Below are 55944 nucleotides of genomic sequence, written 5' to 3' on the forward strand. Positions count from 1 at the left end.
GCCGAGCATGTAAGTCGAGAACGAGCCGTGGGCGTGGCTGTCGCCCTGGTGATGATCGTCCGCGTGGGCAGCGTGAGTATCGGTGTTCATCGCAGAACTCCCAGGAGATAGACGAAGGTGAAGACGCCGATCCAGACCACGTCGAGGAAGTGCCAGAACATCGACAGGCACATCAGGCGGCGGCGGTTGGCCTCGATCAGGCCGAACTTCCAGACCTGCACCATCAGGGTCACCAGCCAGATCAGGCCGCAGGTGACGTGCAGGCCGTGGGTACCGACCAGGGTGAAGAAGGCGGACAGGAAGGCGCTGCGCTGCGGCGTCGCGCCTTCATGGATCATGTGGGCGAACTCGGAGAGCTCGATGCCGATGAAGGCGGCGCCGAACAGGCCGGTGATGGCCAGCCACATCTGGGTCTGGCCGATCTTGTTCTGCTGCATGGTCAGCATGGCAAAGCCATACGTGATCGACGACAGCAGCAGCATCGAGGTGTTGACCGCGACCAAAGGCAGCTCGAACAGGTCCTTCGGCGCGGGACCGGCGGCGTAATTGCCGCCGAGCACGCCGAAGGTGGCGAACAGGATCGCGAAGATGAGGCAGTCGCTCATCAGATAGATCCAGAAGCCCAGCGAGGTGCTGTAGCCTTCTGGATGCGGGTGTTCGTCGGCGAGGTAGAAGACCGGTTCGCCGGTTTGCGCGGGATTGACAGTGACAGTCATTACTTGGCTCCGGCGAGTAGTTTGGTGCGCGCGTCCTCGGCCCGGATGACATCGTCAGCCGGAATGTCGAAGTCGCGGTGATAGTTGAAGGTGTGGCCGATCCCGACGACGAGCATCGCAGCGAAGCTCGCGGCGGCAAGCCACCAGATGTACCAGATCAGGCCGAAACCCATCGCGGTGGCAAGACCGGCGAGGATGATGCCGGTGCCGGTGCTGCTGGGCATGTGGATCGGCTTGAACCCGGTGAGCGGACGCTGGTAGCCGCGGCGCTTCATATCCCACCACGCGTCATTGTCGTGGACGACGGGGGTGAAGGCGAAGTTATAGGCCGGCGGCGGCGACGAGGTCGCCCATTCCAGCGTGCGCGCATCCCAGGGATCGCCGGTGACGTCCTTGAGCTGCTCGCGCCTGAGGAAGCTGACGGCGAACTGCATCAGCATCGAGAGGATGCCGAGGAAGACCAGGAAGGCGCCAATGCCGGCGATGATGAACCAGATCTGCAAGCTGGGATCGTCAAACACGCGCAAGCGCCGGGTCACGCCCATCAGGCCGAGCACATAGAGCGGCATGAAGGCGAGGTAGAAGCCGGTGACCCAGAACCAGAACGACAGCTTGCCCCAGAACGGATCGAGCTTGAAGCCGAACGCCTTCGGGAACCAGTAGCCGATACCGGCGAACGCGCCGAACACAACGCCGCCGATGATCACGTTGTGGAAATGCGCGATCAGGAACAGGCTGTTGTGCAGGACGAAGTCGGCCGGCGGCACCGCCAGCAGCACGCCGGTCATGCCGCCGAGCACGAAGGTCAGCATGAACGCGATCGTCCACATCATCGGCAGCTCGAAGCGGATGCGGCCGCGATACATCGTGAACAGCCAGTTGAACATCTTCGCGCCCGTCGGGATCGAGATGATCATCGTGGTGATGCCGAAGAACGAGTTGACGCTGGCGCCCGACCCCATCGTGAAGAAGTGGTGCAGCCAGACCAGGTACGACAGGATGGTGATGACGACAGTGGCGTAGACCATCGAGGTGTAGCCGAACAGCCGCTTGCCGGAGAAGGTCGAGGTCACCTCGGAGAAGATGCCGAAGGCGGGGAGAACCAGGATGTAGACCTCGGGATGACCCCAGATCCAGATCAGGTTCACGTACATCATCGGGCTGCCGCCGAAATCGTTCGTGAAGAAGTTGGTGCCGACGTAGCGGTCGAGCGAAAGCAGCGCGAGCACGACGGTCAGAACCGGGAAGGAAGCGACGATCAGGACGTTGGTGCAGAGCGCGGTCCAGGTGAACACCGGCATCCGCATCATGGTCATGCCGGGGCAGCGCAGCTTGACGATGGTGCAGATCAGGTTGATGCCGGACAGCGTCGTTCCGATGCCTGCAACCTGCAACCCCCATATATAATAATCGACGCCGACGTCCGGGCTGTAGCCGATGTTCGACAGCGGCGGATAAGCGAGCCAGCCGGTGCGGGCGAATTCGCCGATGAACAGCGAGGCCATCACCAGCACCGCGCCGCCGACCGTCATCCAGAAGCTGAAATTGTTCAGGAACGGAAACGACACGTCGCGCGCGCCGATCTGGAGCGGCACGACGAAGTTCATCAGGCCGGTGACCAGCGGCATCGCCACGAAGAAGATCATGATCACGCCGTGGGCGGTGAAGACCTGGTCGTAGTGATGGGAGTTGAGATAGCCCTCCGAGCCGCCAAAGGCGAGCGCCTGCTGCAACCGCATCATCAGCGCATCGGCGAAGCCGCGCAGCAGCATCACGATGCCGAGGATCATGTACATGATGCCGATGCGCTTGTGGTCGACGCTGGTGAACCACTCGCTCCAGAGATAGCCCCAGAGGCGGAAATAGGTCAGACCGGCGAACATGATGAGGCCGCCGGTCGCCACCACCGCAAAGGTGCCGACGACGATCGGCTCGTGCAGCGGCAGAGATTCAAAGGTGAGCCGGCCAAAGATGAGCTTGAGAAGATCAGGAGACATGCGGGATCTCTTTACGAATCTGACTTCGGACGTTGTCCGAGGAAGAAGGACGAGGACTTCAGCGGCGTGAAAGTCGGCCGCTTCAGGCCGGCGCCGAGTAGCGGCGCGGTGTCGAGCGGTGCCGTGATGGAGGCGGTGGTCCTGCCCTGCGGCGCATCGGGCGTGCAGGTGCCGGCGACGAAGCTGGGCTCCGGCCCAAGCGCGGTGCCGCGGCGCGCGTATTTGTCGTAGGCCAGCGGCAGCGTGTTGTTCAGACCCTCATGGCCGAGGCCGCCCTTGGCGTCGATCGCCATCATCTCGCTCTGGCACATCTTGCCGATCTCGACGCACATGTTGAGGATCAGGCGGTAGAGATCGGAATCGACGGTGCCGTAGCGCCGCACCGGCTCGTTCTGGCTGGGCTTCTCGAGCTGGAGATATTCGGCGCGGCCGAGCGAGCCGCCGCCGGATTTGGCGCTGGCGATCCAGGCGTCGAAGCCCTTGTCGTCGAACCCGTGGAAGTTGAAGTGCATGCCGGAGAAACCGGCGCCGCTATAGTTCGCTGAGAAACCCTTATACGTACCGGCGTGGTTGATCACGGCGTGGAGCGACGTCTCCATGCCCGGCATCGCATAGATCTGTCCGGCGAGCGCGGGGATGTAGAAAGAGTTCATCACCGAAGACGCGGTGATATGGAAATTGATCGGACGATCGACCGGCGCCGCGAGCTCATTGACGGTGGCGATGCCGTAGTCCGGATAGATGAAGAGCCACTTCCAGTCGAGCGCGACGACGTCGACCACGAGAGGGACCTTGCTTTGGTCCACGGAGCGCTCCGCGGAGATGCGGCCGATGTTGCGATAGGGATCGAGCAGATGCGTGCCCATCCAGGTCAGCGCGCCCAGGCAAACGATGATCAAAAGCGGCGCCGACCAGATCACCAGCTCAAGGCTGGTCGAGTGGTCCCATTCGGGCTCGTAGCGGGCGTCGGTGTTGGACTGGCGGTAGCGCCAGGCGAACAGCACCGTCAGCGCCATCACGGGAACGACGATCAGGAGCATCAGGACGGTGGACATGATGACGAGGTCGCGCTGTTGCGCTGCGATATCGCCGGCTGGTGCCAGCACGACGTAGTTGCAGCCGCTGAGTGCAACCGCCAGGGGTAGCAGCGCCAGGATCTTGAGACGGGACACGGGCCGACCTTATGAGAATGAGTTTCTTTCGTGAGACCAAGGGGTAGCTGCGACGCAGCAATCCGGACATTGGACAATTTGTCCAATGTTGCAGTGCGAAATGTTGCGCCAAACAGAACCGGATCGCCTGGCGCCCCGCCGGGCGGTCGGCTTTGGTTTTCAGGACGTTAAGGGCGCACCAATGGCGACGGCACAGACCCCCGCAATGGCAGACCTCCACTCGGGCGAGCACGGCCACGACCAGGCCCGTCCCGGCGAGATTGCCATCGGCGTCATCATCGGCCGCACCTCGGAATTCTTCGACTTCTTCGTCTTCGCGATCGCCTCGGTGATCGTCTTTCCGCGCCTGGTGTTCCCGTTCACGAGCGAACTGACCGGCACCCTCTATTCCTTCATGATCTTCGCGCTGGCCTTCGTGGCCCGGCCGATCGGCACCGTCATTTTCATGACGGTCGACCGCGAATACGGCAAGACGGCCAAGCTGATCTCGGCGCTGTTCCTGCTCGGCACCGCCACCGTCGCGATCGCGTTCCTGCCCGGCTATCACGAGATCGGCGTTGCGGCGATCTGGCTGCTGGCGCTGGCGCGCATCGCGCAGGGTCTGGCCTGGGGGGGCGCCTGGGACGGGATGGCCTCGCTGCTTGCGCTGAATGCGCCGCCGTCAAAGCGCGGCTGGTACGCGATGGTGCCGCAGCTTGGCGCGCCGCTCGGGCTGATCGTGGCGAGCGCGCTGTTCGCCTATTTCGCGGGGAATCTCTCGGCCGACGATTTCTTCGATTGGGGCTGGCGCTACCCGTTCTTCGTCGCCTTCGCCATCAACGTCGTGGCGCTGTTCGCGCGCCTGCGCATGGTGACGACGGAAGAATATGCCTCGCTGTTCGAGACCCGCGAATTGCAGCCCTCGCGCATCTCCGAGACTGTGGCGCGCGAAGGCCAGAACATCATGCTCGGCGCATTCGCGCCGCTGGCGAGCTTTGCGCTGTTCCACATGGTTACGGTGTTTCCGCTGTCCTGGGTGTTCCTGTTCACCCGCGAAAGCCCGGTGCGCTTCCTGATCATCGAGATCGTCGCCGCCGTGTTCGGCGTCGGCGCGATCGTGCTCTCCGGCGTCATCGCCGACCGCGTCGGCCGCAAGTCGCTGCTGATGGGATCGGCGATCGCGATCGCGATCTACAGCGGCTTTGCTCCGCAGCTGCTCGATGCCGGCGCGTTCGGCGAGACCATCTACATGGTGATCGGCTTCATCCTGCTCGGCCTGTCGTTCGGCCAGTCGTCGGGCGCGATCGCCTCGAACTTCAAGCAGGCGTATCGCTACACGGCCTCGGCACTGACCTCGGACATGGCCTGGCTGTTCGGCGCCGGCTTCGCGCCGCTGGTCGCTCTGTTGCTTGCGACCAATCTCGGCGTCATCGCCTCGGGAGCGTATCTGCTGTCAGGCGCGTTCTGGACCCTGCTCGCGCTCTGGCTCAGCGGCCAGCGCGAGGCCGGAGACATGGACGCGGGCGGTTAGGGCGCAAGCGGCTTGTAGGGCGGGCAAAGGCGCGTAGCGCCGTGTCCACCATCCGCAAACATCGCGTCGAGAATGGTGGGCACGCTTCGCTTTGCCCATCCTACTGCAGCCTCAATCCGCCACGACCTTCACGCGATCCCGCACCTTCACCTGAGCGTTGCGATCGAGGCCGTTGAGCACGCGGAAACGTTCGGCCGGGTGATCGACGCCGGCCATGCGGTGGGAGAGCGATTCCACGGTGTCGCCGGGCTGCACGGTGATGACCTTGATGCGCAGGGGGCGCGCGGCCTGGATCTCGTCGAGCGTCAGGCGGCGGAATGAACTGACGGTCTCGCGCGCATTGCGCTCGCTCTCGGTCGACTTCTGCCGTGCCGCAAAGATGAAGCGGTAGACGTCGCTGCCGAAGCGCAGCGCATAGACCTTGAACTGCCACTGGTCGCCCTTGGCGGTGGCGGACGCCGCCGGGAAACCGTTGATGGTGATGTCCTCCGTGGACGCCTTCTCGACGCCTTCCATCCAGCCGGAATTCAGGTAATCGCCGAGCGACTGCTCGGCCGGCACCCGGACGACGTCGAAACGCATCGCCTGCGAGCCGCCGTCGCGCACGCCGATCACGGCCTGCGCGGTGTTGTCGAGCGTAAAATTGTCCGGCGCCTGGAAGGTGAAGCCGAGCTTCGGATGCAGGAAGCGCCGGCCGCGGACAAAACCTTCGCTGGGGTCTTCGCCGTAGACAAGGTTATCGATCGCGGCGAGATAGGTTTCGCGGTCGCGCTCGGCGCCTTCTGGCGCTGAGTACTGCCGCGCGATAGTCTGCGCGTTCTGCACGCGCTCCGGCGTTGCCGGATGCGATGAGGTGAAATCCTGCGCGCGCGGATCGAGCGAAGTCTTTCCGACTTTCAACTCCGCATTGCGCTCCATCGCCGAGAGAAAACGTGCGGCACCATAAGGGTCGAAATGGGCCTTGGCGGAGAGGCCGACGCCGATGCCGTCGGCCTCGAACTCCTGATTACGCGAAAAGCTCGCCATGGTCAGCTTGGTCTTGGCGAGCGCGAGCGCGGTGAGATCGGGATCGTTGCTCATGTCGGTGACGACGCGGGTGACGATCGCGGCCTGGCGCGCCTGGTCCTCGCGCATCGCGGCGTGCTTGGACAGCACATGCGCCATCTCGTGGCTCAGCACGGAGGACAATTCCGAGGTGTCGCTGGCGAGCGCAAGCAGGCCGCGGGTGACATAGAGCTGGCCGTTCGGCAGCGCGAAGGCGTTCACCGCGCCGGAATTGAGGATCGTGACCCGGTACCCCTGGTCGGGGCGGTCGGACGCCGCGACCAGCCGGTCGACCGTTTTGGTCACGAGCGATTCGAGCCTGGGATCGTCGTAAGTGCCGCCATAGCTCGCCAGGATGCGCTCGTGCTCCTTCTCGGTGGCGGGGGTCTGCGCGACGGCCGGCTTCGGCTTGGGCATCGCCACGATCGGCGGTGCCGCGGCGGTCTGGAACCGGTTCATGTCACCGCAGCCGGCAAGGGCTGAACCCAGAACAAGGCATAGCACGGCCGGCGCTGCCCGCAGGCGGCGGCGTTCGCCTCGTCCGTGCCGTTCTAGCACCCCATTCACGTTGCTTAACCCGTGCCTGGCCCTTTTAGGGCCCTACCCCTGTCGGCTCGTTTGCGCCGAGCAACTCGACCTGTCCCGCGAGGCGTACATCGATACGCGGCCCCGTATTCCCCTCGACCCAGCCCCGGACGCGAATACGTCTATTCTCCAGAGACTTAAGAGCGGTCCCGGCGCTTTCGAATGCCGGTAGTGTCCGCTTTGAAATAGTCACGGCAAAGCCGCGCGTCCAGTTCCGTCCGAAGTTGAGGTAGGTTATTGCCCCAGCTTGCCGGACCGACAGGACTTTGACCTCGACCACCACAAAACGCCCGATCTCCGCCAAAATATCGTCCGGACTTTCCGCGTTTTTTATGGCCGACGGGTCAGCCCAGTTGCCCTTTTTTTGGCGCCGCGCTTCGGCCTCCGATTCCATCAGGGCGGTCGCGCAATCCTTGTCGGTGATCTCGGCGGAGACGATGGCGTCGCCCTGAGCGAGCAGCACCGCCTGCACGGAGATGTCGCTCTCGCCGACAAAGACCAGCGCGCCTTGCCGGCCATAGCGGTCGGGCGTGTCGTCAGCGCTGCGCAGAATCACGTCGCGGCCGACGAGCAGCGCGGTCAGCGCCTGCTTCGTCGTCGCGGTCGGCTCAATGCCGTTCAGGCGGATGTCGCGGCCGTCGTCAAGACGGACGCTGCGCGCATCGATCGCGACGACGCGGCCTTCGCCTTGGGACTCGAACCGGCACGGGCTCGCGAATGCGCTGCGACCCGCGACGAGAAGGATTGCGACGATGAGGTGAAGCCGTTGCGTCACGTGACCCGGAGAGGTTGCGTTGCCCGCCAGTCTTAACTCAAGCGCGGCGTGTCGCGAAGAGGCTTCGTTACACTCCGTCATTGCGGGCGCAGCGAGACAAGGACGGCGTGGAAGCATCTTGCCGCACACGGCCATTCCGTTTTGCGGAAAACGTACGCGCCAATCGTGTCCCCGTAGCGCACCTTCGCTTGCTGCGCTCTCGTGCATGCGGCATGATTGCGGCAACAGCTTTAGCCAAGAGCAAGAACCAAGAGCAATAACCAAGCCGCCATCAGAGTACGGCGCGATAAGGGAGGTCTTTTTCGATGAAGCATGTTTTGTCGGGCATTTTTGCCGCCGCATTGGCGCTGAGTGCGAGCGCCGTGCAGGCGCAGGACAAGCCGCCGCTGAAGATCGGCGGCATCCTCGACATGTCGAGCCTGTATGCCGACATCACCGGCCCCGGCAGCGAGACCGCCGCCAAGATGGCCGTGGAGGACTTTGGCGGTGAGGTGCTCGGACGCAAGATCCAGGTGCTGGCCGCCGACCATCAGAACAAGGCCGATCTCTCCGCCAACATCGCCCGCGATATGCTCGACAACCAGGGCGTCGAGATGATCTACGACGTCGCGGCCTCCGCGACCGCGCTTGCCGCCGGCGAGATCGCGAAAGCGCGCAACAAGATCATCATGTTCAACGGCCCGGGCTCCATCCGCCTCAGCAACGAGGCCTGCGGTCCCTATACCATTCACTACGTGTTCGACACCTACGGCCAGGCCAACGTGACCGGCCTCGCGGCCGTGAGGTCGGGCCTCGACACCTGGTTCTTCCTGACCGCCGACTACGCCTTCGGTCAGGATCTGGAGAAGGACACCAGCGCCGTCGTGACCAAGACCGGCGGCAAGGTGCTTGGCAGCGTGCGCCATCCGCTCAACACGTCGGATTTTTCGTCGTTCCTGCTTCAGGCCCAGGCCTCCAAGGCCAAGGTGATTGGCCTTGCCAACGCCGGCGGCGACACCGTCAACGCCATCAAGCAGGCGGCCGAGTTCGGCATCACCAAGGGCGGTCAGAAAGTCTCGCCGCTGCTCGCCTTCGTGACCGATATCGACTCGATCGGGCTCGAGACCGCGCAGGGCCTGTTGCTTGCGGAAGCCTTCTACTGGGATCTCAACGACGACACCCGTGCGTTTTCGAAGCGCTTCCAGGAGCGCATGAAGCGGCCGCCGACCTCGGCGCAAGCCGGCGTCTACTCTTCCGTGACGCACTATCTGAAAGCGGTGAAGGCGGCCGGCACGACCGACGCTGCGACGGTGATCAAGGTGATGAAGGAGACACCGATCAACGACTTCTTCGCCAAAAATGGCAAGATCCGCGAGGACGGCCGCATGATCCACGACATGTACCTGTTCGAGGTCAAGAAGCCGTCGGAGTCCAAGGGCCGCTGGGACGACTACAAGCTGCTCGCCACCGTGCCCGGCAGCGAGGCGTTCCAGTCGCTGGAGCAGTCGCGCTGCCCGCTGGTGAAGAAATAAGGCTCGTCATTGCGAGCGAAGCAATCCAGAGATGTTTCCGCAGAGACGGTCTGGATTGCTTCGTCGCTTCGCTCCTCGCAATGACGGGTGTGGCCAAAGCTCTATCAAACAACAACAAGGGAGACGTCCCATGAGCAACGACATGGTCCTGCAGAAGCTCGAAGGCGGGCTGCTCACCATCACCATGAACCGGCCCGAACGGAAGAACGCGCTCAACCCGGACATGGTCGCCGGGCTGGTCGTGGCGGCGCGGCGCGCGGCGGACGATCCGGAGGTGCGTGCGGTGCTGTTCAAAGGCGCGGGCGGCAGCTTCTGCGTCGGCGGCGACGTCAAGTCGATGGCGGAGGGACGCGCGCCGCCGCCGTTCGAAGTGAAGATGGCGAACCTGCGCCGCGGCATGGAGGTGTCGCGCATCCTGCACCAGATGCCGAAACCCGTGGTGGCGCAGCTCGATGGCGCCGCGGCCGGCGCGGGTCTGTCGATGGCGCTGTCGTGTGACCTCCGCATCGTCTCCGAATCCTGCAAGATCACCACCGCCTTTGCAAAAGTCGGCTTCTCCGGCGATTACGGCGGTACCTATTTCCTCACCCAGCTGCTCGGCAGTGCGCGGGCGCGCGAGCTCTATTTGCTGTCGCCGGTCCTGACCGCGAGGGAGGCTCATGCGATCGGCATGGTGACGAAGGTCGTCCCCGATGCCGAGATCGACACGGCCGCGCACGAGCTGGCGCTGTCGCTGGCGCAGGGCCCTTCCATTGCGCTGGGCTTCATCAAGCGCAACATCAACAATGCCGAGCATCTCGCGCTCGAAGATTGCTTCGACGGCGAGGCGATCCATCACACCCGCTGCAGCGACACCGAGGACCACAAGGAGGCTGCAAAGGCGTTCGTCGAGAAGCGCAAGCCGACCTTCAAGGGCGCATGACGATGGCGCCCTATATGCGGCTGCGGCAGATTTGCCTGGTCGCGCCGCAGCTCGCGCCTGTCATCTCCGACATCGCGGAAATCATGGGCCTCGCCGTCTGCTATCGCGACGGCAATGTCGCAAAATACGGCCTGGAGAACGCGCTGCTTCCGGTCGACACGATTCTGCTGGAGGTCGTCGCACCGTTCAAGGACGGCACCACCGCCGGTCGCTTCATCGAAAAGAGCGGCGGGCGCGGCGGCTACATGGCGATCTTCTGCTGCAACGATCCCGACGAGCGCGGCTGTAACGCCAACGCGCTTGGCGTGCGCACGGCCAACGTCATAGACCACGCGCCCTATCACGGCGTGCAGCTCCATCCCCGCGACTGCCGCGCCGCCTTCATCGAGTTCAACCACACCGAGGGCAGCGACGACATTTTGGGGCCGTATCCGCCGGCGGGGCCGGACTGGCAGAAATTTATCCGCAAGGACGTGACGCAGACGTTGACGAGCGTGGAGATGCAGAGCCCGGATCCAACAGGGCTGGCCGAGCATTGGGGCAAGATCATCGGCGTTGCGCCGAGTGGCGATACCGAATTGAAGCTGCCCAATGCGACCTTCCGCTTCGTCAAAGGCGCCGGCGAGATCATGAGCGGGCTGGAGTTTCGGGTTGCGGACAAAGCACAGGTGCTGCATGCGGCCAAGGCAAAGGGGCTTGCGGTTGCAGGCGACGAGTTTTTGCTCGGCGGGGTGACGTTCCGCGTCAGTTGATCCCTTGATCGTTATCCGTCACCCCGAGGTGCTCGCCGCTTCGGTGAGCCTCGAAGGGCGACGGCTACCGGCGAGTAAGGAACGTCACATGCCGCATCCGCTCGACAGCTTCTTCGCACCAGCAAGCATCGCGTTGATCGGCGCCTCGCGCGATCACGAGAAGATTCCCGGCCGGCTGTTGTCGATGTTGCGCAAGAACGAGTATCCCGGAAAAATCTACCCGGTGAACCCGAACTACGCCGAGATCGACGGGCTCATTTGCTACAAATCGATCACGGAGATCCGCGCGCCGATCGATCTCGCCGTCATCATCATTCCCGCACGCGCCGTGCTTGCCGCGCTCGAACAATGCGCCGCCGCCGGCGTCAGGAACGCAGTGATCATCTCCTCCGGATTTGCCGAGGAAGGTGGCGACAGCGCGGCGATGCAGGACGCGATCGCGGCGCTGGCCGGGCGCACCGGCATGCGGATTTCCGGTCCGAACGCCGAGGGCTTTTTCAGCCAGATGCAGCGTGTGGCGGCAACGTTCAGTCCCGCCGTGGACGTCAAGCCGGGCGTGGCGCCGCTGGTCGCGACGACGAAACGGATCGGCATTGTCGCGCAGAGCGGCGGCATCGGCTTTGCCTATTATCACCGCGCCAAGGCGATCGGCATTGCCGTGAGCTATGTCGTCAGTGCGGGCAACGAATCCGATCTGGGGGCCGGTGAATTTTTGGATTACATGGTGCAGGACGCCGCGACCGACGTGATCCTGCTGTTCATCGAAGGCATTCGCGACGTCGACAAGTTTCTCGCGGCAGCGCGCCGGGCAGCCGAGCTGAAGAAGCCTGTCATCGTGACAAAAGTCGGCCGCTCCGGCGCCGGGATGCGCGCGGCCGCCTCGCACACCGCGAGCATGGCCGGGTGGTCGGCGGCCTACGACGCCGTGTTTGCCAAATATGGCTTCATCGTCTCCAACGATCTCGACGAGGCGCTGACGATCGCAGCAGTGCTTGCGAGCAATCCGTTGCCGAAAGGCGATCGCGTCGCCGTGGTCACCGTCTCCGGCGGTGCCGGCATCTGGGGCGCCGATGCCGTGGCGCGGCAAGGCTTGCAAGTGCCGGAGCTCTCCGGAAAAATCCAGGCGGAGATCAAGACGCTGATGCCGTCCTACGGCACCGCGCGCAATCCGATCGACGTCACAGCGCAAGGCGTGACGTCGGGGGGCTTGCAAAAGAGCGTTGATCTGCTGACTGCTTCGGACGAGGTCGATGCAATTCTGGTCTTGCTGTCGCTGTCGAGCGAGGTGCGCAAGCCCTTCAGGGAAGCGGAGCTGAAGCCGGTATTGGCCGCGCAGCACAAGCCCGTGGTGTTTTACTCCTATACGGTGCCGTCGGACTTCGCCCGGCACGAGCTTGCCAAATCCGGCGTCGTTGTGCTGTCCGGTCTGACTCATGTCGGTGTGGCGATGCGGCAGCTGGTCGACTACGCCAATTTCAAACTGCAGAAGCCGGCGGATGGGGCGGAGCTGCCCGCGCGCGATCTCTCGGCGCATCTGACTTCATCGGTTCTGTCCGAGGCCGACAGCAAGGAATTGCTTCGCGCCGCCGGCGTTGTGCTGCCGGCCGAAGTGCTGGTGAAAGAGAAGGACGAGTTGGACGCGGCCGTCGCGGGCGTCGGTTTCCCGCTGGTGATGAAAATCCAGTCGCCGGACATTGCGCACAAGAGCGAGGTCGGCGGCGTGCGCGTCAATATCACCACCAAGGGCGAGGTGTTTCTTGGGTTCGAAGCGCTGCTCAACAATGCGCGCAAGCACCGGCCGGATGCCGTAATTCAAGGCGTGCTGGTCGCGCCGATGGCGAAGAAAGGCGTCGAGATCATCATCGGCACGATGACGGACAAGACCTTCGGCCCGATGGTGATGGTCGGCCTCGGCGGTATCACCACGGAGCTGTTCCGCGACGTCGTCTACCGCCCGGCGCCCGTGAGCGCGAAAGAAGCCGGCGCGATGCTGGCGAGCCTGAAGGCCGCGCCGTTGTTGAATGGTTTTCGGGGAGCGGCGAAGGCGGATGTCGCGGCGGCGTCGCAACTGATTGCCGACATCTCCGTGCTTGCGTCACGGCATGCAGAGGAAATCGCGGAGATCGAGCTCAACCCGGTGCACGTGCACCCGGAGGGGCAGGGCGTCACGATCGTCGATGCGCTGGTGGTGGGGCGGGGTTAATCCCTCTCCCACAAGGGGAGAAGGAAGAGCGCAATCACCGCCCCTTGAAATTCGCCACACGCCGTTCTTCCGTGGCCTTCACGCCTTCCTTGAAATCCTCCGTCGCGCGCAGCCGGGTCTGCTCCTCGAGCTCGTGATTGGTCGCGGCCATGACGCGGTCGGCCAAGTCGGCGCGCATCGTCGCGCGGGTGGAGACGAGGCCGAGCGGGGAGCATTCGGCGATCTCGCCGGCGAGCTTCAGTGCGGCCGCCTTGACCTGGTCCTGCGGCACCAGCTCGTTGGCGAGGCCCCATTTGACCGCTTCCTGGCCGGTGACGCGGCGGCTGGTGTAGAACATCAGCTCGGCGTTGTTCTTGCCGATCAGCTCGGGCAGCGTCACGGTCAGGCCGAAGCCGGGATGGAAGCCGAGTTTTGTAAAGTTCGCGGAGAAGCGTGCTTCGGGGCAGGTGACGCGGAAGTCCGCGGACACCGCGAGCCCGAGCCCGCCGCCGATGGCGGCGCCCTGCACGGCTGCAACGATCGGTTTCTTGGCGCGGAAGATGCGCACCGCCTGGATGTAGAGATGGTTGATCGCGCCGAGGCTGTCGGCCGGATCGCCCTTGGCGGTTTTCTCGGCTTCGCGCGCCTCCTGCGCCTGTCGCGCCGGGTCCTTGAAATTGGCGCCGGCGCAGAACGCCTTGCCTTGCGCGGACAGCACCGAGCTGCGGATCTCGATGTCGCGATCGAATTCGTCGAGCGCATCCGCGATCTGGTTGATCAACGAGATGTCGAAGAAGTTCAGCGGCGGGCGACGAATCTCGATGGTGCCGACATGCCCGACCTTCTCGACGCCGATATCTTTATAGGTGCTCATGATGTCCTCGAAGAGTTAGCGCAAACCAGGTCCGCGCGCCTAGCGCAAACCAAGTCCGCGGGCGATGATGCCGCGCAGCACCTCGGTGGTGCCGCCCTGGATGGTGAGTTTCGGTGCGGTCTTGATGGCGAAGTCGAGCTGCCGCTCCAGCGTCTCGCGGTTGGTCGCGGTCTCCTCGACGAAGGCGGCGAGATCGCGCACGCGGTGCGGCAGCTGCTGCTCCCACACCGTGCCGATGTCCTTGACGATGGACGCTTCCACCACCGGCTCCTTGCCGGCCTGCAACATGCCGGCAACCGAGACCGACATCCGCCGCATGGTGTGGAGCTGCGCCACCAGCCGGCCGATGCCTTCGGCACTGCGCGTGTCCGGATTGGGGCCGACCGCGCGAACCAGCTCGGTCAGCACGTAATAGGTCTCCAGAAAACGCTCGGGGCCCGAGCGTTCATAGGCTAGCTCGCTCGTCGCCTGCTTCCAGGCGCCGTCGACTTCGCCGAGCACGTGATCGTCAGGCACGAAGAAATCGGTGAAGACGACCTCGTTGAACTCGTACTGGCCGGTGATCTGGCCGATCGGGTTCACCTGGATGCCCGGCTGCTTCATCTTGACCAGAAACTGCGTCAGGCCGTGACGGCGGTTTTCCTTGGTCGGTTGCGACGTCCGGAAGATCGCGATCATGTAGTCGGCGATGTGCGCCGACGAGGTCCAGATCTTGGTGCCGTTGATGAGATAGCCGCCGTCGGTCTTGGTCGCGCGCGTCTTCGCGGCGAACAGGTCCGAGCCGGAGTTCGGCTCGCTCATGCCGATCGCAAAGCAGATCTCGCCGCGGCAAATGCGCGGCAGGATGTCCATCTTGATATTTTCCGGGGCGTATTTCAGCAGCACCGGCCCGCTCTGGCGATCGGCGACGAAGAAGCGCCGTGTCGGCGCATTGGCCACGCGCATTTCCTCGGTCACCACGTAACGTTCGAGGAACGAGCGCTCCTGGCCGCCATATTTCTTCGGCCAGGTCATGCCCAGCCAGCCCTTGGCGCCGACCCGGCGGGAAAATTCCGGCGCGTCGGTGTCTTCGCGGTTCGGCTTATGCGGATCGAAAGTGCCGGCGGCGATTTCCTCCGCGAGGAAGGCGCGCACTTCCTTGCGCAATTGCTCGCATTTTTCAGGCAGGCGGATCGGATCGAAACGGAGGGCAGCGGTCATTGTTGTCTCGTCCCTGATCAGCGCGAAGCCACGAGCGGCCACAATTCATCGGCACCGCGGTTTGCGACCAGCTTGCCGAGCTCGACGGCCCAATGGCTCTCCGAACCGAAATCGTCGCGCCAGGCCAGCGCCCGCAGCGAATAGCGATGCAGGATGTGCTCCAGGGTGAAGCCGATCGCGCCATGCACCTGATGCGCGATGGCGCCGCCCTTTTCCGCAGCTTCCGCGCAGCGGATTTTTGCCGAGGCGGCTTCGAGGTAGACCGCGTCGTCGAACGACTTTGCATTGGCGATGGCGTCGGCCGCGGAGGTCGCAGCCGCAAGCGCAGCAGCCGACTCGCCGGCGAGGCGGGCGAGGTTGTGCTGCACCGCCTGGAATTTGGAGATCTTCTTCTCGAAGGCGACGCGCTCGTTGGAATAGCGCACCGAGATGTCGAGCATCGCTTCCAGCGCGCCCGCAATCTGAAGGCTGCGCGCGACGCCGCCCATCAGCATCAGGGTGGTTTGGTCAAAGCCCTTCGGGGCGGGCTTGATGGTGACGGGCTGCACCTTGTCGAGCGTGACGGTGTCGCTGTGGTCATAGCCGACATTGAGCCCGGTCTCGATCCGCCCCTTGCTGGCGTCGACCAGCGCGATCGCAGCGCCGTCCTTGCCGTGTGCCAGCACTGCGAAGTGCTTTGCCGCTTTCGCAAACGGAACGCCGCGGGCGCGGCCGGAGAGCGCGCCGTCGGCGTCGCGCGTGATCCGGTCCTTCGGCGAGGCCGGCAGCAGCGTCATCTCTCCCTCTGGGGAAGGAATCTTCGCCTGCGCCAGCAGCCAGCCGGCCAGCATGGTCTCGGCCAGGGGAACCGCGACTGCGAAACGGCCGGCGGCGTTCAGCAGCGCAAAGCCGTCGGCAAGGCTCGCGCCGGAGCCGCCGAGATCGTCGGGCACCCAGGACAGCGGCAGGCCGGCTTCGCTCAGCGCGTGCCACAGCGGCGCCTGCCACGAATCCTTCTTGTCGTTGTTGACGGTCTGCGGATCGGCGAGATCGGCGAAGATCTTCTCCGCGGTCTCGACGACGATATTGTAACTCTCCGCCACAGCGTTCCCCGTGTTTTGCCATTGGCGCATCCGGCCCGAAAGGGCAGGGCGCGCAGGTTCTTCTTGCGCCGGATGATCGGAAAAAGCCATGGCCCTGACAAGCGTTGATCGCAGGTCAACCTGCGGCGCGGGCATGGGCGATAAGCTAATTCCGCTTAGCGGAGTTTGCTGATTTGCAGGGCGCGGCAAACTCGCTAAACAAGACCAGCTACCTCAGGCTTGCATCAAAGACATTGGAAGGAAATCAGGATGGCAAAGGACAGTTTGTGCGCAATCGTGACGGGGTCCGCCTCCGGCCTGGGCGCTGCGACCGCGGAAATTCTCGCACGGAGCGGGGCGCGGCTCATCATCAACTATTCCTCGAGCCAGAAGGAAGCGGAGGCGACCGCGGAGCTTTGCCGCAAGGCGGGCTCGCCGGAAGTTCTGGTCGCGCAGGGCGACGTTTCGAAAGATGACGATTGCCGCAAGATCGTCGCGGCAGCCAGCGGCTGGGGCCGGCTCGACGTGCTCGTCAACAACGCCGGCACCACCAAGCATGTCGCCCATGCCGATCTCGATGGATTGTCGGCGGAAGATTTCCAGCGCCTCTACGGCGTCAATACCATCGGCCCGTTCCAGATGGTACGTGCGGCACGCAGCCTGCTCGAGGCCGGCGCGAAAGCCTCGGAGCGGCCGTCCGCCGTGGTCAACGTGTCCTCGGTCGCCGGCATCAGCGGCGTCGGCTCGTCGATCGCCTATGCCGCGAGCAAGGGCGCGCTCAACACCATGACGCTGTCGCTGTCACGCGCGCTGGCGCCGCTGATCCGCGTCAACACGGTGTGTCCCGGTTATATCGACACGCCCTGGTTCACCAAGGGCCGCGGCGAGGCGGGTGCCAAGCAGGTGCGCGACAGCGTCGTGGCGAAGGTGCCGCTGAAGGTCGCGTCATCAGCGGAAGACATCGCCCAGCTCGTCTGCTTCCTGGCGATGCCTGCCTCCAGCAACATGACCGGCGAGGTCGTGCGCATGGATGCGGGGATGCATTTGATTACGTGAGCTCGCTCCGCTAGCGCGGCAAACACAACCGTCGTCCCGGCGCAGGCCGGGACCCATAACCACAGGCCGTGGTTGTCGTTCGAAATCGACAACTACCGATCTTCGCCAAACCAAATTCGGTGGCTATGGGTCCCGGCCTTCGCCGGGACGACACTGAATTTCTTGGCAGGCCACGCTGCAAAGCGACGGCGGGCTACCCCTTGATCACGCCACTCGCGACCAGTCGGTGCCAGATGAACAGCACCACCACCGCGCCGATGGTGGCCATGATGAATCCGGCGCCCTGGTCGGGACTGTAGTGTCCGATCGCCTGGCCGACGAAGGTCGCGAGAAATGCGCCGACGATGCCGAGGATGGTGGTGAGGATGAAGCCGCTCGGGTTGTTCGGTCCCGGCGCCAGCCAGCGCGCGATGAGGCCGGCGATGAAGCCGACGACGATGATCCACAACAAGCCACCCATGCTCATGTCCGTGCTCCCCTCGTTTGACTCAAATCAGATTCTGCCCGAGATCTCGTTTTCGGTCGGCAGCCGTCCGTCCGGCGTCAGATGGTCGATCACCTTCGGCAGATACTGGCTGAGGCCGGAGAGCAACTCGTCGCGCGACAGGCCGCTCTGGGCGGACAGGCTCTCGATCTGGTCGGCGCCGAGCGCGTTGGCGAGATCGCCGGGCGCGATCGCCTTGTTCTCGCCCTTGCCGACCCAGGTATTGGCGGCCTCGCCGTGGCCGCCCTGCTGAAGCTGGTTGAGGAGATCGCCGAGACCGCCGCTGAGCACGCTGCCGGCCGCGCCACCCGCGAGCAGGCCGCCAAGGCCGCCCTTGAGCAGGTCACCGAGGCCGCCGCCTCCGCCAAGTGCGCCTCCAAGACCACCTCCAAGTCCGCCGCCAGCACCCGCATTCACCGGCGGGGGCAGGTGCGTCGGCGTCGGGGACTGCTGCGGTGCCGCGCCGGGCTGGCCCGCGGTCACGTGCTTGAACGCCTTCCAGGCGAGCAGGCCAAGGAGCGCCATGGTCATCGGCGACATGCCGCCCGAGGACTTCTCAGAGCTTGGCGTGCTGGGGCCGCGCGGGCCGTTCTGCATGCCGTTGAGGACATCGAGTAGACCCATGGTGCTCTCCTTTGGCGTTCTCGTCGGCGAGCTCTCGCCGCTGATCGGCCCCCGGGCAAAAACATATGAGGCTCTCATGACGGTTACAAGGCGGATGCGGCGCGATGGGCAGCAGGCCTCGCCTCTGCTATCGAAGGCCGGCCATTCGGGGAGCAAGGCGAGGTGATGACGGATCGACCGATCGTGGTGGCCGGCGCGGGCGCCATCGGATGTTTCGTCGGCGGCATGCTGACGGCTGGCGGCCGCCGCGTCGCGCTGCTGGTGCGGCCGCGGGTGAAGGCCGAGATCGAACGGTTCGGCCTGCTTCTGACCGATTTCGACGGCTCCGAGAAGAAGCTCGACCCCGGCCAACTTGCGCTGTCGGAAGATCCCGCGATCTTCCACAGCGCCGGTATCGTGCTGGTCACGGTGAAGAGCGCCGACACGGCCGGTGTCGCGGAGCAGATCGCGCAGCATGCGCCGCAGGATGCCGTCATCGTCTCGCTGCAAAACGGCGTCGGCAATGTCGCGGTGCTGCGCGAGCGCCTCGGCGGCCGCCGCGTAATCGCCGGCATGGTGCCTTTCAACGTGATCGGGATGGGCGAGGGCCACTTCCACCGCTCGACCTCCGGCGACATTCATGTTGGCGAAGACGAGGCGAACACGGCCGCAGCGCTGTCGGCGCCGGGGCTCGTCATGCACGCGAGCCGCGACATCACAGGCGTGCAATGGGGCAAGCTGATCATCAATTTGAATAATGCGCTCAGCGCCTTGTCCGATGTGCCGCTCGCCGCGCAACTGGCGAACCGCGGCTGGCGAAGGCTGTTCGCCGATCAGATGGCGGAGGGGCTGACCGCGATGAAAGCCGCCGGCATCACTCCGGTCTCGGCGACGCCGATCCCGTCGTCCTGGATGCCGACCTTGCTGAGACTGCCTGATCCGATCTTCAACCTGATCCTGGGAAGGACGATGAAGATCGATCCCGAGGCGCGTTCCTCGATGTGGCAGGATTTGAAGCAGGGCCGCAAGACCGAGATCGACTATCTCCAGGGCGCGATCATCGCGCTCGCCGAACAGAACAGCATCGACGTGCCGCTGTCGCGCCGCATTGTTGCGCTGATCAACGAGGCTGAGGCCGCGGGCAAGGGCCCGCCGCGGCTGACGCCGCAGCTGATCCACGGCGTTGCATGAGCTCACGCCGGCCGACGGGAGAATTGCGATGAAACGCTATTTGACGATCGGGGTCGCATTGGCCGCCCTCTGCGCAGGTTCCACGTTTGCCCAGGCAAGGCCGCCGACCGTCACGAATTCGCCCGGCTATGACGCACGCCTGAAGGAAAGCCGCTCACAGTTGGGTAGCTCACCCGCAGCAACCGCACCGGTGGTCAAGCCGAAGCGCAGCAAGACGAAGCGGACGAACTGAGGCTGGGAGACGGATCTCCATCCAATGACGGCTGTGGCTAGCTCAGCCCTTCTTCGCGGGCTTGCTCGGCGTCGGGCTGAACAGCTTCTTCAGATCATTCAATCCATCCGACAGCCGCGGCCATTCGCAGGAGAACGAGCCCTTGGTGCAGGGCGCGCCCTTCGGCCGCGGCCGTGCGTCGCCGATGGCGGCCTGCTGCACTTTCGGCCGCTCGACCGGCACAGGCACACGCTCGACCTCGGTTTGCAGCGCGACCCGCTGGAGCTGTTGCGCCTGTTGTTCCTGCTGCTCGCGCTGCTGGCGCGCGACCGCCTGGGCGGCTTCATTGCTGCGGCGCTGAACGGCGAGATAGGCGGTGTAGGATTCGTCGATCTTCTTCTGCTCCTCCGGCGTCGGATTGGGGCCGGCGATGTCAAAGCTGCGGTCCTGGAGGAAGTCGTAATAGGAGTAGCCGCCGCCGGCCTTGCGCCGGCCGGCGAATTTCGCGTTGCAGTCGGCGAGCGCGGAGGTTTTCTCGGTCTTGGTCGCGGCTTTCTCGGCGGCGTCGGCGCATGCCTCGAAGTCAACAGGCGCGCGTTTCCACCATTGTGCCTGGGCATGCGACGGCGCCAGCAGGAAAAATCCTGCTGCCGCCAAGACAAGCGCCGCACGACGCGATGCAACTACGTCCGACATTCTACGAGAGCATTCCTTGCAAAACTCAACCCGAACTGAGTCGGGTCGGATTTTTGCCCCTTTATGGCCGGCTTGTCACCCATGGAACCCGGGAAATTCATGGCTGCGATGCTGACATTTTTTGCTTGACGTGGCGCAGGAGTCACAGCGTCACTTCATCCTGCGGTTGCCTCGTTGGCGACGCCAAGAAGACGAAGTGGAAACGCCTGATGCTGCTGCCCTTGTCCGATGTGCCGCGCTGGTACGCCGAGCGCAAACCTCAAGGCACGATCGCCGTCCGTCACGGGCAGGACACGCTGACATGGGACGCGCTTGAGCGCGGCGCCAACCGGCGCGCACGGGCGTTTGCGGCCAAGGGCGTCAAGCCCGGTGATTTCGTCGCGATCGGATTGCCCAACGGCAATTCATTCTTCGAGACTTCTTTTGCGGTGTGGAAATGCGGCGCGACGCCGACCTCGCTGTCATGGCGCCTGCCGCGCGGCGAAGCCGCCGCGGTGCTCGACATCCTGAAGCCGGCGCTGGTGGTCGGCGGCGAAACCGACTGGAATGCGCCGAACCGTCTGCCCGCGGATTTCGTACCGGAAGGATTTTCCGACGAGCCGCTCACCGCACCGGTGGCGCGCTATTGGAAAGCCATGACCAGCGGTGGCTCGACCGGCCGGCCGAAGGTGATCCTCGATCACCAGCCGGCGGTGACCGACACGGCCGCCGCGCCGCCGCTCAACATCCCCTTCGGGGTCTCGCTGCTCAATCCCGGTCCGCTCTACCACAATGCGCCGTTCATCGTGTCGCACTACGCGCTGTTTACCGGCGGCCAGCTCACCGGCCTCGTCAAGTTCGACGCCGAGGAGGCGCTGCGACAGATCGCGCGCGAGCGCGTGCAATGGGTCAATTTCGTGCCGACCATGATGCACCGGATCTGGGCGCTGCCGGAGCACGTGCGCAATGCCTACGATGTGTCGAGCCTGCAGACCGTCTTCCACATGGCCGCTCCGATGCCGCCCTGGCTGAAGGAAAACTGGATCGCCTGGCTCGGGCCTGAGCGGATCTGGGAGCTCTATGGCGGCACCGAGCGGCAAGGCTCATGCATCATCTCCGGCACGGAATGGCTGACGCACAAGGGCTCGGTCGGCAAGATCGGCGAGATGGCGCGCCTGCGCATCGTCGGCGAGGACGGCAACGACGTGGCGCCGGGCGAGAGCGGCGAGATTTATTTCCTCAACAATGACGGCAAGGACGCGACCTATCACTATCTCGGCGCCGAGCCGAAGCGCCGCGCGGATGGCTGGGAGTCGCTCGGCGACATCGGCAGGCTGGATGCGGAAGGCTATCTCTATCTCGGTGACCGCCTTGCCGACATGGTGTTGCGCGGAGGTGCCAACATCTATCCGGCCGAGATCGAGGCCGCGGTCTCTGAGTGTCCCGGCGTGCGCTCCTGCGTGGTGGTGGGATTGCCCGATCCGGAACTGGGCCAGCGCGTGCACGCCATCATCGAGCCGGAGGGCGACGCGGACGGTCAGGTGATCGCCGACGGCATGGCGGATTTCCTGAAGGAACGGCTGAGCCGCTACAAGCATCCCGAGAGCTTTGAGATCGTCAGCGCCCCGCCGCGCGATGATTCCGGTAAAGTTCGCCGCACGCTGTTGCGCGATGAGCGCGCGGCGTGGATGAAGGAGGGGCGCGCCTTCCGGATCCTGCCGGCGCAGGCGCAGGCGCGGGCGCGCGCCGAGTAAGACAATTCACGGGAAGGACTGACGATCATGACCATCACCATCGCTGCGAACTCTGTGCCGAAGCCGCCGGCCGAGATCATCGAGGGTTTTCGCGGTGCGCCGACCTCGGTCATTTCGGACAATCTCGCCCGGCTGCCGGGTGCCGTCGGGCTAAAGCCCTATCATCGCGGCGGCAAGCTGGTGGGCACGGCCTTCACGATCCGCACCCGGCCCGGCGACAATCTCGCCATCCACCGCGCGCTCGAACTGGTCGGTCCGGGCGACGTCATCGTGGTCGATGGCGGCGGCGACGAGACGCGGGCGCTGGTCGGCGAGATCATGAAGACTATCGCGCAGTGGCGCAAAGCCGAAGGCTATGTGATCGACGGCGCGATCCGCGACGTTGCGGCGTTCGCGGCCGACGACTTTCCCTGCTACGCCCGCGCGGTGATCCACCGCGGTCCCTATAAGAACGGCCCCGGCGAGATCAATTTGCCTGTTTCGATCGGCGGCAGCGTGATCTCGCCCGGCGACATCGTGGTCGGCGACGAGGACGGCGTGGTGTCGTTTCCCGCCGCCGGTGCCGCGGCGCTGCTGGAAGCGGTGCGGGCCCAGGTCGCGCGCGAGGAGGAGACGCTGAAGGCGATCCGCGAGGGCCGCTATCAGGGCTCGTATGGAAAATCCTGATCAGAAAAAAAGAAGGGGAGGATGGCGTGAGCCAGAAAGAGGAATTCCACAATCTCGACGATACCGGCGACGGGCTGCTTCGCGAACTCGCGGCAGGGGTGACCACGCGCATCTTCTCCGGCGAGCAGGCGATGCTGTCGGTGGTGACGCTGGCGCCGCATGCGGAGGGCACGCTGCACCATCATCCCGAGGAGCAATGGGGCGTGCTGCTCGACGGCTCCGCGATCCGCGTCCAGGGCGACGAAGAGATTCCCGTGAAGAAGGGCGATTTCTGGCGCACGCCCGGTAATGTGCCGCATACCATGCGCGCCGGCCCCGACGGCGCCCGCGTGCTGGACATCTTTAGTCCACCGCGGCCAGAATACAGAAAAGCGGGGTCCGGTTTCGGAACGGCTTAAAGCGCTCACAAGCAAAAAAGCAAAGCGCGAAGGCAAAACAGGGAGGACAACATGACGATCACACGACGGGCGCTGCTGGCTGCGCCCGCCATCCTCGCGATGGCACCGGCAAGCGCACAGGCCTCAAAAATCACGCTGGTGGTGCCGTTTCCGCCGGGCGGATCGACCGATGCGATGGCGCGGCTGCTCCAGAGCCATCTGCAAACCAAGCTCAATCGCATCGTCATTGTCGAGAACAAGTCGGGCGCCGCCGGCGCGCTCGGCGCGGCGCAGGTCGCCAAGAGCCCGCCTGACGGCTCCACGTTCCTGGTCACCTTCGATTCTCACGCGGTGATCCCGTCCATCCTCGACAAGCCGCCCGTTGATGTCGAGCGCGAGCTGATACCGGTGTTGCTGGTCGGCACCGCGCCCTACGTGATCGCGGCCGGTGCGGGCCGTCCCTATAAGAGCTTTGCCGACGTGGTGGCGGCCTGCAAGGCGACGCCCGGCGCAGTGAAATATGCCTCCGTCGGCATCGGCACGCTCGGCCATCTCGCCATGACCGTGCTCGGCAACAAGGCCGGCGTCGAGATCATGCACGTGCCCTATCGCGGCGGCGGTCCCGCGATGAACGACGTGCTCGGCGGCCATGTCGATCTGATCGCGGGATCGGCGGCGCTGGTCGCAGCGCAGCTCGGCACCAACATGCTGCGTCCGATCCTGCAACTCGGCCGCGAGCGGCTGCCGGGCCTGCCGGATACGCCGACCGCGATCGAGGCGGGCTTTCCGGATTTCGAGACGCTGGCATGGTGGGGCATCTTCGCGCCCACGGGTACGCCGCCTGACATCGTCGCAGCCCTCGCGACGGCGTCCAGGGAGATCCTGAGCGAGCCCGCGACCGCGGCGCAGCTCAAGGAGACCCAGCAGATGACGCTGCTGCTCGAGGACGGCCTCGCCTTCAAAACCTTCTTCGACAAGCAGGTCGCCACTTGGGGCAAGGTGGTGAAGGACAATAATATCAGGGCGTGAGAGGCCCCTTCCCGGGATTGCCATCCCAGGTCCGGTGCGCTGGCGCGGGCTTGAACGTCAGAGCATCTTGCCAACGATCTTTGTCATATCTGCTGCCGAAAACGCGCGCAGCGTTTCGGTGCGGACATTGCCAAGCGCGCTGAGACTAAGGCTGAGCGACATTGCGGCAGCCTCATCTGGAGCCTCGAGAACGGTCACAACGTCATATCGTCCCTGCGTCCAGACGATCTCTTTCACGGTCACGCCGAACGTTTTGGCCATTTCCTTGAAAGCGTCGACCCGCTTCGGCGAGTCCTTGACGTTGCGGACTCCCTGATCAGTGAAGTTCCCCAGCACGACATAGGTTACCATGGTCGTCCTCCCTGGTTAGAACCCAGATACAATTCTCGCTTGAGGAAACTGCGCCGAGTTTGCCACGGCGGCTGAGACGGCGCTACTCGCGAGTTGGGAACGTCAGCGGATGTGACTTATGCGGTCCGGACAACGGTCGCGCGAAACTGAGCTCATGGCCGTCGGGGTCGGTGAGATGGAAGTAGCGCTCACCCCATTCTGCATCGCGCGGCGCGGTCGACGGCTGCCATCCGGCGCCGCGTGCGCGCGCGTAGACCCCGTCGACATCGGCGACGTAGAAGATGACGCGGCCCCACCAGGACCAGCGCTTGTCTTCCGGCTGCGCAGTCAAGTTGAGATAGCCGGTGCCGGCGCGAAAGCTTGTGAATGCAGCGGCCTCGCCGCCATATAGCAGTTCGAACCCCAGCGAACGATAGAACTGCACGGCGCGCCCCATGTCATGCGTGCCGAGCGTGATGGCGCTGATGCTTTCGATCATGTGGGCTACTCCGCCGAGTGGGATCTGGAGGCGATCGTACAGCCGTCCCGTTCAGGTTGACGATGATCTGGCCCGCCTTGCGGCTGGCGAACCGCATCCTGCTCTGCTATGAGGGGGCCGAACCCGTCCCGCGGGTTCCGCGGTCCCGTAGCTCAGCCGGATAGAGCGACGGTTTCCTAAACCGTAGGTCGGAAGTTCGAGTCTTCCCGGGATCGCCAGTCTCTCAATGAGCAATCGCTGCGTTTGCCACGCTCGTCGGCGCAAAAATTGCTAGAAGCGCGAAGCTTCCTTCCTTGCCCGGGGCTGACTTGCCGGTCCCACCTCACTGCCATATCTGGAGATACGATGTCTTTCGATTTGATCCTGCGCGGCGGACGCGTCGTTGACCCCTCGCAAAAGCTCGACGCCGTGATGGACGTGGCCTTTGCGGGCGGCAAGGTGGCGGCGGTCGGCAGCGCCCTCAAGGCGGATCCGGGCACGGATGTGCGCGACGTCTCTCGCTACATCGTGACCCCGGGGCTGATCGATCTCCACACCCATGTCTATTGGGGCGGCACTTCGCTTGGCATCGACGCCGAGGAATTCTGCCGCCTCTCCGGCGTCACCACCGCGGTCGATACCGGCAGCGCGGGGCCCGGCAATTTCGCCGGCTTCCGCAAGCACGTGATCGAGCCGAGCCAGGTTCGCATTCTCGCTTATCTGCACGTCTCGCATGCCGGCATTTTCGGCTTCTCGCACCGGATCATGGTCGGCGAGAGCGAAGAACTGCGGCTGATGAATCCGATCGAGGCGGCCAAGGTGGCTAACGAAAATCGCGATCTCATCGTCGGCATCAAGGTGCGCGTGGGCTTGCACTCCTCGGGCACGTCGGGCGTCGTGCCGCTCGATATCGCGCTCGAGGTCGCGAACGAGGTCGGCATGCCCCTGATGGCGCATATCGACCATCCGCCGCCGAGCTACGAGGAGGTACTGGCGCGCCTGCGCCCCGGCGACGTGCTCACCCATGCGTTCCGGCCCTTCCCCAACACGCCCGCGACCGCGCAGGGCACGGTGAAGCGGGCGGTGCTCGACGCCCGCGAGCGCGGCGTGCTGTTCGACATCGGCCACGGCAAGGGCTCGTTCGCGTTCAAGACCGCGCGCGCCATGCTCGCCAACGGCTTCTATCCGGACACCATCTCCTCCGACATCCATCAGCTCTGCATCGACGGCCCGGCCTTCGACCAGGTGACGACCCTGTCGAAATTCTTGTGCATGGGCATGCCGCTGTCCGACGTCATCGCAACCTCCACCGTCAACGCTGCGATGGCGCTGCGGCGTCCCGAGCTCGGCAGCCTCAAGCCGGGCAGCGTCGGCGACGCCACGCTGATCTCGGTCAAGGAAGGCCAGTTCGACTATGAGGACGTCGTCGGCGAGCACCTGATTGGCGATCGCAAGATCGTGTCCGAAGGCGTCGTCATCGGCGGCCGCTGGTGGCATCCGAACTAGAGCTTCGTGGGGCCGTCAGCCTACTCGTTCTTTTCCACATTCCAGAACATTGGCGTTGCCGGGCCGTCGATCACGCTGGTCAGTGATTTGCGCCATGCGCTCGGCGCCTGGAACTGGCCGAGCGGGATGTAGATCACCTGATCATAAGCTTCCTTCTGCACCTCGAGCGCGATCTTCTTGCGCTCCTCGGGCGAGGTCGCGCGGGCAAAGGAATCGCGCAACTCCTCGAGCTTGGGGTCCTCGGACCAGCCGTACCAGCCACCACTCGTGCCCTTGCCGCCCATCGGGACGTTGACCAGCGGGTTCAAGGAGTCGGCGGCGCCCTGGTAGGTGAAGAACATGTTCCAGCCGCCTTCCTTCGGCGACTTCTGGTTGGCGCGGCGGGTGACCAAGGTCTGCCAGTCCATCGCCTGAAGGTCGACCTTGAAGCCGGCCTCGCGCAGCAGCTGTGCGACCACGATCGGCTGCGCTTTCAGCAGGATCTGGTCGCCTGGCGCCAAGATCACCACGGGCGTGCCGTCATAGCCGGACTCGGCCAACGCCTTCTTCGCGTCCGCCATGCCGTTGCCCTTGATCAGGGTCTCGCCGCCGGCGTCGCTGGCCAGCGGCGTATCGCAGATGAAGAATGCGCCGCAGAACTTATAGTATTTGGGATTGCCGATCTGGGCGTCGAGCACGTCCTTCTGGTTGATCGCGAGCAGCGCGGCGCGGCGGATCTTCACATTGTCGAACGGCGGATGCAGGAAGTTCATCCGGCCGAACGACTGGAAGCCAAATTTGTTCAGGATGGAAACAGTGATGTCCGGATTGGACTCGAGCGTGGGCAGCATGTCGAACGGCGGCGTTTCGACGAAATCGACATCGCCGGACTGCAGCGCGTTGAGCGCGGTCTGCGCATCCGGCATCGTGATCCACTCGACGCGGTCGACCTTGACCACCTTGCCGCCCGATGTCCATTCGGCCGGCTCCTTGCGCGGCACATAGTCGGTATTCTTTTCGTAGATGGCTTTCACGCCAGGCTGGAATTCGCTCGCGACGAACTTGAATGGGCCGGAGCCGATCTGCTCCGGAATCTGCTTGGTGATCGGGGTCTCGGCCAACCGCTTCGGCATCATGAAGGCGACGACGGCCGACGGCTTGGCGATCGTCTCCAGTACCAGGCCATAGGGCTCCTTCAGCTTGAGCACGATCGTCTTGGCGTCCGTTGCCTCGATACCCGAAGTGAAGTCCATCAACTTGCGTGCCATGCCGTCGACGCTCGTGCCCCAACGCTTCAGCGAGGCGACGCAATCCTCCGCCGTCACCGGCGCTCCGTCATGCCATTTCAGGCCGTCGCGCAAGGTGAAGGTATAGGTCAGCTTGTCCGCGGACACCGTCCAGTCGGCCATCTGCGGCCGCACCTTGAAGCTGGGATCGATGCCGAGCAGCGTGTCGTAGACCATATAGCCATGGTCGCGGGTAATGATGGCTGTCGTGAAGCCGGGATCGGTGACGCGAAGGTCCGATTGCATCACCGCAATGAGGGTCTTGGGGCCGGCAGCGGCTGGTGCCGGTGACATCCATGCGGTGGAAAGGGCAGACGATGCAACAGCAGCAAGCTGGAGGAGTTTCCGGCGCGAGACGTGAACCATTCGCTTGTCTCCTGACGGGACGAAAACGAAACCAGATGGTTGTTGCCCGTCACACGCAGCGTAAGGTCTGGTGCCGCATCTTGCAATGACGGGTTGTCTCGTAAATTTGAACTCGTTGCGATCGAGCGGGATACGTTATGTCCGGGCAGGTCATTTTCGAGGGCAAGCTGTTCGCGGTTTATCCGAGCCGCAAATATCTCTCCGCGAAGGTGCGGACTTCGTCGTGGCCGACGAGCGGATCAAGTAGCCGCTCACAGCGACCTGATTACAGCGACCGACTACAACGATCTGGCGATCAATAGCTTCATGATCTCGTTGGTGCCGCCATAGATCTTCTGGATGCGGGAATCGATGAAGATGCGCGAGATCGGGTATTCCTGCATGTAGCCGTAGCCGCCGAACAGCTGCAGGCATTCGTCGGCAGTCTCGACCTGCTTCTCCGAACACCAGTATTTCGCCATCGACGCCGTGACAGTGTCGAGATCCTTTGCGACCAGGCGCTCGATGCACCAGTCGACAAAGACGCGCGCTATCATCGCTTCGGTCTTGCGCTCGGCGAGCTTGAAGGCGGTGTTCTGGAACTCCATCAGCGGCTTGCCGAACGCTTTCCGCTCCTTGGTGTAATCGACGGTGAGTTTTATCGCACGCTCCATCGCGGCGACTGCGCCGACCGCGAGTGCGAGGCGTTCCTGCGGCAATTGCTGCATCAACTGGACAAAGCCCTGGCCTTCTTCGCCGCCGAGCAGGTTTTCCGGCGGCACGGTGACGTTGTCGAAGAACAGCTCGGACGTGTCGGAGGCATGCAGGCCGATCTTGTCGAGGTTGCGCCCGCGCTTGTAACCATCCGCGCCCGCGGTCTCGACCACGATCAGCGAGATGCCCTTGGCGCCGACATCGCCGGTGCGCGCGACCACGACGACGAGATCGGCGGCCTGGCCGTTGGTAATAAAAGTCTTTTGGCCGTTGATGACGTAGGAATTGCCCTGCTTCCTGGCGGTGGTCTTCACGGCTTGCAAATCCGAGCCGGTGCCGGGCTCGGTCATGGCGATGGCGCCGATCATCTCGCCGGAAGCCATCTTCGGCAGCCAGCGCTTCTTCTGCTCCTCGGATCCGTAATTGAGGATGTAGTGCGCGACGATGGCGCTATGCACGGAGACGCCGGTCGTCAGCTCCGGCACCGTGCTTTCGAGGTCGTCGAGCACGGCGGCATCATAGGCGAAGGTGGCACCCAGGCCGCCATATTCCTCCGGCACGCTCGCCAGCAGCGCGCCCATCTCGCCGAGCCCGCGCCAGGCAAAGCGGTCGACCATCTTCTGCTCGCGCCATTTTTCGGCATGCGGGGCCAGGTCCTTGGCCAGATATTTCCGGAACTGGTCGCGGAAGATTTCGAGCTCTTCGGTCATCCAGGAGGAGCGGTAGGACATGGTCACCTCGGTCAATGCGGCTTTCCGGCTTGGTAGGCCGGGCGGCCGTGGCAATTATTGTGTTTTCAGGCTGCGCCGGTGACGCTACCAAGGCGGCCGGATTAGCGTCTGTCGGGATGTCTGATTGTGGCTGTCAAAACTCAAGAGCTCAAGCTCGACATCGAGCGCATCGGCACGGTCTCGGCGATCCTGACGCAGCCGGACAATGCGCGCGCCTGTTACGTGCTGGCCCATGGTGCGGGCGCGGATATGCGGCATTCCTTCATGGAGAAAGTCGCCGCCGGCCTTGCCGACCGCGGCATTGCGACGTTCCGCTTCAATTTTCCTTACATGGAGAAGAAACAGGGGCGTCCCGACCAGCCGGCGGTCGCGCACGCCACCGTCCGCGCGGCGGTCGAGCAGGCGGCGGGGCTGTGCCCCGGCGTGACGCTCGTCGCGGGTGGAAAATCGTTCGGCGGGCGCATGACGTCGCAGGCGCAATCGAAGGCTCCATTGCCTGATGTCAAAGGGCTCGCCTTCCTCGGCTTCCCCCTGCACCCCGACGGCAAGCCGTCAACCGAGCGTGCCGACCATCTCGCCGGCATCGCAATTCCCATGCTGTTCCTGCAAGGCACGCGCGACAAGCTTGCCGATCCTGGCCATCTCAAGCCCGTCATCAAGGCGCTCAGCCCAAACGCGACGCTGCATGAGGTCGAAGGCGGCGATCACTCCTTCGCGATGCTGAAAAAGTCCGGCCGCAGCAACGATGAGGCGCTTGCAGAGGTGCTTGATACACTCGCGGCCTGGATCGACGAGCTCGCCTGAAGCTCACGCCGAATAAAGTCCCTTGTCGCGCGCCTTCTGGATCGCGAGCGCAGCGATCAGGTCAAGCGTCGGCGTCGACAGGCCGGCGGTGCGTGCGAAGGCGGCGGGCGCTTTCACCAGGACGTCGATCTCCATGGCGCGGCCGAGCTCGTAATCCTGCAGCAGCGACGGCTTGTGATTGGGTGCGGGGCCGCTGCGGCTCACGCGCTTGACCTCGGGAATGAAGTGTTGCGCGATATCGTTGGCCTCGTTCAGCATCCGCGGAATGACCTCGGCGAACGCAGGATCGTCGCGCACGCCGCGCGCAGTCTGACCGGTGAGGAGGCACAGCACCGACAGCGACATATTGGTCAGCAGCTTTGACCAGATCGCCTCGCGAATATCGGCGACCGCCGGCGATTCCAGCCGTGCGTCGCTGAAGACGCCGCGGAGCGTCGTGATGCGCTCGCAATTGCGGTCGTCGCATTCGCCGATCAGCAGGCGGTTGCGGTCCGGGGTGAGGTTGTGCACCACGCCGGGCGCGGTCACCTCGTTGGAGGAGAAGACGACGCCGCCGACGATCCGCTCTTTCGGAATGCAGGCGCGCAAGCGCCCGCCGGGGTCAAGAAAGGAAATGTCGGGCGGTGTCGGATGCCGCGGCGGAAGGCCGATCCCGTACCACCAGGGAATGCCGTTCTGCGCAAAAACGATCGCGGTGTCGTCCTGAAGCAGCGGCTTGATGCTGGCGACCAGCCCCTGGAGCGCGGTTGCCTTGAGCGTCGAGATCACGACGTCCTGGGGGCCGAGCTGGGCCGGATCGCCAGAGGCGTTCACCTTGGCGGAGACCTCGGAATCGCCGACGCGCAGCTTGAGGCCATTGGCGCGGACCGCCTCCAGATGGGCGCCGCGCATCACGCACGAGACCTCATGGCCAGCGCGCGCCAGCCTGACCGCGATATGGCTGCCGACGGCGCCCGCGCCGAAAATGCAGATGCGCATGGTGTGATGTCCCGTCCCTGGTCCCTTGAATGCCGCCCGGCGGCAGCATGACACAAGCCGCCATGCGATGGACGCGGCTGCCCTACGCCGGAAAGATATGGATCGGAACGAGCGGCGTCGGTCATAGTGCAGGGCAAACAAACGACCGGAGGGATCGCCAATGACTGACAGCCCCGTCCTGTGGACCCTGGATACGCGTGGGGTTGCGACCGTCACGTTGAACCGGCCCGAGGTGAACAATGCCTATGACGGCGCATTGATCGCAGGTGTGCTTGCGGCCATGGACGATCTCGGCAGCAAGCCCAACCTTCGCGTCGTGGTGCTCCGGGGCAATGGCAAGCATTTCCAGGCCGGCGCCGATCTCAAATGGATCAACGGCGTGCGGCCGCAATCGACTGATGCGAACAAGGCGGCGTCGCGTGCGACTTTCGAGGCTGTGCAGCGGCTCAACACGCTGCCGATCCCGACGGTCGCGCTGGTGCAGGGCGGCTGCTTTGGCGGCGGTACTGGCGTGATCGCAGCTTGCGACGTCGTGATCGCGGCGGACAACGCCTTGTTCTCGATCACCGAGGTGCGCTGGGGCCTGACCGCGGCCATCATCATCCCACAGCTCTGCGATGCCATTGGTGTACGGCAAGTCCGCCGCTACGCATTGACAGGCGAACGCTTCGGCGCCGAGGACGCCCGCCGCATCGGCCTCGTCCACGAGGTGGTGCCGCTCGCCGATCTCGACGCCGCCGGCGCAAGGGTGGTCGAGCAGTTGCTTGCCAATGGACCTGAAGCGATGGCCGAGACCAAGCGGCTGGCGCTCGAGAGCTCGTTCGGCGGCATGGCGGTGGACGACGCGGCCTACACGCGGCTCGTGCACCTGCATTCGCTGAAGCGACAGAGCGCGGAAGCCGCGGAGGGACTGGCCTCGTTCGCGGAGAAGCGGGCGGGGAATTGGGGCGGCGGAACGAGGTGAGCTCAGCAGCCACGGCAGATGCTGTGGATGTGGGATGTAGGCCTGATGAGCGAAGCGACATCCGGGAATGCCAAAAGGGACCCGCATATCGCTCATACGCGCTACGGCCTCGCGCACTTGGCGCAACTTCTCATAACGACGTCGCGAGGGACGTTTTTAGCAGTGTGAGCAGCGCCTGCACCGCGGCCGCATTGCGCCGCCGCTCGGGGATTGCGGCCTTCACCCACAATTCCGGGATCGGAAAGTCGCGCAGCACCGGTTTGAGCGTGCCGTCGCGTAACGCGTCCGCGACGAGATAATGCGACATCAACGCGATGCCGTTGCCCGCGATCGCGCTGCGCGCCAGCACATGGCCCTCGTTGGAGGAGAGCAGCGGGCTGACCTGGATGCTGATGCGGCCGCGCGGGCCGTCAAAAATCCACTCCGGCCCCGTCGGCAGAAAGCTGAGGCAGCGATGCTCGACGAGATCGCGCGGATGCTTTGGCGTTCCGTGTTTCTTCAGATAGGCAGGTGAAGCACAGAGCAGCCGCTTCAGTGCACACAAGGGCTCGTCCACTACGCCGCCGAAGGAGTGCGGGAAGGCGCCGATGGCGATATCGAAGCCTTCCGTCACCGGATCGACGGGACGGTCGATCAGGACGATTTCGAGTTTCAGCTTCGGGTTTTGGGTCTGGAACGCGCTGAACACATCGGCAAGCCGGGCGATGGTCAGCGATGTCGGTGCCTTGATACGCAAATGATCGATAAGATCATGGCCCTTCTCGCCCATGCGCGACAGGAGATCGCCGACATCGGCGACCACGCTGCGCGCCCGGTGGACATATTCTTGGCCGGCCGCGGTCAGGCGCAATTGACGCGTCGAGCGATGAAACAGCGGCGTGCCGATCCGCGTCTCCAATTGGGTGACCCGCTTCGCGACCACCGAAGTCGCGACATTGAGCTTTCTTGCCGCGGCGGAAAATCCGGCCGCGTCCGCGGTGGCGAGGAACGCCTGAAGGTTTACCAGGATGTCCATCTCCGGCCTTTCGCGATTCGAGAAGGGTGATCGCTTATTTTGGTAGATTGTAGCCCGGCCCGCGTTAATTCATAGTCCGGCCCAAGCAAGAGATTTTGGGAGCAGGATGCGCCATGCAGGTCATGACGATCGAAGAACCGGCACGCCAGGTGCCGCTCTACGGCGAATATGAAGTGGTCGTGCTCGGCGGCGGTCCGGCCGGCATCGTCGCGGCGGCATCAGCGGCGCGCGTGGGGCGGAAGACGCTCTTGATCGAGCGCTACGGCTTCCTTGGCGGCATGGGCACCGCCGCAGGCGTCACCAACTTTTGTGGTTTGCACGGCAATGTCTACGGCCAGGCCCACAGGCTGGTGCAGGGCATGGCGTCCGAGCTGCTGGCGCGGATCGATCATTTGAACGGCCTCAACGCGCCGCATCTCATTCTCGGCAAGGTCTTCGCCCAGGCCTATGACACCGCCGCCTACAAGATCGCGGCCGACCAACTGCTCGCCAGCCACAAGGTGCACATCCTCTTCCACGCGCTTGGCGCCGGCGTGGTGATGGGCGATAACAGCCGCATCGACGCGCTGATGGTCGAGACCAAGGCGGGCCGGCAGGCGGTGCGATCAGAGATTTTCATTGATTGCTCGGGGGACGGCGATCTCGCGGTCTGGGCCGGCGCGCCGTTCGAATTCGGCGACGAGCACGGCCATCCGATGTACCCCTCGATGATGCTCCGTCTCAACGGCATCGATCCAGAGAAGGCGGGCGAGGCATGGCGGACCATCCCGCAATTGATGGAGAAGGCCACCGCCGCCGGCACGCACACATTCCCGCGCAAAAGCGCGATCGTGCGGCCGCAAAAATCCGGCATCGAATGGCGGGTGAACTTTACGCAAGTGGCGCGGGAGGACGGCCACGCCATCAACGGCATCGAGCCTGATGACCTTACCCGCGGCGAGATCGAAGGCCGCAAGCAGGCGCTCGCCGCCTTCGAATTCCTGCGCACCGTGCCGGGCTTTGAAAAATCCTATATCGTCGATTTGCCGCCGCAGCTCGGCATCCGCGAGACCCGCCGCATCACCGGCGGCTACCAGCTCAGCGGCGAGGACGTGCTCGGCTGCGCCTCGTTCGAGGATTCCATCGGCGTCAACGGCTGGCCGATCGAGGCCCATGTTCCCGGCGACGTCGTCTTCACCTTCCCGCCAATCCCGGAATCGCGCGGCTATAACGAGTTACCTTACCGCATGCTGGTGCCCGAAGGTGTCGACAATCTGCTGGTCGCCGGCCGCTGCGCCTCGATGACCCATGAGGGCCAGTCCGCGGCCCGCGTCTCCGGTGCCTGTTTCGTGATGGGGGAGGCAGCCGGTTCCGCCGCGGCGCTGGCGCTGTCCGGAAACCGGATCCCGCGTGACATCCCGGTTGAAAAGCTGCAGGAAACGTTGAAACAACAGGGCGCCTTCATCGGCCGGGACCAGCCCGTGCCCGAAGGGCTCTGACGGGCTGCAAAAACGACCAAGAGAACCACCAAAAGAACCACTGGAGGAAACGGGATGATTGGGATTGTGCGGCTCGCGCTAGCTAGCCTGGTGGCGATCACAGCGATGGGCACGGTCCGGGCCGAGGACGCGCTTAAGGCCAGAATCGGCGTGCTCCGCCTGTCGTCCTCCGCGCCCGTCTTCATCGCGCAGGACAAGGGCTATTTCCGCGAAGCCGGCCTCGACGTCGAGCTGAAATTCTTCGATGCGGCGCAGCCGATCGCGGTGGCCACCACCTCCGGCGACATCGATTTCGGCGTCACCGCCTTCACGGCTGGTCTCTACAATCTCGCCGGCAAGGGCGTGGTGAAGGTGATCGGCGGCATGAGCCGCGAGAAGGCCGGCTATCCCCTCATCGGCTATTTCGCCAGCAACAACGCCTATGCCGCCGGGCTGAAGACGCCGAAGGATCTCGCGGGCAAGCGCGTGGCGATGACGCAGGTCGGCTCGAGCTTTCACTATTCGCTCGGCCTGCTCGCTGACAAATATGGTTTCAAGCTCGCGGAGGTGAAGATCGTGCCGCTGCAATCGCTCTCGAATGCCGCGGCCGCGCTGAAGGGCGAGACTGTGGATGCAGCACTGCTGCCGATCTCCACCGCGCGAAAGCTGATGGACGAAGGCGGCGCGAAGTTTCTCGGCTGGGTCGGCGACGAGACACCCTGGCAATTGGGCGCGGTGTTCGCTTCGCCGAAGACGCTGACCAACAAGGTGCTGGTGACGAAGCTGCTCGGCGCTTTGGCAAAGGCCGATCGCGAATATCACGACGTCATTCTTGCCGCGATGAAGGACGGCGTCGCGCCGATCAACGAGCAGACAAAGCCGCTGCTGGAGATCATCGCAAAGTACACCAATTTGCCGGTGGAGCAGGTGGTCGGCAATTGCGCCTTTATCGATCCCGACGGCAAGCTCGACGTCAAGAACGTCGACAACCAGATCAAATGGCTCCAGGAGCAGGGCTTTGCCGACAAGGGCTTTGATGCGAATTCGATCATCGCCAAGGACTTTGTGAAGGCGGATTGATTGATGCGCGCGCTGTTCCAAACCCGTCATCCTGAGGTGCTCGCGAAGCGAGCCTCGAAGGATGCACGGCCCGGATGCAGCCGGGCCGTCGCCCTTCGAGGCCTACGCTTCGCTCCGGCACCTCAGGGTGGTGAAGGAACGAGGACGGGGAGTTTCCCATGGACCTGATCGCCAACCACATCACCCATCGCTTCGCCGATCTCGCCGTGCTCGACGACGTCTCGTTCACCGTCAGCGCCGGAGAGGTGGTGGCGATCGTGGGGCCCTCGGGCTGCGGCAAGAGCACGCTACTGTCGATCCTCGGTGGGCTGTTGCTGCCGACCTCCGGCGCGCCCGAGCTGCGCGGCGCGCCGCCGGCGGACAGTCTCAATCCGCTCACCTTCGTATTCCAGGATTTCGCGCTGCTCCCCTGGGCCAATGTGGAGGAGAACGTCGAATTTCCGCTGCTGCACACCCAGGTCTCGGCCGCACAGCGCCGCGCGCTGGTCGACGATGCCTTGCGCCGCACCGGCCTGACCGATTTTCGCAAGGCCTATCCAAAACAGCTTTCAGGCGGCATGCGCCAGCGCGTCGGCATCTCGCGTGCGCTTGCGGTCAGGCCTGCCATTCTCCTGATGGACGAGCCGTTGTCGGCGCTGGATTCGCAGACCCGTGAACTGCTGATGGAGGATTTCGTCCGGCTGCTCGCCGATGGCGGCATGGGCGCGGTCTATGTCACCCATAATCTCGAAGAGGCGGCGCGGCTTGCCGACCGCATCGTGGTGCTGTCGCGGCGTCCCGGCCGCATTCGCGAGGTCGTGAGCGTGCCGATGACGCGCGCCGAACGCGGCGAAATTGCAGCCCGTGAAAAGCTGCTCGCGCTTCAGAACCAGATCTGGTCGCTGATCCGCAACGAGGCGATCGATGCCGAGCGCGAGGTCCAGCATGCTTGATCGCGCTCCGGCGGGAACATCTGCGAAGGATGAACTGGTCCGACGCGTCCGCTTTCGCGGCGCCGGCTTCGTGCCGGCGAGCAGCCGTTTCGGCGGCTGGATCGCGCTCGCGCTGGTCATTGCGATCTGGCAGGCTGCCGGCAGCACCGGTCTCGTCAATCCGCTGTTCCTGCCGGCGCCGTCGGCGATCGCGCGGGCGATCTACCAGCTCGCGATCTCGGGCGCGCTGTGGCAGCATCTGTCCGCCTCGCTGCTGCGCATCGGTGTCGGCTGGCTGCTCGGCACGGCGGCCGGTGTCGCCGTCGGCTTTGCCATCGGTCTGTCGCGGCTGGCGCGCAGCGTCGGCATTACTTTCATCTCGGCGCTGTTTCCGATCCCGAAGATCGCGCTGTTGCCGCTGTTGATTCTCTGGCTCGGCATCGGCGAAGAGCCGAAGATCGCGACCATTGCGCTCGGCGTGTTCTTCTCGACTGCAATCTCGGTCTATAGCGGCGTCGATGCAGTGCCGCGCAACCTCATCCGCATGGCGCAGAGCTTCAACGTGCCGTTCGCGACCATCGTGCGCAAGGTGGTGTGGCCCGGTGCACTGCCCGCGATCCTCGCCGGCTTCCGCATCACGTCGTCGGTGGCGCTGCTGCTCGTCGTCAGCGCCGAGATGATCGGCGCACAGTACGGCATCGGCGCGTTCGTGTTGCAGGCCGGCAATCTGATGCAGACGGATCAGCTCTTGGCGGGTGTGGTGATCCTGTCGGTGTTTGGGTTGATGGTGGGCAGGGTGATCAACTGGCTGGAGACGCGGCTGCTGCACTGGCGGTAGCTGCAATGGCCGCAGCCCTACGAGGACCTCACGCGTTCCCGCGATCCTCGCGAAACAAGTCCAGCTTCTGCTGCACGGGTCGATCCGAGAAGCTGAACAGCACCGCATCCATGTCAGCTTCGTGCGTGACCCACTGCCAGCTCGGCACCACGAACAAATCGCGCGGGCCCCATTCGAAGATCGCATCGCCGATGCGCGTGCGGCCATGGCCTTCGATCGGACAGAACACCGTCGCGTCGGTCGAGCGATAGCGCGCGGACTTGAAACCCTTCGGCAGCAGCTGGATGAACGTGCCGATGGTCGGCATCGCGAAATCGCCGGTTTCGGGGTTGCTGAACTTCAGCTTCAGCCCGTGACATGCGTCCCACTCCTGGCTCGTGCGAGCCTTTTCCAGTGCCTCCCGCGTGTAGGCGTAGGGGTAACTGAAGATCGGCGAGGTCTTCGAGCTCCGTTTCACGTCGACCGGCAGCAGATTGTGGCCGTAGCGCGCAAAGCTGTCGCCGGCGGGCCGCGTGATCTTCTGCTGATCCTCCTTGGAGCCTTCCGCGAAAGAGCAATCGAAGAACTGCACCAGGGGAATATCGAGGCCGTCGAGCCAGAACATCGGCTCGTCCGTCTCGTTGGAATGATCGTGCCAGGTCATCGACGGCGTGATGATGAAGTCGCCGGGCTCCATCGCAGTGCGCTCGCCGTCGACCGCAGTGTGGGCGCCCTTGCCTTCGAGCACGAAGCGCAGCGCCGACTGGCTGTGCCGGTGCGCGGGCGCGACGTCGCCGGGCACCACCATCTGCACGCCGGCATAGAGCGACGTCGTGATTTTCGATTGCCCGCGCAGGCCGGGGTTCTCCAGCACCAGCACACGCCGCTCGGCCTCTTTTGCGGTGATCAGCTTGCCGGCTTCGGTCATGTAGTCGCGGATGATGTCGAACTTCCACAGATGCGGCCGGCAGGGGCTCTTCGGCTCCGGCGTGATCAAATCGCTCATCACCGTCCACAACGCGGTGAGATTCTCGCCGTCGATCTTTTTGTAGAACGCCTCGCGTTCCGGCGTCTTGGTCACGGCTTCCATGGTGCGGCTCCCGTTCGTTTTGTTGATTGACAGTATACTTACGGTCTAGGTAGCGTCAACTTGACGAAAAGGAACGAGAGGGAGGTCTCGATGAAGCTGCACGGATATTTTCGCTCCAGCGCCGCCTACCGGGTGCGGATCGCGCTGAACCTCAAGGGTCTCGGTGCCGAGCACCTGCCGCATCACCTTCGCAAAGGCGAGCAATGTGCGCCGGCCTATCTCGCGATCAATCCGCAGGGCCTGGTGCCCGCGTTGGAGAATGATGCGGGTGCAGTGCTGACCCAATCGGTCGCCATCATCGAATGGCTCGACGAAACCCATCCTCATCCGCCGCTGCTGCCGAAGGATATTTTGCAGCGCGCCAAGGTAAGGGCATTCGCGCTGGCCATCGCCTGCGACACTCATCCGGTGCAGAATTTGAAGGTGCTGGCGCGGCTGCGCGAGCTTGGGCTGCCGGAGGAGAAGGTTCAGGACTGGGCGGCGTGGATCAACCGCGAGGGGCTCTCGGCCTGCGAAACGCTGATCAGGGCCGAGCCGGGGCCGTTCTGCTTCGGCGATGTGCCGACGCTCGCCGATCTCTGCCTCGTGCCGCAGCTTGCCAACGCCCGCCGCTTCGGTGTCGATGTCACAGCCTATCCGCGTTTGCTCGAGGCGGAAGCCGCCGCAAAGGCGCTGCCGGCGTTCGCGAACGCCGCGCCTGAGAAGCAGCCCGATGCCGAGTAAGCCGCCTCCGATCACGATAGACGCAGTCTATGCCGCGCCGGGCTATCTGTTCCGGCGCATGCAGCAGATCGCGGTCTCGATCTTTATGGAGGAGTGCAAGGCGTTCGACCTCACGCCGGTGCAATATGCGGCGCTGATCGCGATCCACACCCACCCCGGTATCGACGCGACGCGGCTGTCTGCGGTGATCGCCTTCGACCGCTCGACGCTCGGCAGCGTGATCGAGCGGCTTCAGGCCAAGGATTTTGTCGAGCGCAGGCCGGCGCTGGAAGACAAGCGGATCAAGCTGCTCTATTTGACCAAATCAGGCGCGGCGATCCTGCGCGAGATCTTCCCCGCCGTGGAGCGTGCGCAGGCGCGCATGCTCGAGCCGCTCAAGCCGGCCGACCGCAAGGCGCTGATGGGGCTCCTGGTGCAGCTCGTCGATCTCAACAACGAGGCGTCGCGGGTGCCGCTACGGGCGGAGGATGCGCTGGAGCATCTGGGGAAGGCGGGGTGAGGAGAGTGGTTGGGCGATACTCGTGCATCACTCACTGCCTTCGCCGGGATGACAATGAGGGAGCGGCTGCGCCGTCCCCTCACATCCGCAACAACGCCTGCCGATCGATCTTCCCCGTGCCCGTCTTCGGCAGCTCGTCGATGAAGATCACCTCGCGCGGATATTTGTAAGGCAGCAGCTTACCCTTCACATAATCCTGGAGCCGCCGTGTCGTCTCGCGCTGATCGGCGGCGCGGCTGTTCATCACCACGACCGCCTTCAGCGTCATGCGCCGGTCCGGCAGCTCGGCCGCGAACACAGCGCATTCGCGGATGTCGGGGTGATCGGCGAGGCACAGCTCGACCTCGAGCGGATAGACCCACTGGCCGGAGATCTTGATGAGATCATCGGCGCGGCCGCGGAAGAAGTGGAAGCCATCGGCATCGCGGACGAAGCGGTCGCCGGTGTAGATCCAGCCGCCCTGCCGAATCGTCTCGGCTGATTTGTCCGGCCGGTTCCAGTACAGCGGCGTGTTGGAATCGCCGCGCACCCACAAAATGCCTTCCTCGTCGTCGGCGACGTCGCGGCCGTCCTTGTCGCGCAGCGCGACCTCGTAGCCGGGCACGCGCAGGCCCGCGGCGCCGAGTTTCTTCCGCTCGGGGCGGTTGGAGAGATAGATGTGCAGCACCTCGGTCGAGCCGAGGCCTTCGAGGATATCGAGACCGGTGAGCGTCTTCCAGCCGTTGAAGACTTCGGCCGAGAGCACCTCGGCGGCTGAGAGCGCCATGCGCAGCGACGAGAAGTCGGACTTGTCGGCACCGTCGGCCTTGGTCAGCGAGGTATAGAGCGTCGGCAGGCCGAAGAAGACCGTCGGCCTGTACTGCTCGATCGCCGAAAAGATCGCCGCAGGCTTCGGCTGGCCCGGCAGCAGCAGCGTCGTCGCGCCTGCCGTGAACGGGAAGGTGATCGCGTTGCCAAAGCCATAGGCGAAGAAGATTTTTGGCACCGAGAAGCAGATGTCATCCGGCATCAGCTTCAAGACGTTCTGCGCAAAGGCGGCATCGCTATAGGCCATGTCGTGCTGGAGATGCACGATGCCCTTGGGCCGGCCGGTGGATCCGGATGAGTACATCCACAACGCCATCTCGTTGCGATGCGTGTCGGCTTCCGCGAGTTCGGCCGGAAATTGCGCGAGCCAGCCGGCGGCAGAAACGGCGTTCGGCGCGGCGTGATCGCCTACCGCGCCATTGACGACGACCAGGGTGTGCAGGGCCGTGTCCTTGCAGGCCTCGGCGTTGAAACGTGCACCGAACTCGGCATCCGCCACCGCGACAGCCGCGCCGGAATCGGCGAGATAGAATTGCAGCAGATCCGGCGGCGTCAGCGTGTTGATCAGCAGCGGAACGAAGCCGGCGCGCACTGCTCCGAAGAATGCGGCGGGATAGGCCGGAGTGTCATCGAGGAACAGCAGCACGCGATCGCCGCGCTTGAGGCCCAGCGAGGCAAAGCCGTTGCCCCAGCGGCAAGCCTCCGTGCAGAGCTCGGCATAAGTGCGCGTACCCGCGGGACCGATGAGTGCGACCTTGTCGCCGCATCCTCTCGCGAGATTGTCGAACAGCACGCGGCTGGCATTGTAGACTTGCGGAATGGCGAAGCCGATCTCGCGGGCGCCCGCGCCGTCCGCGGGCACCTGGTCGCGAATCTCGTTACTCATGCCTCATCCCCACCGTTCCTGGCGGCTTCGTAGCGCGCCATGAAGCCCGGCGACATCGCGCGCAGGCGGGAGTCGTCGATGCGGCCCGAACGGGTGATGTAGCTGTAGGCAAAGTCCATCAGGCCCTGCTGCATGTGCTGGGCAAAGTGCTCATACCAGAACGAGCTCGTCCGCGCGGCGTTGACGAGCTTCTGCACCACCGGCTTTCGCGCGGCCTGGTAGCGATGCAGGGCGGTGGACAGATGCGCGTCCGATTCCAGCGCCTTGACCAGCGCAATGGCGTCCTCGATCGCGAGCCGCGTGCCCGAGCCGATTGAGAAATGCGCCGAGTGCAGCGCGTCGCCGAGCAGCACCATGTTCTTGAACGACCAGTGTTCGTTCCAGACCCAGGGGAAATTGCGCCACACCGATTTGTTGGAGACCAGCGAGCGGCCGCCCAGGGTGTCTGCAAACACCTCCTCGCAGACGCCCTTGGACTGCTCGACGTCCCTGTAGGCGAAGCCGTAGGCCTGCCAGGTCGCGTGGTCGCATTCGACCAGGAAGGTGCTCATGGTCGGCGAGTAGCGGTAGTGGTGGGCGTTGAAGGCGCCGCGGTCGGTCTTGACGAAAGTCTGCGACAGCGTGTCGAAGCGCTTCGAGGTGCCGTACCAGACGAACTTGTTGGAGGAGTAGGACAGCGAGGTGCCGAAATCACCTTCGAAGGCACGCCGAACCAGCGAGTTCAGCCCGTCGGCGGCGACGATCAGATCGTGGCCGTTGAGCTGGTCGATCGCATGAATTGGTGTGTCGAAGCGCGGCGTGACGCCGGCATCGATCGCGCGCTGCTGGAGGAACTGCAGGAGTTCGAGCCGACCGATCGAGGAGAAGCCGACACCGTCGATGGCGACGCTGTCGCCATGCAAATTGAGCGTGATGTTCTCCCAGCTCTCCATGTGCGGCGCGATCGCGTCGACCGTCTCGGGGTCGTCGGCACGCAAAAATTCCAGCGCCTGGTCGGAGAACACGACGCCAAAGCCCCAGGTCGCGTCGGCCGGGTTCTGTTCGAACAGGTCGACCTGATCCTCGGGGTGACGCTTCTTCCAGAGATAGGCGAAGTAGAGCCCACCGGGCCCCCCGCCAATCACGGCGATCCGCAACGTCTGCCTCCCTGATTGACAGTATGCTTACTATCTAGGGGAACACTAATGTCCTCCGACGTCCTGCGCCAGCGGAATTATCGGCAAAATGCGAAGCCTATGCCCGGACACGCGCTTGGCGCGCGTCCGAAGCAGTACGTTGCGAAGCATAGCCAAACCGCGCCGGCTTGGCCATCCGCACCGTCAGACGCAGCGCTTTACGTAGACCCCGTTGACCAGCACCCTGGTGCAGCGGACCACCGGAACCGGCTTGCGGACCACGACGGCCGCATTCGGCCCGGCGCAGCCAGCGCGATAGACGCCGCGAGCGCACACCACTGCATTGGCATCGGTGGCTTCAAAGGTCATGGTCGCAGCGAAGGCGAGGAGCGCCGAGGCGGTGAGTAGGAATGAACGCATGTCTTCCTCCCGGTGTTGTCGTCATTGAAATCGGATATCGGCAATGGTCGCGAATGTCGTTGCAGGCGTGCGAGAACGGTGCACGCCGTCAGATGTTGATGGCACGCTTCTCTAGCGCGCCGCGAACGGCGCCAGCACATCCTTGCATCCGGGCGACAGCGACGCGGCGTTGCTGGCGATGCACTGTACGATGCGACCGCCGCCGGGCGCGACGCCGGCGCACAGCGTGCGGATGTCGGCGCCGCAGGCGGAGCGAACGATCAACAGCTCTTCGCGCGGCCGCAGCGGGCGCAGCACGATCACGGCTGGCGCGGCTGCCGGTGCTGCTGCCGCCGCAGGAGCTGCGCCGGCAGGCGCCGCCGTTGCCGCTGCGCCGCCACCGGCCGCAGCGGTCACGGCCTTCTCGCAGGCCGGCGAAACCTTTGCCTTGTTCTTCTCCAGGCATTCGAGCGCGGGCGCGCCGCCCGGCGGCACGCTGGCGCACACCTTGGGGTAATCGGCGCGGCATGCGCTCTTGACCGCCGCAACCTGAGCGCTGCTCGGCTGCTTGGCCGCAGCAGCCTTCGGCGCGGCTGCGGCGGCAGGCTTTTCAGCGGGGGCGGATTCAGCCTTCGTCGCGGAAGGCGCAGTTTCCGCCTTGGGCGCCGCTTCGGTCTTGGGCGCCGCAGCGGGCTCGACCGCGCGCACCGCAGTCTGGCATCCCGATGACAGGCCGGACATGTTCTTCTGGAGGCATTGATACGCCTCCACACCGCCGGGCGTGACGCTCGCGCAGTGCGCCATGAAGTCCGAGCGGCACGCGGACCGGATGGCGCTCTTCTGGGCGTCGGTCGGCGCCTGCGCAAATGCGCCTGTTGCAGTTGCGAAGAGCGCTACCGCCAACATCGCGCTACGCGTTGAGACATGTTTCAAAATGTTGAACATTTGGGTGAATTCCCGCCCTGCCGGTAACGCCGACGATTTTAAAATGTGATGCAAACGCAATCGCCGCGAGTGATGCCTCGCGACAGTATCCTTGACCGCTTTGGCCACTACCGCAAGTAGATATTACCTGCGCAAATTGCGACGTAACTACGTCGTCAGAGCTTGACCATGCGCTTGCCGCGGTTCTCGCCCGCAAGCAATCCGATCAGCGCCTTCGGCGTGTTCTCCAATCCGTCGATAATGTCTTCCTGCACCTTTAGCTTGCCGGATGCGACCCAGGCCTGGAGTTCGGCGAGCGCACGCTGGCTCTCCTTCATGTAGTCCATCACGATGAAGCCCTGCATGACGAGCCGCTTCACCACGATCAAGCCGGGCACGCCGCGCGGGCCGTGTGCGGAGGGCGCGCCGTCATATTGCGAGATCGCGCCGCAACAGGCGATGCGGCCGTAATTGTTCATCTGCGGCAGGCAGGCTTCGAGAATGTCGCCGCCGACATTGTCGAAATAGACGTCGATCCCCTTGGGCGCCGCCGCGCGCAACGCCTTGAACACCGCGCCGTCCTTGTAATCCACGGCGGCATCGAAGCCGAGTTCGGAGGTCAGCCAGTTGCACTTGTCGGCGCCGCCGGCGATGCCGACCACGCGGCATCCCCTGATCTTCGCGATCTGCCCGACGATCGAGCCCACCGAGCCTGCCGCCGCGGACACGACGACCGTCTCGCCTTGCTTCGGCTTGCCGATCTCCAGCAGGCCGAAATAGGCGGTGAGCCCGGCGATGCCGAACACGCTGAGCAGATGCGTCATAGGTTCGAGCTTCGGCATCTTGGTGAGGTGCTTCGCCGGCACGGCGGCAAACTCCTGCCAGCCGGTGTCGCCGAACACGATGTCGCCCGGCACGAGCCCGGGCGCCTTCGAGCTGACGACCTCGGCGATGCCGCCGCCGGCCATCACGCTGTTGGCCTCGACGGCGGATCGATAGGTCGCGCCGTGCATCCAGGCGCGGTTGGCGGCATCGAGCGAGATATAACGCACGCGCAGCAAAGCCTCGCCGTCCTTCGGCTCCGGCATTGCACCCTCGACCATCTTGAAATGTTCGGGACCGAGCTTGCCGCTGGGCTTTTCCACCAGAAGAATCTGGCGATTAACGCTGCCGCTCATGGTGTTTCCTCTTCGTTTGTTTGACGATTATTGATGCAGCCACCGCAAAGAAAACGTGCAGGCCGCATTCGTTGTGCGCTGCATGAAAGCTAGATCGCCGGCGCCAGTTCCGCAACGGGAAGATCCCGTCATTGCGAGCACACGCAAAGCGTGTTGCTTCGTTGTCGTATCTGCGACATCATGAAGCGGCCGGTGTCGTGGGGGTAACCAATGTCGAACAGGTTCACGCAATACATTCTGGCGGCGATGGCTCTGGGCATCGTCATGGGCTCGGCGATCTACAATTTCATGCCGGATACGCGCGGGGACTGGGCCTCCTCCATCAATCTGATCGCAGTGATCTTCCTGCGCCTGATCAAGATGATCATCGCGCCGCTGGTGTTCGCGACCCTGGTCGGCGGCATCGCCCATATGGGCTCCGGCTCCAAGCTCGGCCGCATCTTCGCCAAGACCATGGGCTGGTTCGTCAGCGCGTCCTTCGTCTCGCTGATGCTCGGCCTCGTGATGGTCAATCTGCTTCAGCCCGGCGCCAATTTCCCCGGCACGCTGCCGGACAAGGGACAGTCTACGGGCTTGCCGGTCTCGGCGTTCTCGATCGAGAAATTCCTGACCCATCTGATCCCGACCTCGATCGCGGACGCGATGGCGCAGAACGAGATTCTCCAGATCGTGATCTTCGCCGTGTTCTTCTCGGTGGCGATGGGCTCGATGCCCGAGCGCTCCAAGCCGATCCTGGCGCTGATCGACGATATCGGCCACATCATGCTCAAGGTGACGAGCTATGTGATGCTGTTCGCGCCGATCGCGGTGTGGGCCGCCATCACCGCGACCGTGGCCAAGAACGGCCTGCTGGTGCTCTGGAAGCTCATCGTCTTCATGGGCGGCTTCTATCTCTCGCTCATGATCCTGTGGGGCATCCTCGTGGTGGTCGGCTTCATCGTGATCGGGCCGCGCTACAGCCATCTGCTGAAGCTGATCCGCGAGCCGCTGATGATCGCGTTCTCCACCGCGAGCTCGGAAGCGGCGTACCCGAAGACGCTGGAGGGGCTGAACAAGTTCGGCGCCTCCTCGCGAATATCGAGCTTCGTGCTGCCGCTCGGCTATTCCTTCAATCTTGACGGCACGATGATGTACTGCACCTTCGCCAGTATCTTCATCGCGCAGACCTATCATATCGAGATGTCGCTCTCGACGCAGCTTGCGATGCTGGCGACGCTGATGATCACCTCCAAGGGCGTCGCCGGTGTGCCGCGCGCCTCTCTCGTGGTGATCGCCTCGACGCTGTCGCAGTTCGGCATTCCCGAGGCGGGTCTGCTGATGATCATGGGCATCGACACCTTCCTCGACATGGGCCGCAGCGCCACCAATGTGATCGGCAACACGCTCGCGACCTCGGTCGTGGCGAAGTGGGAAGGCGAACTCGGCCCCGAGCACGAGCTTGGAGCGGGCGACGCCGTGCCGGGGGACATGATCCCCGGCGAAGTGCCTGCTATGGCCGGCCATTGACGGGAGGTGCATCATGCGCCCTTCAACGGTGATTTCGGGCGGCCTGTTGCTGACAGCGTGCCTGCTGGCAACGGGTGCCTCCGCCCAGACCGGCGGCAGCGAAGGGCTTAGCCCGACGCTGTCAGCCATCAAGAGCAGTCACACCGTGCGGCTCGGCTATCGCGAAAGCTCGCCGCCGTTCTCCTTCCTCGACCAGGCCAACCGGCCGATCGGCTACAGCCTCGAACTCTGCGAAGCTATCGTCGAGGAGATCGGCGTCGAGGTCGACGATCCCAATCTGAAGATCGGCTACGTCAAGGTCACCTCGGACGACCGCATCGACGCCGTGCTCCAGAACAAGATCGACCTGGAATGCGGCTCGACCACGGCCAATGCGGAGCGCGGCAAGCGCGTCGCCTTCTCGCCGCTGATGTTCGTCGCCGGTACCAAGCTGATGGTGCCGAAGGCATCAAGCGTCCAGTCGTTGACCGATCTGAAGGGCAAGACCATCGTGGTGACGAAGGGCACCACCAACGAGCAGGCGATCCAGGCGGCCGACAAGAAGTCCGCGTTGGGACTGACCATCGTTGTCGGTGCCGATCACGAACAGTCGTACCAGATGCTCGTCGACGGCAAGGCCGATGCCTTCGCGACCGACGATATCCTGCTGTCCGGCCTGATCGTGCGCCACAAGGCGCAGGACAGGTTCCGCGTCACCGGCGATTATTTGTCCTACGACCCCTACGGCATCATGTTCCGCAAGGGCGAACCGCAACTGACGGTCGTGGTCGATCGCACCTTCCGCAAGCTGGGGTCCAACCACGACCTCGTCCCGCTCTACAACAAATGGTTCACCGCCAGGCTTCCGACCGGCGAACGGCTGAACGTGCCGATCTCGCTGCAACTGGAGGAAGCCTTCAAGGCGATGGACGATTCCGCGAGCGCGAATAATTAGGGCATGTGCGACGAGCGCCGTGTCCCGCGAATGGAGAGAACCCCTCATCCGGCGCTTCGCGCCACCTTCTCCCACAACAAGGGGAGAAGGATTACAGCGCGCGGGGGCGCTCAGCGTTCGTCGCCAAACACCCGATCCAGCGCCGCATCATACGTCGCCTGCACCAACTCCGGATGCAGCTTCGCCAGCGCCTCCATCATCACGCCGGAATTGATCTCGAGCACGATCCACGCGCCATCGACACGGACCACGTCGATCGACGCGAAGCGGATGCCGATCGCGTTGGCTGCGTCGATGGCAAGTTTTCCGCAGGCCGCGCGGACCTCGCCATTCTGCGCCAGCACGGGCTTTGCGCCGGCATCGAGATTGTGCCGCCAATCCGAGCCACGCTGCTTGCTGTAGATCACACGGGGCACATCATCCAGCAGCACCACACGGACCTCCTCCTCGATCTCGACGTAGGGTGAGATCACGAGCCCGGCGCTCATCGAAAAAATCTCGCCAACCGCGTGGTCGAGCTCCGCCTGCGTCGCCACCCTGAAGACGGATCGTCCCGACGTCCCCTCGTTCGGCTTCACCACCACGCCCTGCGAATTGTCGCGAAGCAGCCCAAGCATTGCCTCCTGCCAGCCGGCGCCAACAACATTCATGCCCAGCTTCGGATTGAGGAAGAGGTGATGCGGAATGCAGGGCACGCCCACAAGCGTCAGCGCCTCGGCGGTCGCCGATTTGTCGTTGGCGATGCGATGCGCAATCGCGCTGTTGAGGCCAACGTCGTAGCCGAAGGCGAAGTGGTGCTGCGCGCCCCGGCGCATCGCGAGCAGCCAGCCGCCGGCGCGGACATCGAGCGCGATGCCATGGTTCGCGCAATAGCGCCTGATCGCCTGGACGAAGATCCGCTCGCCGCTCGCCGCCATGTGTCGGTCGCCAGTTTCCGTCGTTCCTGTCGCCAAAAGCCGCAAAAATGCGGGAAACGGCGCCAATCCAGGGTGAAAGTCAGAGCTATTCTTAATGAAATTATCGCGAGCGCGACGGAAATTAAGTGCTGCAATGAGGCCTTGGAAGGAAAAGAAATTGCCCTTCGCGCGTGCCCGGCAGCAGATTCACTAATGATGCGGCCATTTCCGCTGCAAACGCCGGTTTGACCGGCATCAATTGCATCCGGAACGAGGTTGATTATTGGTCTCAATGGCGTAGATCACACACGAGAAATCCTCCGCCATGGCAATGGTGTCCGCTCCGCTTTCAGGGGCCGGGCAATGCTTTTGCCCTAAAACCGCAATTATTCGGAATATCGAAAAATCATGAGCGCGTTTTACCGAGAGAAAGTTCTTTCCGTCCAGCATTGGACCGACACCCTGTTCAGCTTTCGCGCCACCCGCGATTCCGGCTTCCGCTTCCAGAACGGCCAGTTCGCGATGATCGGCCTCGAAATTGAGGGCCGCCCGCTGCTGCGCGCCTACAGCATGGCGAGCGCCAATCACGAGGAGGAGCTCGAGTTCTTCTCGATCAAGGTCCAGGACGGCCCGCTGACGTCGCGTCTCCAGAAGATCAGGGAAGGCGACACCATCCTGGTCGGCCGCAAGGCGACCGGCACGCTGATCACCGACAACCTCATCCCCGGCAAGCGGCTGATGCTGCTCTCGACCGGCACGGGCCTGGCGCCCTTCGCCAGCCTGATCAAGGACCCCGAGGTCTACGACCAGTTCGACAGCATCGTGCTGGTGCATGGCTGCCGTCAGGTCTCCGAGCTCGCCTATGGCGAGAGGCTCGTCGCCAGCCTTCGCGAGGACGAACTGTTCGGGGAGTTGCTCGCGGACAAGCTCATCTACTACCCGACCGTGACCCGCGAGCCCTTCAAGAACCGCGGCCGCATCACCGATCTCATCAGCTCCGAGCAGATCTTCAACGACATCGGCCAGGGCCCGCTCGACATCGCGACCGACCGCGTCATGATGTGCGGCAGCCCGGGGATGCTCGAAGAGCTGAAAGTGATGTTCGAGGGCCGCGACTTCGTCGAGGGCTCCGGCAACAAGCCCGGCCATTTCGTGATCGAAAAGGCGTTCGTCGAGCGGTAGGCCCTTTCGGTGTCGTCCTGGCTTTCGTCAGGACGAAGGCTATGGGTAAAGCGCCTTGACCGGTTAATGGTCCGTCCTCCCCAGCACTTCTGCTGCACTGCAAAAGTCCGCCCATCGGGCTGATTGATTTGTCTCCCCCGAATTCGCTAGCCTGAAACAAGGGCCGCGTCATATCCGTATGACGGGCGCGGGCGTGTCGTATCGCCTCATGCTGGCGAGAGGATGGGAATCGTGGCCGACGACAACACAACGCAGGAATCGTCCAAGCACTTATCGCCCAAACGTCTGGCGCTGGCGGAAGAGGGGATCATGGAAACCCTGCTGCTGCCATTCTCCCCACGCTTCATCATCCTGACGATCTGCGCGGTGGTCACCGCGTTGCTGATCGGCATCGGCATCGCCGACCGCAAGATCTTCGACATCCTGCTGATCCCGATCCTGATCTTCGGCGCGTTGACGGCGCTTGGCGTCCGCGACCTGATGCAGAAGGGCCATGCGGTTCTGCGTAATTACCCGATCTCGGCGCATATCCGCTTCCTGCTCGAAGAGATTCGTCCGGAAATGCGGCAGTATTTCTTCGAGAGCGAGAAGGACGGCATGCCGTTCTCGCGCGACATCCGTGCGGTGGTCTATCAGCGCGCCAAGATGCAGCTCGACAAGCGTCCGTTCGGCACCCAGGAGGACGTCTACCGCGAGGGCTACGAGTGGATGCATCACTCGGTCTCGCCGAAGACGCATGCCGATGAGAAATTCCGCGTCACCATCGGCGGGCCGGATTGCGCGAAGCCCTATTCCGCTTCGGTGTTCAACATCTCGGCGATGAGTTTTGGCGCGCTCAGCCCGAACGCCGTGCGAGCGCTGAATGCCGGCGCCAGGAAGGGCGCCTTCGCGCATGACACCGGCGAGGGCGGCGTCAGTCCCTATCATCGCGAGATGGGCGGCGACATCATCTGGGAGATCGGCTCGGGTTATTTCGGCTGTCGCCATCTCGACGGCAGCTTCGATCCCGAGGCGTTCGCGCGCGTCGCGACCCAGGACCAGATCAAGATGGTCGAGCTCAAGATCAGCCAGGGCGCCAAGCCCGGCCATGGCGGCGTGCTGCCGGCGGCGAAGGTTTCGGAAGAGATTTCCAAGATCCGCGGCGTCGCGATGGGCGAGGATTGCATCTCGCCGGCTTCGCACCGCGCCTTCTCGACGCCAATAGGCATGATGCGGTTCATCGCCGAGATGCGCCGCCTCTCCGGCGGCAAGCCGACGGGATTCAAGCTCTGCATCGGCCATCCCTGGGAATTTCTGGCGATCTGCAAGGCCATGATCGAGACCGGCATCTATCCTGATTTCATCGTCGTCGACGGCAACGAGGGCGGCACCGGCGCGGCGCCGCTGGAGTTCATGGATCATCTGGGCATGCCGATGCGCGAAGGGATCAATTTCGTCCACAATGCGCTGATCGGCATCAATGCGCGCGACCGCATCAAGCTCGGCGCCTCCGGCAAGATCGCCACTGCGTTCGACATGGCGCGCGCCATGGCGATCGGTGCCGACTGGTGCAATTCGGCGCGCGGATTCATGTTCTCGCTCGGCTGCATCCAGTCGCTGAGCTGCCACACCGACCGCTGCCCGACCGGTGTCGCAACCCAGGATCCGACGCGTGCCCGCGCGCTCTATGTGCCGCTCAAGATCGACCGCGTGCACAACTACCACCATGCGACGCTGCACTCGCTGAGCGAGCTGATTGCCGCGGCCGGCCTTGAACATCCGCAGCAATTGCGCCCGATCCACTTCAGCCAGCGGACCTCGACGACCCAGGTGAAATCCTTCGCACAGCTCTACCCGTCGCTGCGCCCGGGTGAGTTGCTCGAAGGCACCGAAGACCCGCGCTTCCGGGACGCCTGGCAGATGGCGCGGACGGAGACGTTCCAGCCGGCGCAGTAGGCGCCGGTCCACCGCATGATACCGCCCCACGTCTGACCGCGCGTAAATTTCCCGGGAGCGAGGTTGCAGCTTAACGTCCGTGTCAGCTTCGGGTGTAAACTGGCTCCATGGACGAACGACGCGACAAGGCAAGGCATCGCGTGCTGAAGGCCGGGACGATCGAGTTCGGCGGCGGCGCGATCGACTGCACCGTCCGCAACCTGTCCGGTACCGGCGCCGCGCTCGACGTCTCCAGCCCCGTCGGCATCCCCGACCATTTCACCCTGTTCGTCCAGGTTGACGGCACGCATCTCGCCTGCACCGTGGTCTGGCGCAAGGAAAAGCGGATCGGCGTGAGGTTCGGGTGAGGGGTTCTCTCCGCGAGCGCTTCTCTTGTAATCGAGTTTCGCGGAGACAGGCAGCATCTTATCCTGTCTCGACTTCGCCGATCCGGCTCGCCAAAATCTTGTCGATCCGCCGCCCGTCGAGATCGATCACCTCGATGTGCCAGCCGCCGAGGTCGAAGGCGTCGCCGACATCAGGCAGCAGGTTGAACTGCTGCAGCACGAAGCCGGCGACCGTGTTGTAGCGGTGCGGCGGCAGTTCGATGCCGAGCAGCTCGCCGAACTCGTCGACCGGCATCCAGCCTGAGATCAGCAGTGAATCGTCCGCGCGCTTGACGTAGGCCGGTTCCGGCGGGCCTTCCTCGGAATGGAAGGCGCCGACGATCGATTCCAGAATGTCAGCCGTCGTCACGATGCCTTCGAAGGCGCCGTATTCGTCGTAGACGAGGCCAACATGCACCGGCGCAGCCTTCAGGATCGCGAGCACGTCGCGGGCATCCGCCGACGCGGGAATGCCCGGCGCCTCGCGAACCAGCGCGCGCAAATCCGGCGTGCGCTCGTTCATGTAGGCGACCAGCAGGTCCTTGGCCTGGAGCACGCCAATCGGCTTGTCACGGTCACCGTCGGACACGGGGAAGCGCGAATGCGGACTCTTCGCGATGGTCGCTTGAATGTTCTCCGGTGCATCGCGCAGGTCGATCTCGTTGACCTCCGTGCGCGGCGTCATGATTGCGCCGACCGGCCGGTCGCCAAGCCGCATCACGCCTGCGATCATTTCCTTTTCGCCCGATTCCAGCACGCCCGCGCTTTCGGCCTCGCTGACCAGATGATGGATCTCGTCCTCCGAGACCTTCTCCTCGGCCTTGCCGCCGCGGCCGAGTAGCGAGAGGATCAGCTTGCCGGAGAGATCGAGCAGGAAAACCAGCGGCAGCGAGACCCGCGCCAGAACGTGCATCGCGGGGGCGACCTTGACCGCGATGCTCTCGGGGTCGCGCAGCGCCACCTGCTTCGGCACCAGCTCGCCGACGATCAGGGTGGCGTAGGTGATGAGCGTGACCACGATGCCGACGCCGACGATGTCGGCAATCCCTGCGGACAAGCCGAGTTCGAGCAGCCATTGCGTCAGCCGCTGCCCGAGCGTCGCGCCCGAGAACGCGCCGGAGAGCACGCCGACCAGCGTGATGCCGATCTGCACCGTCGAGAGGAATTTGCCGGGATCGGCCGCGAGCGTCAGCGCCCGCTCGGCGCCGCGTACGCCCTTGGCGGCAAGTATGGACAGCCGTGCCGGGCGCGAGGAGACCACCGCCAGCTCGGACATGGAGAGCAAACCGTTGATGACGATCAGGACGACGACGATGGCGAGTTCGACGGAGAGCATTGACGTTCCGAGGTAATGGAGTGTGGCCAGACGGCGGCGCAAGCATTGATATAGGTATTCGGGGAAGAAATGCCGACGATTCTGTCGCATCCGGGCCGAGGGAACCTCTCGCGTCACTGAACGCTAGCGACGCCGGCACCCCGCGCAACTACGACCAACGACCATGTCGGCGAGCTCGCCAAGGCTGCCGGCCGGATCGGCGACGTGGTCGAGCTCATCAGCCAGATCGCGGGCCAGACCAATCTACTGGGACTCAACGCGACCATCGAGGCGGCGCGCGGCACCCAGCAGGTCTCCGCCAGCATCGTCGACGTGCAGCGCGGCGCGAGCCAGACCGGATCGGCCTCCTCCAACGTGCTTGCGTCAGCGAGGTCGCTGTCCGGCGAGAGCAGCCGCCTCAAGGTCGAGGTCGGAAAATTTCTCGACGCCATCCGCGCTGCATAGGAAACGCGTCGCGGGCAGCGCTCAGAACTCGCCGTGCAGCCGGCCCGAGAACACCGACACCGGCCCGCGATCGGCGTTGTAGGCGGGATTGACGATCAGCTGGTAGTCGGCGGTGAAGGTGAGATTCTTGTTCAGCGCGTAGGCGTAGTAGGTTTCGAGGATTCGTTCCCTGCGGTAGTTGAGCGCGCCGTCGCCGATGAGAACACCGAGGCCGCCGGCGGCCAGGAAGTCGCGATAATCCTGCGAGATGGCATTGACGGCGCCGCCGACGCCGATCACGTCATCGGGCCGGCCCCATTTCGTGCCCTTGATCGAAAGACCGCCGGACAGGCTGCGGTTGATATCGGTGAAGGCGAGCGTTTCGCTCTTGCCGTCATTCCAGCTCCAGCGGCCGAACAGCCCGACATCGTCCGTGATCGCCTGTTCGAGATTGACGACGTAGCCGACCTTGATGCGGCCGCGCCGGGTCTGGGCGATGTCGAGATTGAGCGCGGGATTGTCCAGCGTTTCGCGGAAGCTGCCCATATTGGCGCTGTCGAGCCAGCCCATGGTCCTGAGCTTGCCGGGTCGGCCGAACAGCGAGAAGCGCGTCTCGATCTCGACCACGTACTGGCCACGCTCCCCGGCCTTGGTGTCGAAATGATTTGAATTGGGCTCCGCCACCATCAGGAAATAACCGCCGCGCAGCGCCCATTGCTTCTGGTTGAACTCGGCGGTGACGCCGTAGGTGAGGCCGACCTTGTCGGCCGAATAGTCGAAGGCGCCCGGCGCCCACAGCGACCAGTTCATGAAGTCCTTGCGGGTGTCCTTGGCGTAGGCATTGCCGTCGAACACGTCGATCACCGCGAACTTGCCGGCCTGCACCGTGAGCCTGGAAACGTCGACCTTCTGCCCAAGCTGCAGCTGGCCGCTCGCGAGCTCTTCCTGCTCGCCGCCAAAGCCAAACGTCTGGCGCACGAACAGGCGCGAGGTGTTGTAATGCGGATAGGGAAAGTTCGACTTTTGCGCTTCGCCATTCGGAAAGCCCGCGGCGCCAACGGTGTCGTTCAATCCAAATCCCTGCAGCAGCTCGGGATTGTAATAGACCTCGCCACCGTCCCACAGCCGCGCGTTCAGGAACAGGCTGTTGCTCCACGTCGCCTTGGCCTGCGCCGACGGCGAGAGCGAGTTCGGCCCGGTGTAGAGAGCAGGGAACGACGGATAGCCTTGCGGCAGATAAGTGCTCTGGCCGTGAATCTCCCAGCGATCCGATTCAGTGTCGATCAGCGAACTGATCGCCGAACTCTTGGGGTTGTAGCTCGGCATGCCCGGCCAATCGACCTTGCGGTTGAGGCCGAGCCGGATCGACTGGAAATCGAGCGACGAGGAAGTGTACTGGGCGCCCGTGGAGAAGGCGACATTGGCGCTGTCGAAGCGGCTGTAGAGATATTCGACTCGCGCGCTCCAATGCGGCGCGAAGCCGTATTCGATGCCGGCACCGGCGATCCAGCCGGGCCGCGTGTTCAGGATTTTCGGGACGTCACCTGCGGCCGGCGTGTCGAAATAGCGCTCGCCCATCCATGCAAAGCCGCCGGTGGCATAGACCAGCCACGGACCACTGGTGTAGCCGAGGCGGCCGCGCAGGCTCGCGGTGTAGTCCCATTGCTGCGTGACGGTGTTGGCGGGTGTCGCCAGGAAGGAGACGATCGAGTTGGACGTGATGTAATTGGGAAACGAAAAATCGCCTTCGGCGCCCACCAGCCAGCCGGAGTTGAGCCGGTAATTGTAGCCGGCGTGCACGCCACCGATCATGCCGCTGAAGACGCCGCTGTCGTTGATCCCTGTGCCGTCGTTCAGCGCAAAGCGCGACGAACCCAGGCTATAGCCGGCGTGTGCACCGATATACAGGCCCGTCCAGTCGTAGACCGCCTTCAGCGCCGGCGCCTTCAGCGGCAGGTCGGCCGCGTTGCCGGTGGCGGGAAAAGCCAATACGCCCGAGGCAAT

The 55944-nt window shown here is 64.1% G+C and carries 53 protein-coding genes, 1 tRNA gene and 1 pseudogene (2 of these 55 only partly in view); 28 read left to right on the plus strand and 27 right to left on the minus strand.

The window, feature by feature from the left end:
- The 4 genes in view from cyoD to cyoA are tightly spaced (at most 11 nt apart) and all read right to left on the minus strand, a layout consistent with a single transcriptional unit that may run on beyond the window.
- Positions 1–90 carry the 5' portion of a cytochrome o ubiquinol oxidase subunit IV gene (gene cyoD / locus ABIB06_RS21000; protein ID WP_247348527.1) on the minus strand. 291 nt of this gene lie to the left of the window's left edge, so 90 of the gene's 381 nt are visible here — the first part of the coding sequence; the start codon lies at positions 88–90; its stop codon lies beyond the left edge, outside the window.
- A complete protein-coding gene (gene cyoC / locus ABIB06_RS21005) occupies positions 87–716 on the minus strand; it encodes a cytochrome o ubiquinol oxidase subunit III (RefSeq protein ID WP_247348530.1) in 630 nt (209 codons plus the stop codon). Before cyoC ends, cyoD begins: the two co-directional genes overlap by 4 nt.
- Positions 716–2713 carry a cytochrome o ubiquinol oxidase subunit I gene (gene cyoB / locus ABIB06_RS21010; RefSeq protein ID WP_247348534.1) on the minus strand — a complete coding sequence of 666 codons (1998 nt, stop codon included), beginning with the start codon at positions 2711–2713 and terminating at the stop codon, positions 716–718. The genes cyoC and cyoB overlap by 1 nt, the downstream gene beginning before the upstream one ends.
- 11 nt (positions 2714–2724) lie before the next feature.
- On the minus strand, positions 2725–3885 hold the full coding sequence (gene cyoA / locus ABIB06_RS21015; RefSeq protein ID WP_247348536.1) for a ubiquinol oxidase subunit II: 1161 nt from the start codon (positions 3883–3885) through the stop codon (positions 2725–2727).
- 181 nt (positions 3886–4066) lie between these two features.
- Here cyoA and ABIB06_RS21020 point away from each other — a divergent pair, with 181 nt between their 5' ends.
- On the plus strand, positions 4067–5395 hold the full coding sequence (locus ABIB06_RS21020; protein ID WP_247348539.1) for an MFS transporter: 1329 nt from the start codon (positions 4067–4069) through the stop codon (positions 5393–5395).
- A gap of 111 nt (positions 5396–5506) precedes the next feature.
- Here the strand turns inward: ABIB06_RS21020 and ABIB06_RS21025 are convergent, their stop codons facing one another.
- Both ABIB06_RS21025 and ABIB06_RS21030 read right to left on the minus strand, forming a co-directional pair.
- The gene (locus tag ABIB06_RS21025; RefSeq protein WP_247348541.1) at positions 5507–6898 is read right to left on the minus strand and encodes a M48 family metalloprotease; all 1392 of its coding nucleotides are present in this window, start codon (positions 6896–6898) and stop codon (positions 5507–5509) included.
- A gap of 133 nt (positions 6899–7031) precedes the next feature.
- Entirely contained in the window at positions 7032–7880 is an 849-nt protein-coding gene (locus ABIB06_RS21030; RefSeq protein WP_354069226.1) for a thermonuclease family protein, read from the minus strand.
- Positions 7881–8104: 224 nt separating this feature from the next.
- On the opposite strand from ABIB06_RS21030, the gene ABIB06_RS21035 reads away from it, so the two are divergent.
- The 4 genes from ABIB06_RS21035 to ABIB06_RS21050 all read left to right on the plus strand — a co-directional run bounded on the left by ABIB06_RS21035 (position 8105) and on the right by ABIB06_RS21050 (position 13187).
- The gene (locus ABIB06_RS21035) at positions 8105–9310 is read left to right on the plus strand and encodes an ABC transporter substrate-binding protein (RefSeq protein WP_247348544.1); all 1206 of its coding nucleotides are present in this window, start codon (positions 8105–8107) and stop codon (positions 9308–9310) included.
- A 130-nt stretch (positions 9311–9440) separates the two neighbouring features.
- On the plus strand, positions 9441–10232 hold the full coding sequence (locus ABIB06_RS21040; protein WP_247348547.1) for an enoyl-CoA hydratase: 792 nt from the start codon (positions 9441–9443) through the stop codon (positions 10230–10232).
- 2 nt (positions 10233–10234) lie between these two features.
- Positions 10235–10984, plus strand: a complete 750-nt coding sequence (locus tag ABIB06_RS21045; protein ID WP_247348549.1) for a VOC family protein — start codon at positions 10235–10237, stop codon at positions 10982–10984.
- An 88-nt stretch (positions 10985–11072) separates the two neighbouring features.
- The gene (locus tag ABIB06_RS21050) at positions 11073–13187 is read left to right on the plus strand and encodes an acetate--CoA ligase family protein (protein WP_247348552.1); all 2115 of its coding nucleotides are present in this window, start codon (positions 11073–11075) and stop codon (positions 13185–13187) included.
- Positions 13188–13221: 34 nt separating this feature from the next.
- Here ABIB06_RS21050 and ABIB06_RS21055 read toward each other — a convergent pair whose 3' ends face one another.
- From ABIB06_RS21055 to ABIB06_RS21065, 3 genes are read right to left on the minus strand one after another with little or no spacing between them, the layout of a single operon-like run.
- Entirely contained in the window at positions 13222–14040 is an 819-nt protein-coding gene (locus ABIB06_RS21055; protein ID WP_247348555.1) for an enoyl-CoA hydratase/isomerase family protein, read from the minus strand.
- A 39-nt stretch (positions 14041–14079) separates the two neighbouring features.
- On the minus strand, positions 14080–15240 hold the full coding sequence (locus ABIB06_RS21060) for an acyl-CoA dehydrogenase family protein (protein WP_211400069.1): 1161 nt from the start codon (positions 15238–15240) through the stop codon (positions 14080–14082).
- Between the two features lie 17 nt (positions 15241–15257).
- On the minus strand, positions 15258–16322 hold the full coding sequence (locus tag ABIB06_RS21065) for an acyl-CoA dehydrogenase family protein (protein ID WP_247348557.1): 1065 nt from the start codon (positions 16320–16322) through the stop codon (positions 15258–15260).
- A gap of 249 nt (positions 16323–16571) precedes the next feature.
- Between ABIB06_RS21065 and ABIB06_RS21070 the strand changes: the two genes are divergently transcribed.
- The gene (locus ABIB06_RS21070) at positions 16572–17357 is read left to right on the plus strand and encodes an SDR family NAD(P)-dependent oxidoreductase (protein WP_247348560.1); all 786 of its coding nucleotides are present in this window, start codon (positions 16572–16574) and stop codon (positions 17355–17357) included.
- Positions 17358–17550: 193 nt separating this feature from the next.
- Here the strand turns inward: ABIB06_RS21070 and ABIB06_RS21075 are convergent, their stop codons facing one another.
- Together ABIB06_RS21075 and ABIB06_RS21080 are read right to left on the minus strand one after the other, a co-directional pair.
- Positions 17551–17823 carry a GlsB/YeaQ/YmgE family stress response membrane protein gene (locus ABIB06_RS21075; RefSeq protein ID WP_247348566.1) on the minus strand — a complete coding sequence of 91 codons (273 nt, stop codon included), beginning with the start codon at positions 17821–17823 and terminating at the stop codon, positions 17551–17553.
- A gap of 27 nt (positions 17824–17850) precedes the next feature.
- Complete coding sequence (locus ABIB06_RS21080; protein ID WP_247348569.1) at positions 17851–18465, minus strand: YidB family protein; 615 nt, start codon at positions 18463–18465, stop codon at positions 17851–17853.
- Positions 18466–18627: 162 nt separating this feature from the next.
- Here ABIB06_RS21080 and ABIB06_RS21085 point away from each other — a divergent pair, with 162 nt between their 5' ends.
- Together ABIB06_RS21085 and ABIB06_RS21090 are read left to right on the plus strand one after the other, a co-directional pair.
- Positions 18628–19635 (plus strand): 2-dehydropantoate 2-reductase, encoded by a 1008-nt coding sequence (locus ABIB06_RS21085; protein ID WP_354069217.1) that lies wholly within the window; start codon positions 18628–18630, stop codon positions 19633–19635.
- Positions 19636–19663: 28 nt separating this feature from the next.
- Positions 19664–19867, plus strand: a complete 204-nt coding sequence (locus tag ABIB06_RS21090; RefSeq protein WP_247348572.1) for a hypothetical protein — start codon at positions 19664–19666, stop codon at positions 19865–19867.
- A 42-nt stretch (positions 19868–19909) separates the two neighbouring features.
- Here ABIB06_RS21090 and ABIB06_RS21095 read toward each other — a convergent pair whose 3' ends face one another.
- On the minus strand, positions 19910–20542 hold the full coding sequence (locus tag ABIB06_RS21095; protein ID WP_247348574.1) for a hypothetical protein: 633 nt from the start codon (positions 20540–20542) through the stop codon (positions 19910–19912).
- 209 nt (positions 20543–20751) lie between these two features.
- On the opposite strand from ABIB06_RS21095, the gene ABIB06_RS21100 reads away from it, so the two are divergent.
- Genes ABIB06_RS21100 through ABIB06_RS21115 form a run of 4 tightly spaced genes read left to right on the plus strand, consistent with a single transcriptional unit; the run spans position 20752 to position 24347 of the window.
- Positions 20752–22275, plus strand: coding sequence for an AMP-binding protein (locus tag ABIB06_RS21100; protein ID WP_247348576.1), 1524 nt, complete (start codon positions 20752–20754; stop codon positions 22273–22275).
- A 27-nt stretch (positions 22276–22302) separates the two neighbouring features.
- On the plus strand, positions 22303–22941 hold the full coding sequence (locus ABIB06_RS21105) for an RraA family protein (protein ID WP_247348578.1): 639 nt from the start codon (positions 22303–22305) through the stop codon (positions 22939–22941).
- Positions 22942–22967: 26 nt separating this feature from the next.
- On the plus strand, positions 22968–23339 hold the full coding sequence (locus ABIB06_RS21110) for a cupin domain-containing protein (RefSeq protein ID WP_247348580.1): 372 nt from the start codon (positions 22968–22970) through the stop codon (positions 23337–23339).
- 51 nt (positions 23340–23390) lie between these two features.
- Complete coding sequence (locus ABIB06_RS21115) at positions 23391–24347, plus strand: tripartite tricarboxylate transporter substrate-binding protein (protein WP_247348582.1); 957 nt, start codon at positions 23391–23393, stop codon at positions 24345–24347.
- A 57-nt stretch (positions 24348–24404) separates the two neighbouring features.
- On the opposite strand, the gene ABIB06_RS21120 is transcribed toward ABIB06_RS21115, so the two are convergent.
- Together ABIB06_RS21120 and ABIB06_RS21125 are read right to left on the minus strand one after the other, a co-directional pair.
- Positions 24405–24698 (minus strand): GYD domain-containing protein, encoded by a 294-nt coding sequence (locus ABIB06_RS21120; RefSeq protein ID WP_247348584.1) that lies wholly within the window; start codon positions 24696–24698, stop codon positions 24405–24407.
- 82 nt (positions 24699–24780) lie between these two features.
- Entirely contained in the window at positions 24781–25176 is a 396-nt protein-coding gene (locus tag ABIB06_RS21125) for a VOC family protein (RefSeq protein WP_247348586.1), read from the minus strand.
- Between the two features lie 141 nt (positions 25177–25317).
- On the opposite strand from ABIB06_RS21125, the gene ABIB06_RS21130 reads away from it, so the two are divergent.
- Both ABIB06_RS21130 and ABIB06_RS21135 read left to right on the plus strand, forming a co-directional pair.
- Positions 25318–25394, plus strand: a tRNA-Arg gene (locus ABIB06_RS21130).
- Positions 25395–25521: 127 nt separating this feature from the next.
- Complete coding sequence (locus ABIB06_RS21135; protein WP_247348588.1) at positions 25522–26661, plus strand: amidohydrolase/deacetylase family metallohydrolase; 1140 nt, start codon at positions 25522–25524, stop codon at positions 26659–26661.
- A gap of 20 nt (positions 26662–26681) precedes the next feature.
- Here the strand turns inward: ABIB06_RS21135 and ABIB06_RS21140 are convergent, their stop codons facing one another.
- Both ABIB06_RS21140 and ABIB06_RS21145 read right to left on the minus strand, forming a co-directional pair.
- On the minus strand, positions 26682–28292 hold the full coding sequence (locus ABIB06_RS21140) for an ABC transporter substrate-binding protein (protein ID WP_247348590.1): 1611 nt from the start codon (positions 28290–28292) through the stop codon (positions 26682–26684).
- Between the two features lie 278 nt (positions 28293–28570).
- Positions 28571–29716, minus strand: a complete 1146-nt coding sequence (locus tag ABIB06_RS21145; RefSeq protein WP_247348717.1) for an acyl-CoA dehydrogenase family protein — start codon at positions 29714–29716, stop codon at positions 28571–28573.
- Positions 29717–29842: 126 nt separating this feature from the next.
- Between ABIB06_RS21145 and ABIB06_RS21150 the strand changes: the two genes are divergently transcribed.
- The gene (locus ABIB06_RS21150; RefSeq protein ID WP_247348592.1) at positions 29843–30520 is read left to right on the plus strand and encodes an alpha/beta hydrolase family protein; all 678 of its coding nucleotides are present in this window, start codon (positions 29843–29845) and stop codon (positions 30518–30520) included.
- Between the two features lie 3 nt (positions 30521–30523).
- Here ABIB06_RS21150 and ABIB06_RS21155 read toward each other — a convergent pair whose 3' ends face one another.
- Positions 30524–31498 carry a ketopantoate reductase family protein gene (locus ABIB06_RS21155; protein WP_247348593.1) on the minus strand — a complete coding sequence of 325 codons (975 nt, stop codon included), beginning with the start codon at positions 31496–31498 and terminating at the stop codon, positions 30524–30526.
- 160 nt (positions 31499–31658) lie between these two features.
- On the opposite strand from ABIB06_RS21155, the gene ABIB06_RS21160 reads away from it, so the two are divergent.
- Positions 31659–32462 carry an enoyl-CoA hydratase-related protein gene (locus ABIB06_RS21160; RefSeq protein WP_247348594.1) on the plus strand — a complete coding sequence of 268 codons (804 nt, stop codon included), beginning with the start codon at positions 31659–31661 and terminating at the stop codon, positions 32460–32462.
- 130 nt (positions 32463–32592) lie between these two features.
- Here ABIB06_RS21160 and ABIB06_RS21165 read toward each other — a convergent pair whose 3' ends face one another.
- Positions 32593–33477: a LysR family transcriptional regulator gene (locus ABIB06_RS21165; RefSeq protein WP_247348595.1), complete on the minus strand. Its 885-nt coding sequence runs from the start codon at positions 33475–33477 to the stop codon at positions 32593–32595.
- Positions 33478–33590: 113 nt separating this feature from the next.
- On the opposite strand from ABIB06_RS21165, the gene ABIB06_RS21170 reads away from it, so the two are divergent.
- The 4 genes from ABIB06_RS21170 (at position 33591) to ABIB06_RS21185 (ending at position 37763) form a co-directional block, all read left to right on the plus strand.
- Positions 33591–34955, plus strand: coding sequence for an FAD-dependent oxidoreductase (locus ABIB06_RS21170; RefSeq protein WP_247348596.1), 1365 nt, complete (start codon positions 33591–33593; stop codon positions 34953–34955).
- Positions 34956–35009: 54 nt separating this feature from the next.
- Positions 35010–36014 carry an ABC transporter substrate-binding protein gene (locus tag ABIB06_RS21175; protein ID WP_354050241.1) on the plus strand — a complete coding sequence of 335 codons (1005 nt, stop codon included), beginning with the start codon at positions 35010–35012 and terminating at the stop codon, positions 36012–36014.
- Between the two features lie 158 nt (positions 36015–36172).
- On the plus strand, positions 36173–36946 hold the full coding sequence (locus ABIB06_RS21180) for an ABC transporter ATP-binding protein (protein ID WP_247348598.1): 774 nt from the start codon (positions 36173–36175) through the stop codon (positions 36944–36946).
- Positions 36939–37763 carry an ABC transporter permease gene (locus ABIB06_RS21185; RefSeq protein WP_247348599.1) on the plus strand — a complete coding sequence of 275 codons (825 nt, stop codon included), beginning with the start codon at positions 36939–36941 and terminating at the stop codon, positions 37761–37763. Before ABIB06_RS21180 ends, ABIB06_RS21185 begins: the two co-directional genes overlap by 8 nt.
- A gap of 28 nt (positions 37764–37791) precedes the next feature.
- On the opposite strand, the gene gtdA is transcribed toward ABIB06_RS21185, so the two are convergent.
- A complete protein-coding gene (gene gtdA / locus ABIB06_RS21190) occupies positions 37792–38832 on the minus strand; it encodes a gentisate 1,2-dioxygenase (RefSeq protein WP_247348600.1) in 1041 nt (346 codons plus the stop codon).
- Positions 38833–38922: 90 nt separating this feature from the next.
- Here gtdA and maiA point away from each other — a divergent pair, with 90 nt between their 5' ends.
- Positions 38923–39555 (plus strand): maleylacetoacetate isomerase, encoded by a 633-nt coding sequence (gene maiA, locus ABIB06_RS21195; RefSeq protein ID WP_247348601.1) that lies wholly within the window; start codon positions 38923–38925, stop codon positions 39553–39555.
- Positions 39545–40054 (plus strand): MarR family winged helix-turn-helix transcriptional regulator, encoded by a 510-nt coding sequence (locus ABIB06_RS21200; RefSeq protein WP_247348603.1) that lies wholly within the window; start codon positions 39545–39547, stop codon positions 40052–40054. Before maiA ends, ABIB06_RS21200 begins: the two co-directional genes overlap by 11 nt.
- A 79-nt stretch (positions 40055–40133) precedes the next feature.
- Here ABIB06_RS21200 and ABIB06_RS21205 read toward each other — a convergent pair whose 3' ends face one another.
- The 5 genes from ABIB06_RS21205 to ABIB06_RS21225 form a co-directional block, all read right to left on the minus strand.
- Positions 40134–41747 (minus strand): benzoate-CoA ligase family protein, encoded by a 1614-nt coding sequence (locus ABIB06_RS21205; RefSeq protein WP_247348605.1) that lies wholly within the window; start codon positions 41745–41747, stop codon positions 40134–40136.
- Complete coding sequence (locus ABIB06_RS21210; RefSeq protein WP_247348608.1) at positions 41744–42883, minus strand: FAD-dependent monooxygenase; 1140 nt, start codon at positions 42881–42883, stop codon at positions 41744–41746. Before ABIB06_RS21210 ends, ABIB06_RS21205 begins: the two co-directional genes overlap by 4 nt.
- 183 nt (positions 42884–43066) lie before the next feature.
- Positions 43067–43282, minus strand: coding sequence for a hypothetical protein (locus tag ABIB06_RS21215; RefSeq protein WP_247348611.1), 216 nt, complete (start codon positions 43280–43282; stop codon positions 43067–43069).
- A gap of 111 nt (positions 43283–43393) precedes the next feature.
- Complete coding sequence (locus ABIB06_RS21220) at positions 43394–44206, minus strand: cysteine rich repeat-containing protein (protein ID WP_247348614.1); 813 nt, start codon at positions 44204–44206, stop codon at positions 43394–43396.
- 155 nt (positions 44207–44361) lie between these two features.
- A complete protein-coding gene (locus ABIB06_RS21225) occupies positions 44362–45363 on the minus strand; it encodes an NADP-dependent oxidoreductase (protein ID WP_247348618.1) in 1002 nt (333 codons plus the stop codon).
- A gap of 210 nt (positions 45364–45573) precedes the next feature.
- On the opposite strand from ABIB06_RS21225, the gene ABIB06_RS21230 reads away from it, so the two are divergent.
- Together ABIB06_RS21230 and ABIB06_RS21235 are read left to right on the plus strand one after the other, a co-directional pair.
- Positions 45574–46869: a dicarboxylate/amino acid:cation symporter gene (locus ABIB06_RS21230; RefSeq protein WP_247348621.1), complete on the plus strand. Its 1296-nt coding sequence runs from the start codon at positions 45574–45576 to the stop codon at positions 46867–46869.
- 13 nt (positions 46870–46882) lie between these two features.
- Positions 46883–47803: an amino acid ABC transporter substrate-binding protein gene (locus ABIB06_RS21235; protein WP_247348623.1), complete on the plus strand. Its 921-nt coding sequence runs from the start codon at positions 46883–46885 to the stop codon at positions 47801–47803.
- Positions 47804–47913: 110 nt separating this feature from the next.
- On the opposite strand, the gene ABIB06_RS21240 is transcribed toward ABIB06_RS21235, so the two are convergent.
- Entirely contained in the window at positions 47914–48720 is an 807-nt protein-coding gene (locus tag ABIB06_RS21240) for an ATP-grasp domain-containing protein (RefSeq protein ID WP_354050246.1), read from the minus strand.
- 387 nt (positions 48721–49107) lie between these two features.
- Here ABIB06_RS21240 and ABIB06_RS21245 point away from each other — a divergent pair, with 387 nt between their 5' ends.
- The 3 genes from ABIB06_RS21245 to ABIB06_RS21255 all read left to right on the plus strand — a co-directional run bounded on the left by ABIB06_RS21245 (position 49108) and on the right by ABIB06_RS21255 (position 52163).
- Positions 49108–49881 (plus strand): ferredoxin--NADP reductase, encoded by a 774-nt coding sequence (locus ABIB06_RS21245; protein WP_247348627.1) that lies wholly within the window; start codon positions 49108–49110, stop codon positions 49879–49881.
- 222 nt (positions 49882–50103) lie between these two features.
- Positions 50104–51816, plus strand: coding sequence for an FMN-binding glutamate synthase family protein (locus ABIB06_RS21250; RefSeq protein ID WP_247348629.1), 1713 nt, complete (start codon positions 50104–50106; stop codon positions 51814–51816).
- A gap of 107 nt (positions 51817–51923) precedes the next feature.
- The gene (locus tag ABIB06_RS21255; RefSeq protein ID WP_247348631.1) at positions 51924–52163 is read left to right on the plus strand and encodes a PilZ domain-containing protein; all 240 of its coding nucleotides are present in this window, start codon (positions 51924–51926) and stop codon (positions 52161–52163) included.
- Between the two features lie 58 nt (positions 52164–52221).
- Here ABIB06_RS21255 and ABIB06_RS21260 read toward each other — a convergent pair whose 3' ends face one another.
- Positions 52222–53517 carry a hemolysin family protein gene (locus ABIB06_RS21260; protein ID WP_247348633.1) on the minus strand — a complete coding sequence of 432 codons (1296 nt, stop codon included), beginning with the start codon at positions 53515–53517 and terminating at the stop codon, positions 52222–52224.
- A 141-nt stretch (positions 53518–53658) separates the two neighbouring features.
- Here ABIB06_RS21260 and ABIB06_RS21265 point away from each other — a divergent pair.
- Positions 53659–53961: pseudogene (locus tag ABIB06_RS21265) on the plus strand (methyl-accepting chemotaxis protein); the annotation flags it as partial.
- Positions 53962–53982: 21 nt separating this feature from the next.
- On the opposite strand, the gene ABIB06_RS21270 reads toward ABIB06_RS21265, so the two are convergent.
- Positions 53983–55944, minus strand: partial view of a carbohydrate porin gene (locus tag ABIB06_RS21270; RefSeq protein WP_354050248.1) — the 3' portion only. The gene runs 18 nt beyond the window's last position; 1962 of the gene's 1980 nt are visible here — the last part of the coding sequence; its start codon lies beyond the right edge, outside the window; the stop codon is at positions 53983–53985.

This window comes from Bradyrhizobium sp. LB8.2, assembly GCF_040548035.1.
GTDB lineage: Bacteria > Pseudomonadota > Alphaproteobacteria > Rhizobiales > Xanthobacteraceae > Bradyrhizobium.

Coding starts and splice junctions, on each gene's coding strand:
- cyoC (WP_247348530.1), bottom strand. CDS start 716: ATGACTGTCACTGTCAATCCCGCGCAAACCGGCGAACCGGTCTTCTAC.
- cyoB (WP_247348534.1), bottom strand. CDS start 2,713: ATGTCTCCTGATCTTCTCAAGCTCATCTTTGGCCGGCTCACCTTTGAA.
- ABIB06_RS21020 (WP_247348539.1), top strand. CDS start 4,067: ATGGCGACGGCACAGACCCCCGCAATGGCAGACCTCCACTCGGGCGAG.
- ABIB06_RS21025 (WP_247348541.1), bottom strand. CDS start 6,898: ATGAACCGGTTCCAGACCGCCGCGGCACCGCCGATCGTGGCGATGCCC.
- ABIB06_RS21030 (WP_354069226.1), bottom strand. CDS start 7,880: ATGACGGAGTGTAACGAAGCCTCTTCGCGACACGCCGCGCTTGAGTTA.
- ABIB06_RS21035 (WP_247348544.1), top strand. CDS start 8,105: ATGAAGCATGTTTTGTCGGGCATTTTTGCCGCCGCATTGGCGCTGAGT.
- ABIB06_RS21040 (WP_247348547.1), top strand. CDS start 9,441: ATGAGCAACGACATGGTCCTGCAGAAGCTCGAAGGCGGGCTGCTCACC.
- ABIB06_RS21045 (WP_247348549.1), top strand. CDS start 10,235: ATGGCGCCCTATATGCGGCTGCGGCAGATTTGCCTGGTCGCGCCGCAG.
- ABIB06_RS21050 (WP_247348552.1), top strand. CDS start 11,073: ATGCCGCATCCGCTCGACAGCTTCTTCGCACCAGCAAGCATCGCGTTG.
- ABIB06_RS21055 (WP_247348555.1), bottom strand. CDS start 14,040: ATGAGCACCTATAAAGATATCGGCGTCGAGAAGGTCGGGCATGTCGGC.
- ABIB06_RS21060 (WP_211400069.1), bottom strand. CDS start 15,240: ATGACCGCTGCCCTCCGTTTCGATCCGATCCGCCTGCCTGAAAAATGC.
- ABIB06_RS21070 (WP_247348560.1), top strand. CDS start 16,572: ATGGCAAAGGACAGTTTGTGCGCAATCGTGACGGGGTCCGCCTCCGGC.
- ABIB06_RS21075 (WP_247348566.1), bottom strand. CDS start 17,823: ATGAGCATGGGTGGCTTGTTGTGGATCATCGTCGTCGGCTTCATCGCC.
- ABIB06_RS21080 (WP_247348569.1), bottom strand. CDS start 18,465: ATGGGTCTACTCGATGTCCTCAACGGCATGCAGAACGGCCCGCGCGGC.
- ABIB06_RS21090 (WP_247348572.1), top strand. CDS start 19,664: ATGAAACGCTATTTGACGATCGGGGTCGCATTGGCCGCCCTCTGCGCA.
- ABIB06_RS21095 (WP_247348574.1), bottom strand. CDS start 20,542: ATGTCGGACGTAGTTGCATCGCGTCGTGCGGCGCTTGTCTTGGCGGCA.
- ABIB06_RS21100 (WP_247348576.1), top strand. CDS start 20,752: ATGCTGCTGCCCTTGTCCGATGTGCCGCGCTGGTACGCCGAGCGCAAA.
- ABIB06_RS21105 (WP_247348578.1), top strand. CDS start 22,303: ATGACCATCACCATCGCTGCGAACTCTGTGCCGAAGCCGCCGGCCGAG.
- ABIB06_RS21115 (WP_247348582.1), top strand. CDS start 23,391: ATGACGATCACACGACGGGCGCTGCTGGCTGCGCCCGCCATCCTCGCG.
- ABIB06_RS21120 (WP_247348584.1), bottom strand. CDS start 24,698: ATGGTAACCTATGTCGTGCTGGGGAACTTCACTGATCAGGGAGTCCGC.
- ABIB06_RS21125 (WP_247348586.1), bottom strand. CDS start 25,176: ATGATCGAAAGCATCAGCGCCATCACGCTCGGCACGCATGACATGGGG.
- ABIB06_RS21135 (WP_247348588.1), top strand. CDS start 25,522: ATGTCTTTCGATTTGATCCTGCGCGGCGGACGCGTCGTTGACCCCTCG.
- ABIB06_RS21140 (WP_247348590.1), bottom strand. CDS start 28,292: ATGGTTCACGTCTCGCGCCGGAAACTCCTCCAGCTTGCTGCTGTTGCA.
- ABIB06_RS21145 (WP_247348717.1), bottom strand. CDS start 29,716: ATGTCCTACCGCTCCTCCTGGATGACCGAAGAGCTCGAAATCTTCCGC.
- ABIB06_RS21155 (WP_247348593.1), bottom strand. CDS start 31,498: ATGCGCATCTGCATTTTCGGCGCGGGCGCCGTCGGCAGCCATATCGCG.
- ABIB06_RS21160 (WP_247348594.1), top strand. CDS start 31,659: ATGACTGACAGCCCCGTCCTGTGGACCCTGGATACGCGTGGGGTTGCG.
- ABIB06_RS21165 (WP_247348595.1), bottom strand. CDS start 33,477: ATGGACATCCTGGTAAACCTTCAGGCGTTCCTCGCCACCGCGGACGCG.
- ABIB06_RS21170 (WP_247348596.1), top strand. CDS start 33,591: ATGCAGGTCATGACGATCGAAGAACCGGCACGCCAGGTGCCGCTCTAC.
- ABIB06_RS21175 (WP_354050241.1), top strand. CDS start 35,010: ATGATTGGGATTGTGCGGCTCGCGCTAGCTAGCCTGGTGGCGATCACA.
- ABIB06_RS21180 (WP_247348598.1), top strand. CDS start 36,173: ATGGACCTGATCGCCAACCACATCACCCATCGCTTCGCCGATCTCGCC.
- ABIB06_RS21185 (WP_247348599.1), top strand. CDS start 36,939: ATGCTTGATCGCGCTCCGGCGGGAACATCTGCGAAGGATGAACTGGTC.
- gtdA (WP_247348600.1), bottom strand. CDS start 38,832: ATGGAAGCCGTGACCAAGACGCCGGAACGCGAGGCGTTCTACAAAAAG.
- maiA (WP_247348601.1), top strand. CDS start 38,923: ATGAAGCTGCACGGATATTTTCGCTCCAGCGCCGCCTACCGGGTGCGG.
- ABIB06_RS21200 (WP_247348603.1), top strand. CDS start 39,545: ATGCCGAGTAAGCCGCCTCCGATCACGATAGACGCAGTCTATGCCGCG.
- ABIB06_RS21205 (WP_247348605.1), bottom strand. CDS start 41,747: ATGAGTAACGAGATTCGCGACCAGGTGCCCGCGGACGGCGCGGGCGCC.
- ABIB06_RS21215 (WP_247348611.1), bottom strand. CDS start 43,282: ATGCGTTCATTCCTACTCACCGCCTCGGCGCTCCTCGCCTTCGCTGCG.
- ABIB06_RS21220 (WP_247348614.1), bottom strand. CDS start 44,206: ATGTTCAACATTTTGAAACATGTCTCAACGCGTAGCGCGATGTTGGCG.
- ABIB06_RS21225 (WP_247348618.1), bottom strand. CDS start 45,363: ATGAGCGGCAGCGTTAATCGCCAGATTCTTCTGGTGGAAAAGCCCAGC.
- ABIB06_RS21230 (WP_247348621.1), top strand. CDS start 45,574: ATGTCGAACAGGTTCACGCAATACATTCTGGCGGCGATGGCTCTGGGC.
- ABIB06_RS21235 (WP_247348623.1), top strand. CDS start 46,883: ATGCGCCCTTCAACGGTGATTTCGGGCGGCCTGTTGCTGACAGCGTGC.
- ABIB06_RS21240 (WP_354050246.1), bottom strand. CDS start 48,720: ATGGCGGCGAGCGGCGAGCGGATCTTCGTCCAGGCGATCAGGCGCTAT.
- ABIB06_RS21245 (WP_247348627.1), top strand. CDS start 49,108: ATGAGCGCGTTTTACCGAGAGAAAGTTCTTTCCGTCCAGCATTGGACC.
- ABIB06_RS21250 (WP_247348629.1), top strand. CDS start 50,104: ATGGGAATCGTGGCCGACGACAACACAACGCAGGAATCGTCCAAGCAC.
- ABIB06_RS21255 (WP_247348631.1), top strand. CDS start 51,924: ATGGACGAACGACGCGACAAGGCAAGGCATCGCGTGCTGAAGGCCGGG.
- ABIB06_RS21260 (WP_247348633.1), bottom strand. CDS start 53,517: ATGCTCTCCGTCGAACTCGCCATCGTCGTCGTCCTGATCGTCATCAAC.